Origin of the sequence: Sphingobacterium sp. CZ-UAM, assembly GCF_002000245.1 — a bacterium.
GTDB lineage: Bacteria > Bacteroidota > Bacteroidia > Sphingobacteriales > Sphingobacteriaceae > Sphingobacterium.
The window spans coordinates 230687-288357 of the sequence record NZ_MTCM01000005.1; the positions used below are offsets into that span (position 1 = coordinate 230687).

The 57671-nt window shown below is 42.1% G+C and carries 32 protein-coding genes (2 of these 32 running past the window's edge); 17 read left to right on the forward strand and 15 right to left on the reverse strand.

What is annotated here, in order from left to right:
• The 7 genes from BWD42_RS18695 to BWD42_RS18725 all read left to right on the forward strand — a co-directional run.
• Window positions 1-546, forward strand: partial view of a SusC/RagA family TonB-linked outer membrane protein gene (locus BWD42_RS18695; protein WP_077437934.1) — the 3' end only. The gene continues 2550 nt to the left of window position 1, outside the view; the window shows 546 of its 3096 coding nt (coding positions 2551-3096); its start codon lies beyond the left edge, outside the window; the stop codon is at window positions 544-546.
• 19 nt (window positions 547-565) lie between these two features.
• Complete coding sequence (locus BWD42_RS18700; RefSeq protein WP_139351211.1) at window positions 566-2464, forward strand: SusD/RagB family nutrient-binding outer membrane lipoprotein; 1899 nt, start codon at window positions 566-568, stop codon at window positions 2462-2464.
• A gap of 368 nt (window positions 2465-2832) precedes the next feature.
• Complete coding sequence (locus tag BWD42_RS18705; protein WP_077437936.1) at window positions 2833-3996, forward strand: ROK family protein; 1164 nt, start codon at window positions 2833-2835, stop codon at window positions 3994-3996.
• Window positions 3997-4020: 24 nt separating this feature from the next.
• Entirely contained in the window at window positions 4021-7341 is a 3321-nt protein-coding gene (locus BWD42_RS18710) for a SusC/RagA family TonB-linked outer membrane protein (RefSeq protein WP_077437937.1), read from the forward strand.
• 4 nt (window positions 7342-7345) lie between these two features.
• The gene (locus tag BWD42_RS18715) at window positions 7346-8938 is read left to right on the forward strand and encodes a SusD/RagB family nutrient-binding outer membrane lipoprotein (RefSeq protein WP_139351212.1); all 1593 of its coding nucleotides are present in this window, start codon (window positions 7346-7348) and stop codon (window positions 8936-8938) included.
• Window positions 8939-9013: 75 nt separating this feature from the next.
• The gene (locus BWD42_RS18720) at window positions 9014-10450 is read left to right on the forward strand and encodes an alpha-L-fucosidase (RefSeq protein WP_077437938.1); all 1437 of its coding nucleotides are present in this window, start codon (window positions 9014-9016) and stop codon (window positions 10448-10450) included.
• A gap of 182 nt (window positions 10451-10632) precedes the next feature.
• Window positions 10633-11667 (forward strand): sialidase family protein, encoded by a 1035-nt coding sequence (locus BWD42_RS18725; protein ID WP_077437939.1) that lies wholly within the window; start codon window positions 10633-10635, stop codon window positions 11665-11667.
• 49 nt (window positions 11668-11716) lie between these two features.
• Here the strand turns inward: BWD42_RS18725 and BWD42_RS18730 are convergent, their stop codons facing one another.
• On the reverse strand, window positions 11717-14080 hold the full coding sequence (locus tag BWD42_RS18730; protein WP_077437940.1) for a glycoside hydrolase family 3 N-terminal domain-containing protein: 2364 nt from the start codon (window positions 14078-14080) through the stop codon (window positions 11717-11719).
• Window positions 14081-14462: 382 nt separating this feature from the next.
• Window positions 14463-14960, reverse strand: coding sequence for a hypothetical protein (locus BWD42_RS18735; protein ID WP_077437941.1), 498 nt, complete (start codon window positions 14958-14960; stop codon window positions 14463-14465).
• 407 nt (window positions 14961-15367) lie between these two features.
• Between BWD42_RS18735 and BWD42_RS18740 the strand changes: the two genes are divergently transcribed.
• Window positions 15368-17758, forward strand: coding sequence for a TonB-dependent receptor (locus tag BWD42_RS18740; protein ID WP_139351213.1), 2391 nt, complete (start codon window positions 15368-15370; stop codon window positions 17756-17758).
• A gap of 98 nt (window positions 17759-17856) precedes the next feature.
• Here the strand turns inward: BWD42_RS18740 and BWD42_RS18745 are convergent, their stop codons facing one another.
• Window positions 17857-18549: an outer membrane beta-barrel protein gene (locus tag BWD42_RS18745; protein ID WP_077437943.1), complete on the reverse strand. Its 693-nt coding sequence runs from the start codon at window positions 18547-18549 to the stop codon at window positions 17857-17859.
• A gap of 255 nt (window positions 18550-18804) precedes the next feature.
• Between BWD42_RS18745 and BWD42_RS18750 the strand changes: the two genes are divergently transcribed.
• The 5 genes from BWD42_RS18750 to BWD42_RS18770 all read left to right on the forward strand — a co-directional run bounded on the left by BWD42_RS18750 (window position 18805) and on the right by BWD42_RS18770 (window position 28283).
• Window positions 18805-22008: a SusC/RagA family TonB-linked outer membrane protein gene (locus BWD42_RS18750; protein ID WP_077437944.1), complete on the forward strand. Its 3204-nt coding sequence runs from the start codon at window positions 18805-18807 to the stop codon at window positions 22006-22008.
• Between the two features lie 13 nt (window positions 22009-22021).
• The gene (locus BWD42_RS18755) at window positions 22022-23725 is read left to right on the forward strand and encodes a RagB/SusD family nutrient uptake outer membrane protein (RefSeq protein ID WP_077437945.1); all 1704 of its coding nucleotides are present in this window, start codon (window positions 22022-22024) and stop codon (window positions 23723-23725) included.
• 2 nt (window positions 23726-23727) lie between these two features.
• Window positions 23728-25650 carry a heparinase II/III family protein gene (locus BWD42_RS18760; protein WP_077437946.1) on the forward strand — a complete coding sequence of 641 codons (1923 nt, stop codon included), beginning with the start codon at window positions 23728-23730 and terminating at the stop codon, window positions 25648-25650.
• Complete coding sequence (locus BWD42_RS18765; protein WP_077437947.1) at window positions 25647-26909, forward strand: DUF2264 domain-containing protein; 1263 nt, start codon at window positions 25647-25649, stop codon at window positions 26907-26909. The genes BWD42_RS18760 and BWD42_RS18765 overlap by 4 nt, the downstream gene beginning before the upstream one ends.
• A gap of 117 nt (window positions 26910-27026) precedes the next feature.
• Window positions 27027-28283: a glycoside hydrolase family 88 protein gene (locus tag BWD42_RS18770; RefSeq protein WP_077438043.1), complete on the forward strand. Its 1257-nt coding sequence runs from the start codon at window positions 27027-27029 to the stop codon at window positions 28281-28283.
• Window positions 28284-28472: 189 nt separating this feature from the next.
• Here the strand turns inward: BWD42_RS18770 and BWD42_RS18775 are convergent, their stop codons facing one another.
• Both BWD42_RS18775 and BWD42_RS18780 read right to left on the reverse strand, forming a co-directional pair.
• The gene (locus tag BWD42_RS18775) at window positions 28473-30569 is read right to left on the reverse strand and encodes a polysaccharide lyase 8 family protein (protein WP_077437948.1); all 2097 of its coding nucleotides are present in this window, start codon (window positions 30567-30569) and stop codon (window positions 28473-28475) included.
• Window positions 30570-30591: 22 nt separating this feature from the next.
• Window positions 30592-32001, reverse strand: a complete 1410-nt coding sequence (locus tag BWD42_RS18780; protein WP_077437949.1) for a sulfatase-like hydrolase/transferase — start codon at window positions 31999-32001, stop codon at window positions 30592-30594.
• 227 nt (window positions 32002-32228) lie between these two features.
• On the opposite strand from BWD42_RS18780, the gene BWD42_RS18785 reads away from it, so the two are divergent.
• Window positions 32229-33314: a Gfo/Idh/MocA family protein gene (locus tag BWD42_RS18785; protein WP_077437950.1), complete on the forward strand. Its 1086-nt coding sequence runs from the start codon at window positions 32229-32231 to the stop codon at window positions 33312-33314.
• Window positions 33315-33519: 205 nt separating this feature from the next.
• Here BWD42_RS18785 and BWD42_RS18790 read toward each other — a convergent pair whose 3' ends face one another.
• From BWD42_RS18790 to BWD42_RS18815, 6 genes are all read right to left on the reverse strand, one after another.
• Window positions 33520-35040, reverse strand: coding sequence for a RagB/SusD family nutrient uptake outer membrane protein (locus BWD42_RS18790; protein ID WP_077437951.1), 1521 nt, complete (start codon window positions 35038-35040; stop codon window positions 33520-33522).
• Window positions 35041-35177: 137 nt separating this feature from the next.
• The gene (locus BWD42_RS18795) at window positions 35178-38429 is read right to left on the reverse strand and encodes a SusC/RagA family TonB-linked outer membrane protein (protein ID WP_077437952.1); all 3252 of its coding nucleotides are present in this window, start codon (window positions 38427-38429) and stop codon (window positions 35178-35180) included.
• A 135-nt stretch (window positions 38430-38564) separates the two neighbouring features.
• Window positions 38565-38879, reverse strand: coding sequence for a hypothetical protein (locus BWD42_RS18800; protein WP_077437953.1), 315 nt, complete (start codon window positions 38877-38879; stop codon window positions 38565-38567).
• 30 nt (window positions 38880-38909) lie between these two features.
• Window positions 38910-39620: a hypothetical protein gene (locus tag BWD42_RS18805; protein ID WP_077437954.1), complete on the reverse strand. Its 711-nt coding sequence runs from the start codon at window positions 39618-39620 to the stop codon at window positions 38910-38912.
• Between the two features lie 19 nt (window positions 39621-39639).
• Window positions 39640-43059 (reverse strand): DEAD/DEAH box helicase, encoded by a 3420-nt coding sequence (locus tag BWD42_RS18810; RefSeq protein WP_077437955.1) that lies wholly within the window; start codon window positions 43057-43059, stop codon window positions 39640-39642.
• A 79-nt stretch (window positions 43060-43138) separates the two neighbouring features.
• Window positions 43139-44875 (reverse strand): hypothetical protein, encoded by a 1737-nt coding sequence (locus BWD42_RS18815; protein ID WP_077437956.1) that lies wholly within the window; start codon window positions 44873-44875, stop codon window positions 43139-43141.
• An 830-nt stretch (window positions 44876-45705) separates the two neighbouring features.
• Between BWD42_RS18815 and BWD42_RS18820 the strand changes: the two genes are divergently transcribed.
• Window positions 45706-46797, forward strand: coding sequence for a DKNYY domain-containing protein (locus BWD42_RS18820; protein ID WP_077437957.1), 1092 nt, complete (start codon window positions 45706-45708; stop codon window positions 46795-46797).
• Window positions 46798-46834: 37 nt separating this feature from the next.
• Here BWD42_RS18820 and BWD42_RS18825 read toward each other — a convergent pair whose 3' ends face one another.
• Window positions 46835-47935: a Fic family protein gene (locus BWD42_RS18825; protein WP_077437958.1), complete on the reverse strand. Its 1101-nt coding sequence runs from the start codon at window positions 47933-47935 to the stop codon at window positions 46835-46837.
• Window positions 47936-48242: 307 nt separating this feature from the next.
• Between BWD42_RS18825 and BWD42_RS18835 the strand changes: the two genes are divergently transcribed.
• On the forward strand, window positions 48243-49706 hold the full coding sequence (locus BWD42_RS18835) for a hypothetical protein (RefSeq protein WP_139351214.1): 1464 nt from the start codon (window positions 48243-48245) through the stop codon (window positions 49704-49706).
• 98 nt (window positions 49707-49804) lie between these two features.
• Here BWD42_RS18835 and BWD42_RS18840 read toward each other — a convergent pair whose 3' ends face one another.
• From BWD42_RS18840 to BWD42_RS18850, 3 genes are all read right to left on the reverse strand, one after another.
• On the reverse strand, window positions 49805-51697 hold the full coding sequence (locus tag BWD42_RS18840; RefSeq protein ID WP_077437961.1) for an alkaline phosphatase: 1893 nt from the start codon (window positions 51695-51697) through the stop codon (window positions 49805-49807).
• The gene (locus BWD42_RS18845) at window positions 51691-53244 is read right to left on the reverse strand and encodes a RagB/SusD family nutrient uptake outer membrane protein (RefSeq protein WP_077437962.1); all 1554 of its coding nucleotides are present in this window, start codon (window positions 53242-53244) and stop codon (window positions 51691-51693) included. The genes BWD42_RS18840 and BWD42_RS18845 overlap by 7 nt, the downstream gene beginning before the upstream one ends.
• 98 nt (window positions 53245-53342) lie before the next feature.
• Entirely contained in the window at window positions 53343-56429 is a 3087-nt protein-coding gene (locus BWD42_RS18850; protein WP_077437963.1) for a SusC/RagA family TonB-linked outer membrane protein, read from the reverse strand.
• Window positions 56430-56698: 269 nt separating this feature from the next.
• Here BWD42_RS18850 and BWD42_RS18855 point away from each other — a divergent pair, with 269 nt between their 5' ends.
• Window positions 56699-57671, forward strand: the 5' portion of a protein-coding gene (locus tag BWD42_RS18855; protein ID WP_077437964.1) for an alpha-L-fucosidase. 821 nt of this gene lie beyond the right edge of the window; the window shows 973 of its 1794 coding nt (coding positions 1-973); its start codon is at window positions 56699-56701; its stop codon lies off the right edge, out of view.

Below are 57671 nucleotides of genomic sequence, written 5' to 3' on the forward strand. Positions count from 1 at the left end.
CCTAAAGCATTGGTAGGCTGGAACAATAATTTTGCTTACAAAAACTTTGGTTTAAGCTTCCAGGTAGACGGAAGATTTGGCGGTGAATTTTTCTCTGGAACAAATCTCAATCTACAGGCAAATGGTAGTGCTGCAGTCACAGCTCCAAATGGCGAACGCAATCCATTTGTAGTAGATGGCGTGATTGCCTCCAATGGATCTTACACAAAAAATACCGTGCAAACCACGCAACAATTATATTGGACGCAAGTGACTTCCACGTCAGGAAACTATGGTATTACGGAACAAAACGTATATGATGCCACCAATATCCGTTTGAGAAATGTGACATTAAGTTATAATTTTCCAAAAAGCATTCTTGGAAACAGCATCGTACAACGTGCCAAAGTCAGCTTGACAGGAAATAATCTTTGGATGATTAAAAGCTATGCCAATGGTGTAGATCCAGAATCTGTATTTGCGATCAACTCCAATGCGACAGGCTTTGAGAACTTCTCTACACCAACATCCAGATCTTTCTTCCTTAATGTCACTTTAGGCTTCTAATCAACAAAAACGATAAATCATGAAAAATATCATATCAAAAATAGGTTTCGCAGTTCTTTTGGGAGGAGTAATCAGCTCATGCTCTAAATTCGATGAGATGAACGTCAATCCCTATAAAGCTAACGACGAACAAGTCAAAATCGAATTCTTTTTTAACAACTCACTTACTGGCGCACAACAAGATCCCAATATCGCTGAGCGTATCTTTGTGCTCGACTGGAAAACAACCGGAAGACAGCATATGACCAATGGTCTTGCAACGGGGACAGTAAATGATGATTGGTCCAAAGAATATTATAGATATTCAGCTGAATGGATCAAAAATGCGACTAAAGGAATTGAGATTGCCACCAATGAAATCAATGCCGGTACAGCAAAAGAATATACCAATAATTTACTACAGATTTCACGTATCTGGAGAGCATACCTGATCAGTGAGGTAACCGATAATTTTGGCCCTACTCCTATAGCTTTCGCAGAAGGCGTTAACCCAAAATACAGTTCAGTCAAAGATGTTTACTACTATCTTTTCGAGGAACTTAAAGATGCGACTTCCAAAATAAAACCCGGCATAAAGGTTCCTGACGATGTTGTCAAGTTTGACCGTGCGTATGGTTTTAATGACGAGAAGTGGATCAAATATGCCAACTCAATGCGGATGCGTCTGGCGATGCGCCTATCTGAGGTTGATGCAAACAAAGCAAAATCTGAATTCGAGGCTGCTGTTGCTACTAATAAGTACATCAGCAATACGGCGGACAATTTCACAGTTGCAGAGAAAGACGGTTGGGATCCATTGACTGGCGTTATGAGCCGCAGCTGGAATTATCAGGCACTTTCAGCTACATTAAACAACCTTTATCTTGGGTTGGGGGGTATTCAAACAGAAAAGCAGGTTGCTGATGAGTTGAAATCTTCGATCAAAGCCGAAAACTACATTGGTAAGCGCTACAGTAACCATTTTACCAGTATGACCAATGATCCTTCCGCAGGTTATTGGCTGGATGGTCTGCCAAATAAAATTGACCCTCGTGCGTTGAAGGCCTTCTTTATTCCGGGAGATTTTAACAACCGCAACTTCTTCGACAATGGTGACGACTCTAAAAAAACTGTAGACACCTTAGTAAATGGCAGTACGAAAATTGCTGTCAATACCAAATATACCTGGAATGCATTTTCATTAGGTGACTGGGCAGCAAAAGGAACAAATAACCGGTTGAGAAGCACATTGGTGGGTAAAGTTCCGGCGCTTGCAGTTCAGTTCAGAAGAAGTACAAATAGCCGTATTTTCTTTGCCAACTGGGAGACCTATTTCCTATTAGCCGAAGCATCGCTAAAAGGATGGATGACAAGGACATCTGCGCAGGAAGCCTATGAGAATGGTGTCAGAGCCAATTTCGATTACTGGGGCGTAGGTCAGTTTGCTTCCGAATACCTAAGCTCGACTGATTATAACAGAGTAGGTACTTCGGTTAGTTTCACACATATAGCAGAACCAGGTGATGCACATACCATGGATTACATTGATGGCTATACCAATGCTGCCGGTACAGTAAGCATTAAATATCCTGTCAATTCACTTTACAAAAATGGTACAGTACGCAATGATTTATTGACGAAGATCATTACTCAAAAATTCATTGCCAATTTACCTTGGTTACCATTGGAATCCTGGAATGATCAAAGAAGATTGGGTTTACCTTTCTATGAAAATCCTGCAATTGAAAATGCTTTACCAAACTTGCCTGATCTTACATCAGCAAACTTTATGACAAGCAGCATCAGATTCTTTCCACAACGATTAGCATTCCCATCGTCATTTAGGGATACTGATCCTGCTGAATACCAAAATGCGGTATCATTATTAGGTGGTGTGGATAAAGTATTGACTCCACTGTGGTGGGCAAAACAGAAATAAGTTTTTTCACCCAATGAATTATAATTAAGCCGGCTTATAGCCGGCTTTTTTGTTTATCAAGCAACGAAAACCTTTTCGTATAGTTTTTGTTACAATCCTTCTGTTTAAAGCCTCCTCAAAACAATAAAGAACAGGGTTTTTAGCTATAAAAACCGTTAAGTTCAAAATTCTTTTTAAAAATTTTAAAAAGAATTTTGAACTTAACATAAATAGTATATATCTTTAACATATCAAGCTTATAGAAAACCGAGGGATTCGGTATTTTTTAAGCATATACTATGAAAAACCAGATTGGCTTAAATTGATTAAAATGTAAGTCATTATTAAACTTAAGAGAACACAATACTACGAACACAATTTAACCAAATATGATCGTCGAGATTTTAAGAATGTTGTATTACAAGCCAATGCAACCGATTGCAGATATTGCAAATTCTTTGCGCCGAAGCATTCCATCTGTTACCAAACAGATGAATGACCTCATGACTAAAAATGTCATCGTAGAGAAAGGTTATGCCGCATCTACGGGTGGAAGAAAGGCTATACAATATATGCTCAATGAAGAGTTGAAGCACAGTATTATCAGCATTGCCATCGATCAATTTTACACGTCCATATCTTTAACTAACCTGAAAGCCGAAATAATTTCTTCCAAAAACAATATTCCAATTGATCTTAGTGACAGAAAAGCGACCGATGCCATATTAGAAGCTCTAAACATTTTCATTAACAGTAACCAGATCGATCTAAAACAGGTGATTGGTATTGGCGTCAGCATGCCCGGTTTCGTCGATACGGATACAGGTCTCAACGAATCTTATAACGAAGATTCCTCCTTATACAATATTAGAGAGTTGATAGAAAAGAAATTTCATCTTCCAACGATTATCGACAATGATTCACGTTGTGTTGCCTGGGCGGAGAAAAAATTTGGCAGTGCTCAGGATTCGTCTCATTCATTGGTGATCAATCTAAATTGGGGTGTAGGGTTAGGAATTTTAATAAACGATGATATATTCAAAGGCACATCAGGCTATGCTGGCGAATTTAGCCATATTCCACTTTCAGAAACGCTGACTTTATGTTCCTGTGGTAAAAGAGGCTGTTTAGAAGTCGAAGCATCCATTAGTGCTGCGGTCCGGAATATCGAACGGGATATAAAAAATGGGGAGTATTCAATTTATGAAAAACTTGCTGGGGAATATGTCAACAAAATCGAGGCATTAATAGAAGCTGTGCAAATCGGCGACCAGGTAGCAATTAATAATATCGGAAAAATAGGGTATCTACTCGGTAAAGGAATATCAACATTAATTCACATTCTAAATCCGAGCAAAATTATCATCAGTGGTAGAGGCGCCGAAATCGGGCATATTTTAGCTCCTCACATCCAAGTAGCAATAAACGAATACAGCATTCCCAAAATAGCCAAAAAGACAACATTAAGTATTTCCAGTCTACACAAAAAGGCACAACAGATTGGAACAACGGCCTTAGTCATAGAAAAATACATTACCAACATAATTAACTAACGTTTTTACACAAACACCTAAAACATGAGTCTATTTTACAAAAAAACTGCAGGATTGGCGTTATGTACACTTTTCAGTGCTACATCACTCTTCGCGCAGCAAAGCATTTCTGGAATAGTTTCAGATGCTAATGGACCTATCTCTGGTGCTACCGTTTCTGTAAAGGGAACAACTAGAGGTACGCAAACAGGCGCCAATGGGTCATTTACAATCCAAGCCGCACAAGGCGAAACCCTACGCATATCCATGGTCGGATATAAGTCTCAAGAGATTGTAGTTGGATCAACAAAAACAATTAACATTAAACTGACTGAAGATGCCTCCAATCTAGAGGAGGTAGTGGTAACAGCCATGGGGATTAAAAGAGCTCCCAAAGAGCTGGGTTATGCCATGAGCACCGTTGACTCGAAAGAGCTAACAAAAACTGGTTCTCCAAACTTTGCGGGGGCATTGTATGGTAAAGCACCAGGTGTTCGTATCTCGGCTGCACCGGGCGGCGCTACTTCGGGTATAAATATTAACGTCCGTGGTATAAACTCTATTACCGGGAACTCTCAGCCATTAGTTATTATCGACGGGGTACCGATGCGCCAAAATAACTTTAACAACTCTGACTATTGGGGAGATCAGCGTGCAAGGGGAAATGGTTTGGAGGATTTAAATCCAGAGGACATTGAATCCATCTCTGTACTGAAGGGAGCATCTGCTGCTGCACTGTATGGTTCTGAAGCGATGAATGGTGTTGTATTGGTTACAACGAAATCAGGAAAAGGCGGCAAAGGATTTTCTATTGACTTCAATGCTAATTACACGCATGATCAGGTGGCTTATCTACCAAGATTTCAAAACGTACGGGGTCCTGGTTATAGCAAAGCTTATTCAGAGGGAGGACAGGCAGACGACATGTTTTTCTACTATGGAGCTGACCGTGCAGTTGATGGAGTAAATAGAGGTGTTTTGCAAGCTACTGTAAATTTTGGACCCAAATTTGACGGTTTACCTACCGTTACTTGGGATGGAAAAGTTAGACCTTATGAGGCTCAAAATTCCTATTCAAAGTTGTTCAACAATCCAACGAACACATCTTTTAACTTTGCTCTAGGCCATACAACCGAAAATTCAAATGTGCGTTTTTCACTAACACGTCAGGATAACGAAATGACAGCATTTGATTCTTACAACAAAAAAAACGTTGCCAATTTAAATTCAACCTTTAAGTTATGGAATAAGCTAACAACAGATGTAGTCGTAAACTATATAAACCAACATACCCATAATCGTCCCTTTATGACCGACCGGTTGATCAACAATTTCACCGGGATGATTTCAACCTTTGATAATCCAGATTGGTATCTAGATAGATATCAAACCAGCTTGGGCTATAAATATGCCGTCAACTCTGATCAAAGTCTGACTCCAAATGAAAATATAAGACACAATGGTTATAAAACAGATATCTTAGATTATTTTTGGAACACAAAAGCAAAAAAGAATGATGAATATTCAAATCGGTTAATTGGTTCGTTTACGAATACCTATCAAATCACAGATGATTTATCGTTCCGCGCAAGGGTTTCTGCCGATTTGACTTCTACTAGAATTGAGGATAAAAGTCCGCTGAGATTTCCATTAGTGTTTGGATTTGATAGGGAGTCAGGCTATTCCTACAAAAGCCAAAACCAAAATATCTATTACGGGGATTTATTAGCTTCATATAATAAAAAAGTAACATCTGACATTAAATTAGGGGCAAATATAGGTTATACAGCAACCAAATATCAAGACCTTGCTTCAACAGCATCAACGCTAAATGGATTATCTGTACGTGATTGGTATGACATCAAAGCATCGGTCGACCTTCCATCAGGTAGCCAATCTAGACGCTGGTCTCTGCGTGATGCCCTTTTCGGAACATTAAATTTTAATTATAAAGATTATTGGTTCGTAGAAGGTACATTACGAAGAGAGCGTATTTCTCAAATGCATCCTGATAATAATGTCTTATATTATCCTTCTGTCAATTCTAGTTTAATCTTATCTGAGGCTTTTAAACTTCCGGAATTTTTTAACTATGCAAAACTAAGGGGATCGTGGGGTATAGTAGGTAACTATCCAGACATATTTAAAAGTGCGATTGCTGTCGGTCAAACCCCTCTTGGAAATCAAGGATATGGTTCGGTTATCTATACCCAAGTTCCAACCTCTAGTTTCGGAAATGAACTTATTAAACCTGAGACCAAACATGAAATTGAGTTTGGTTTAGAGGCGAGAATGTTAAAGGGCAGACTCGGAGTAGATCTTACTTATTATAATGGCCAGATCAGAGATCAAATCTTAGATTTCTCCTTGCCAATGACAACAGGTGCAAGTTCCATTCTAGCCAATGTGGGTACACTTAGAAATAAAGGCTGGGAATTTGCGATAAATGGGGTGCCGGTACAAACCGAATCGTTTAGATGGAATTCCACTTTAAATTTCGCTTTCAATAGAAATAAAGTAGAAAAATTAGCCGGAGGAGCATCTGTATTAGAACACCGATTTATTGACGGCGACGCAGCTAAAATTATCTCCGAAGTCGGTCAACCGCTAGGTAATATTTACGCTCGTCCTTTAGCTACAGATGAACAAGGAAGAAACATTGTCAATGATAATGGTATCTATGCCCTAGACAATACAACCTACAAAAAGGTAGGTAATGCGATGCCAAAAATGACAGGTGGATTTATCAACTCTTTTAGCTATAAAAATTTCACATTGGATGCCCTTATTGACTTCCGTTGGGGAGGCCACATTATGCCAACAGGGATAAATTGGATGAAAAGTAGAGGTTTGTTAGAAGAAACATTGGAAGGTATGGATGCTGAACATGGAGGATTAAGCTACTACATAGTGAATGATAAAGGTATCGCAACGAATGCCAGCACAGGCCCCAATGGAGAAACAGTCTACCACGATGGGATGCTAATGGATGGAGTACTACTTGATGGTACTAAAAACACAAACATTATTTCTCAAGCGACCTATTTTAATTCAACATACAATTGGGGTGGACCCCAGTATGCAAGCGATTCACGCTATGAATTGTATGTAGAAAAAAATAACTACATCAAAATGCGTGAACTTTCCTTAGCTTATCGGTTACCGAATGAAATAGCCCGTAAATTGAGAGCTAAGAACTTGAGTCTATCAGCTTTTGGAAGGAATTTATTCTTTATTTACAGAACCGCGAAACACTTAGATCCTGAACAAATGACAGGAGGATCACACTGGTCGCAACAAATTACAAATGCTGGTTCAGGTCCAGCAACAAGAACTTATGGTTTAATGTTACGTGCAAGTTTTTAGAATTATGAAAATCAACAAATACTTTATAGTTGCTGGTCTATGCACCGCGAGTATAACATCAATAATATCCTGTAAAAAGTCATCATTTGATGAATTTTATAGAGATCCAAGCAAGATAAAAGAAGTATCTGCAGATAAACAACTTACAGGTATTACTTATGCATTTCGAGAACTGGTTGTACCGAGCTATTGGAATTATTTCGTCATCATGCGGTCTACCACTATTCGTTATGTTCAAGCAACTGGATGGGCAAATGAAAGCAACCAATTAATACCTGGAGGAGCATCCATTCAAGATAGATGGAATAATTACTATGCTGGATTAGCTCAATTCCGAGAGTTTGAAAAAGTATATAACAAATTACCGGAAGCCGAAAAAACTCAGATGCGTATCTTCTATATTGCGGCAAAAATTTTCTTCTACGATCAGACTCAACAGATAATAGATCTACATGGTGATATCCCTTGGTCACAAGCAGGTATGCTTAGCACAAATAACGGAGACTACACAACTTCATATGCTAAATATGACAAAGCGGAGGACATTTATAAAACAATGCTGGATGACTTAAAAACTATCAGCACTGAATTAATCAATTTTCCAACCTTATCAACTGGAATAGCATCCTCATTTAAAATACAAGATTTAATTAATAATGGCGATGTAACTTTATGGAGAAAATATTGTAATTCCCTTCGTTTACGTATGTTGACCCGTGTAAGTGCTGCCCCTAACTTCTCTACAAGAGCAAATCAGGAACTTGGTGAAATTATCAATAATCAATCCAACTATCCGTTAACATTGACCAATGCGGACAACATTGACATTGACATTTTTAATTCCGGAACTGATATCAATGCAAAGGGATTCAGAGAGGGGCTAGAAAGCTGGAACGCCAATATTGCCGGGAAAGTAATGATTGATCATATGCTAGACAAAGCAGATCCAAGATTACCTTTTATATTTGAACCCGGAGAAGGCGCAGGTGGGAAATTTATAGGTTTGGATCAATCATTACCTAGCTCACAGCAACAAACTTTAATTGCTGGTACAACTGCAAATCCAAGTAAAATAGCAATCTATAATCGTTCTACGTACTCAAGGAACGAATTTTTTCCAGGACTCATCATCACGGCCTCGGAAATCAATTACTTACTTGCGGAATATTACAATAAGAATGGAAATAATACAGCAGCCAAAGCAGCTTTTGAGCAAGGTATAAAACAATCCATTGCATTATTCCCTGCAATCAGAGCTCTAAGTACGGATAACACTTCAACAGCTGCAGCTAACCCTACAGATGCTCAAATCAATGCTTATATTACTAATATCGGTTGGGGGAGCAATAATCTTCAGTTAATCGCCACACAAAAATGGTTGCATTTTAATGTCATACAACCAATGCAATCCTGGGCTGAAGTAAGAAGATTAAATTATCCGGTATTTACATTTAGAACTGAAGTATCTGACAAACAAAAGACTGTCCCAGCAAGATGGAATATTCCTGCAACTGAGGTCAATCTAAATGGAACGAACTATGAAGCTGTAAAAGCTAATGATAACTTAGATACTAAACTCTTCTGGGACGTTAACTAAACCAGATTCTACATCTACCAAACAGAAAGCCACTCTCGGGTGGCTTTCTTATTATCATTTTTATTATATTTATACATGCAAAAACTGACAACCATTATAGCAACCGCACTGCTGGCAACAACCTCTACATTGGTCTTTGGACAGGCACATAATGTATCGGGCGGCTATCAAAAACCTACCGATCCGCAGGTGATCGAAAACCTCGAACAATGGCAGGACATGAAATTCGGTCTCTTCATGCACTGGGGTACTTACAGTCAATGGGGGATTGTGGAAAGCTGGAGTATCTGTCCCGAAGATGAAGGCTGGACACAACGCAAACCCGAGCATGGTAAAACCTATTTTGAATACCTTAAGAATTACGAGAATTTACAGACAACATTCAACCCCACTGATTTTAATCCTCAAAAATGGGCGGATGCAGCCAAAGCAGCCGGAATGAAATATGTGGTCTTTACAACCAAACACCACGATGGCTTTGCAATGTTCGATACCAAGGAATCGGATTATAAGATTACCTCTACCAAAACACCCTTCTCCTCCAATCCAAAGGCAAACGTAACCAAAGAAATCTTCAATACATTTCGAAATGACGGTTTCAAGATCGGAGCTTATTTCTCCAAACCGGATTGGCACTCCGAATATTATTGGTGGCCTTACTTTCCACCAAAGGACAGAAATGTAAATTATGACCCCAAAAAATACCCTGAGCGTTGGCAGAAATTTAAAGATTTCACCTACAACCAGATCAATGAACTGACTTCGGAGTACGGAAAGGTGGATATTCTATGGTTGGATGGTGGACAGGTACGTCCTTTAGAAACTGTAGACAAATCTGTAGATTGGCAACGGACAATCAAAATGGACCAAAATATCGATATGGACCGTATTGGTGGGATGGCCAGAAAAAATCAACCGGGTATCATTGTTGTTGACCGCACTGTTCCAGGCAACTGGGAAAATTACGTCACTCCGGAACAGGCTATCCCCGAACATCCCTTGGATATCCCATGGGAAAGCTGTATCACGATGGGAGACTCCTTTAGCTATGTGCCCAATGACAACTACAAACCCACAAAGAAAATCGTCGAAACTCTCGTCAAGATTATTTCCCGTGGTGGCAACTATTTGCTTAATATAGCTCCTGGCCCTAAAGGTGATTATGACCAAGCCGCTTATGACCGGTTAAACGAACTATCTGCTTGGATGAAAATCAATCAGAATGCGGTCTATGCCACTCGTACCATCGCCCCATACCACCAGGGTGATTACTATTACACCAGAAGTAAAGACAGCAAGATCGTCAATGTATTCCACCTTTCGGATGGAGACGCTTATCAACAGCCAAATGAATACGTCTTTCAGGTACCCGACAATTTTAAGGTGAAAAAAATTACCATTCTCGGTCACAAAGGCCGATTGGACTGGTCGCAACGCGACAACCAGATTACCTTGAGAAGTCCGGCTACAAGATTCAATTATGCAACCGCAATTCAATTGCTAAGCAAATAATAAAAAAAAGCAGCTGACATAGGGGCAGCTGCTTTTTTCTGATCGCTGAAGCAGTGCACCTGTCAAGTAATTTGCGCGTATTTTTTATTAATAACAGCTGCATTAAAAATACAAACAGCCAGGCAGCCTAAAAAAATATTCGTTCAATTTCTGTCCGTTAGTTTAGCGGCAATCACAACCTAATGAAACAAATAACCCTATTTTTAACAGTACTACTCTTTACATGTTATTCATGCAAAACCTATAAACCGCAAATAGTCTCATCCCAACAGATTTTTCAGGAAGGGCATGTAGATTTTAAGCAATGCCATGCTTCCACCATCCAATCCCTCGGTAAAGATAGTCTCTTAGCTTGCTGGTTCGGTGGTACACACGAATCCAATCCCGACGTGGTGATTTGGAGCTCCCATTACGCAAACGGAACATGGGATGCACCGGTTCAAGTCGCAGATGGCATTCTTGCAGACAAGCGCTATCCGACCTGGAATCCCGTACTCTACCAGTATCCGAATAGCGATTCTCTGTGTTTATTCTATAAAATTGGTCCCAATCCGCGCGAATGGAAAGGTTATGTCAAATACTCCCTCGATAAAGGTCGTCACTGGTCTACAGCACAGGCATTACCTGATGCTATTTTGGGACCGATCAAAAACAAACCATTGACATTGCCTAATGGTACTATACTGTCTCCTTCCAGCACCGAATCGAAAGAAGAAATCTGGAAAGCACATATAGAAATCAGTCGCGATCAGGGTAAAACCTGGGCTATTTCTAAAGTTCGACCAGATACAACGGTTCAAGTCATTCAACCAAGTATATTACAACACCGGGACGGCCGCCTTCAGGTGCTCTGTCGCAGTAAAGAAAATAAAGTAATGAGTGCTTTTTCCGCTGACCAAGGTAACAGCTGGGGAGCATGGCAAGCGACCAACCTCCTCAATCCCAATTCAGCCACTGATGCCATCCAATTGAACAACGGTCTATTTATGATCGTATACAATCCGGCAGTCGCGGGAAACAACTGGTGGGAAGGCCGCACCAAACTTCATGTTGCGCTCTCCAAAGACGGTCTTCACTGGCGTGATGAACTGACTTTGGAAGATGGTGTCCAGGGAGATGAATATTCCTATCCTACTATTATCCAAGATAAAAGTGGTCTGATCCATATCACCTATACCTGGAATAGAAAAAGTATTAAACACATTGTCCTTAAATAATTAAAAGGGGAGCTAGTAAAACTAGCTCCCCTTTTATTATCAAATCATTTTAATAATCCCTCTTTAGCTCCATCTCCCCTTTCAATCGGATATCGTCGGAAGATGTCCCCACCAGCAACTTAAATTTCCCCTTCTCTGTTTTCCACGCATGATCCACATTCCATAATTTAAGGTCTTCTTTGCTCAGCTGAAACGTGTACCGCTCTTTCTTTCCTGCAGCGATCGCTTTACGTTCGAACTGTTTTAACTGCATTACCGGCGTTACTACCGAACTCACCTCATCGACAACATATAATTGTGCCACTTCATCACCGGCCAGACTGCTTTTATTTTCTACATCAAAAGATACCGTACAGACAAAATCATCTGCACCTTCAGTCAGCCCCACCTGTAGATTGCTGTAATCAAATTTACTATAGCTTAATCCATAACCAAAGGCATATAGCGGTTTAGCGGACATCTCCACATAATCATGATGCTTCGGCTTTGTATGATTATAGTGTACTGGAAGCTGGCCAACCGAACGTGGTACCGAAATCGGCAGCCTACCGGCTGGATTATAATCGCCAAACAGCACATCTGCGATTGCCAATCCTCCTTCCTGCCCCGGATACCAGGCATTCACGATAGCCGGTATATGTTCCGCTGCCCAATTCAGATTGAGCGGTCTGCCCATTATCGTCACCAGCACGACTGGTTTTCCGGTTGCCTGGATCGCTTTCATCAGTTTTAATTGATCGCCCATCATATCCAATGAAACGCGATCAAATCCTTCCCCGCTTTCCATGTCACTGACGGTATTGGGGTCAACATTGGCAGCTCCTGTTGCTTGGTAGGAAGTTTTGAAATCCCGCGCACTAGAGCCTCCAAGGATCAAAACCACCACGTCGGCTTGCTGTGCAGCAGCCACCGCAGCCGGAATATCGGATTGCGTCGTATCACGGATCGCACAACCTTTCACATAATCAACTTGGGTGCCTTTACTCACAGCTGCCCGAATTCCGGTCAATACGGTCTGTACTTTGCCATCGGCCTGTGGCGCGGTATAATCACCCAATTGATTATAACCGTTGTCGGCATTCGGTCCAATAACCGCGATCCGTTTCAATGATTTGCTTAAGGGTAATATATTTTGCTCGTTTTTCAGCAAGATAATAGATTCCTTCGCAACCGCTCTCGCCACAGCCTTATTTTCAGCTGTCGCAACTTTTTGGGCAACCTGTTTCTCGTCCACGTAGGGCTGGTCGAATAGTCCAAGATTAAACTTCATCCGTAATACACGGGCTACCGCGGTATCCAATACTGCGGGTTCCACTAAACCTTGCTGTACAGCTTTCAAAAGATTCGGGCCATACCCCGATCCGCTCAAGTCAACATCCAATCCCGCATGTATACTTTGCGAAGCGGCTTCCTCCGCTGTGGCAGCCGTCGCATGCCCCCCATTGAGTCCAGAGATACTTAATAAATCGGATACTACAAATCCCTTAAAACCCCAATCTTTACGAAGGATATCCTTTAGCAACCAGGGATTTGACGAGCACGGAACTCCATCAATACTATTATATGCCGTCATCACCGAGCCCGCACCGGATTTTACAGCTTTTTCGAAAGGTGGTAAAAAATACTGTCTGAGACTCCTTTCACCAAATGATACCGATTCACCATTGTGCCCTCCATCTGGCGCCGCATAAGCGACAAAATGTTTTAACGTACCAATAATTTTATCCCGTTGCCCAAGTTTCTCACCCTGAAAACCACGGATCATTGCAGCTCCCATCTGTCCCGTTAGATAAGGATCCTCACCATACGTTTCCTCTGTTCGCGACCATCGAGGGTCTCGCGCAAGATCCAGAACTGGGCCATAGCCATTTTTTCCACCTACAGCATATGTTTCCTGTGCGATTGTTGAGGCCATACGCTGAATCAAAACAGGATTCCAGGTACTCGCCTGACCTATAGCCGTCGGGAATACCGTCGCACCAATGGCCATATGCCCATGTGGAGCCTCCTCCGATAGCAGCAATGGGATCCCCAAGCGGGTACTATCCAACATGTACCGCTGAATGGCGTTAGTTGCACGTGCAGCTTCTGCAGGACTGAGCCCATTCAGCAGTGTTTTTTGCGTCCAGGGATCGGCGCGTAGCGTTGCCCATAGCAATCCAATATGCTGCTCTTTTGCGGCTTTCCTTAATTTGTCACTCACTCCTACCTGTTTGCCCTTCTTCGCGTACATATCCCACCCAAGCAATTTGCTCAGCTGCCCCACCTTTTCTTCTACAGTCATCCGACCCAAAAGATCTTGCACCCGTCGTTCTGTTCCAAGCTTACTATCCTTATAAGGGAGTTTTTGTGCTTGGAGCTGAGGATAAAGTAAAGTGGACATCGCCGTCAAAAGTAGTATTCGGAGTTTCATAAGTTTATTATTACCGGAGTTATGCAACCGGTTTCCAAAGGACTAAAATAAGGATTTACAGCTAATAATCAAGATAATTTTTCTGTTATAGAAATTTCAGTAATAGAATCAGAGAACTAATCAACTATTAAATTCATGCAGTAATTAACGATGATTTTTAATATGAATCTTTAACAATATAGTGAATATGGTTAAGAAATTAGTAGCACACATGCATAATTACGAGGCCACTGATGATGCTAGAAATTGAGCAATGAATTAAAAAGATTACTAACCGTTCATAAAGATGTACAATTCATTGCATGTAAAATGAGATCATCTATATTATTAAATAAAAAAAGACGGCAAGCCGTCTCTCCATTCATGTGTTATAGGATGCTACTTATTTATTTTCTTTACTTTTTCCCTTAAAATAATATGCCTTGGGAATAACGAGAGCAACAGGGTTATTATTTCGATAGGTTAAGACCAAATAATCTCCATCCACAAGGACACCATAGCTTTCGTACTGATCGCTATCAGCAAATTTAATGCTTTTTTTCTCCTTGTCATAAGTAAAAGACCGCTCCAACTTTCCATCTAAAATAAACTGTTCAAAGGTTAGTTTATTCGATTCACAAAGCTCATTTCCACGCTCCAGCTTTAGTTTTTGAAAATCACTACCAAAAGAAAACGAATAATGGTTATCCTTTTCACAATCTTCCGGTTTATAATGGTATAGCTCGTCTTTCGCATCAACGTTCGCGAATGCAGGAACCCAATCATAGAGCGCTAATTGTTTTTTCACATCGTCCGGTGCTATTTTTTCCGGACTAATGGTATCCTTACTGCAGCCGCAAAACAAAATCAACACTAAAATTCCGCTAAATAATTTATTCATATTGGTTCTTATTTAGTTTTAATTTTATAACGTTTGAATATAGTTGGCTGCTACAGCACATAGATACTTTTTAACCAAATAGATAAAAAACTGATTCCCCAATAAACTCTTACCGCAAACAATCCGCAGACAGCGCGTACAACTAAATGGAGTAATATATATCCCTAAGAAATAAGCAATAAATACTGGTCTTTATAAAAAAAATGTTTCGTTAATACCTAATAAAAAAATGTTAATAACCATGTTAATTAACTGGTTATCAAAATACATTTTGTTGATAACATTTCACCACTGATGTTTCTGAAAAACCAACACTCTTCAAAAAAAAGAGTCAGTTCAAAAAAAATTATGCTGTTCGCCAAGGGTAAAATAAAAGTTAGCTGTCATAGAGATAAAGCTTAATCAATATGAAACTAACATCCATCGTAATAATCGCACTGGCCGCCCCAACCACACAGTCATTTGCGCAGGTACAAGATTCGACGAAGACAAATCGACAGGTAGTGACCGAGACTGTCAAAGGCACTGTCCTGGACAAAAATACAAGGCTACCGCTGGTCGGTGCCACCATCATACTTTCTTCCAATGCTGGAACAAAAACTGTTAGCACGGATCAACAGGGCGTATTTAAGCTTCAACAAGTTCCAGTAGGGCGTCAGGTCCTACAAGCGCGGATGGCGGGATATAGGCAGGAAGAATTATCGGAGCTGCTCATTACCTCTGGGCGTGAGAATATACTTAACATTGAAATGGAGCCGCAGGCGAATACGCTGAACGAAGCGGTGGTCTATGCCAATACAGGAAAGCAGCCCTTAAATCAAATGGCGATGACCAGTGGCCGCTCCTTTTCACCTGAGGAGACCAACCGTTATGCCGGCGCTTTCTTTGACCCGGCAAGAATGGCACAGAGCTTTCCCGGCGCCGTGGCAGGTGGTGACGATAATGAGATAATTGTACGTGGAAATTCTCCAAAAAGCTTACAATGGCGATTGGAAGGCATTGAAATTGTCAATCCCAATCACTTCGGGGCCGAAGGTGCCGCTGGTGGCGGGATCAGCATGCTCAATACGATGGTTTTGGGAAAATCTGATTTCTATACGGGTGGATTGGCCGCTGAATACAACAATGCGATATCGGGGGTATTTGACCTTAGATTTAGAAGGGGAAATACCGATAAACGCGAATACACATTCAATATCGGGGTGCTGGGAGTAGGTGCAACCTTAGAGGGCCCTTTCAAAAAGGGAAGTGATGCATCCTATTTGATCAGCTACCGATACTCCTCATTGAGCCTATTGGAAAAAATCGGTGTAAAAGTCTCAGATACCGGTATCCCGAAATATCAGGATCTCTCCTTCAATTTTGTATTTCCAACCAAGAAAGCCGGAACATTTTCGCTATTTGGGATCGGCGGTCTGGGAACAGTCAAAGAAACTGCCAAACGCGATTTCCAAAAATGGGAAGAGCGAACAGATGCACAGGACATGAACCTGGGATTTAACGCTGGTAGTGCCGGACTAAAACATCAATATATCGCCAACGATCGATTGTATTTCACCAATATTATCTCGGCATCGATCAGCCGCAATTCCAATAAAACTGATACCCTGACACAGGATTACATAGCCAGTTTATATCACAAAGATAAATTTACAAATACGGCAATCCGCTATGCCGGTACTCTCAATTACAGAGCAAGCAGCAGAAATACCATCCGCGCAGGTATCAACGCCAGCTTACTGCGCTATGATCTCTTTGCCCTAACCTACGATACCGAACTGGCAGCGTTAAAAGAACGGATCAATGAAAACGGCAGCACCAGTACCTACGATGCTTTTGCACAGCTCAAAACTGAATTATCCGATCGCCTGACCCTAAACACGGGTATACACGCCAACTATTTTGCCTTAAGCAAAAGTTGGACTGCTGAACCGCGTCTGGGCTTGAACTGGAAAATCGCGTCGGACCAAACCATATCTTTTGGTACCGGGCTGTACAATCGTCTAGAACCACTCAGCTATTATTTTGCAAAGAGTGGAAACGGTCAAAACACAACAGCTCCTACTGCGCTATCACCCACCAAATCTGCTCAGGCTGTCATTGGCTATGAAAAAAATCTAAGCCGCACGCTGAGATTCAAAACCGAAGCCTATTATCAACATTTATATAATGTCCCGGTTTCCTCAGATCCAGAAATGAATTTCTCCCTGCTCAATGTATCGGATATTTCGGCTATCAGCACATCCACTTATCGCCAACTGATCAATAAAGGAACAGGCAGAAACTATGGGATCGAGTTAACGGTTGAAAAATCACTTAGCAAAGGTTATTATTTTATGGCCACCACTTCGGTATTTGATTCTAAATTCAAAGCACTTAATGGCAAGGAATATAATACCACATTTAACACCCGCTATGTTGCCAATCTGTTATTAGGAAAGGAATGGACGGTCGGGAAAAATAAAAATAACCTATTTGGTATGAATGCCAAACTGATCTATGCCGGCGGCAGAAAATACTCGCCAGTGCTGGAAGAAGAATCTTTGCGACTGGATGAGGAAATCATCGACCAAAGCCGCATCAATACCTTAACTGCTGACCCCTATATCCGATTGGATTTTTCATCCAGCTATCGGATCAATCGTAAAAAAGTGAGTCATCTCCTTATTCTGGATATTCAAAACCTCCTCAACAGGGAAAATACAGTTGGGATGCATTACAATTTCAGCAAACGTATCATCGAACCGCAAAAATGGACCGGTATAATCCCAACCATCAATTATCGGATTGAGTTCTAAACGAAGGCCAAAAAGCCCTGTGATATAAATAACTTGTTTCCTAAAATCAATTTAGGAAACAAGCTATTCATTTACCAGCTTAGCTGTTAAAACTGTTTTTAAAACTTGTAACCCAAAGAAATTCCAAATGAATGATTTCTTAACGATCTCCCAGTTTTATAATCGCCCCATTTTGATTCCAGGTTAGCAATCCCTTTTTGAAACTCCATGCCAAAAAGATAATGTCCCCTGAATAGATAGTTTACTTTGGCCCGAGCACCATAATCAAATGTTTTTCCAAGGATGTAATCCCCATAATCGGCTATGCTCGCATCATTTTGAAACTTAATATCTCCTTTGTTACCAATACCAATATCATCCATATAGACCTCTTCCGAGGTTTTCCATTTTCCCCCTAATCCATAAGCGATATAAGGCCCAAGTCCAAATTGCAGTTGATCGTTACCAACTGTTGAATTAAAAACAACATCAATGGGCAGCTCCAGATAGGAAGTATTAGCTTTAAAATTCTCGCCCCAGCCTATAAATTTACCTTCTTTTCGTTCAAAGCCCCGTCTAGCAAATACGAATGCTGGTTCAATAGCGAAACGCTCACTCATTCTTATCGTCGGACCTATTCCCAAATACAGACCTCCGACCGATTCAGTATTGGCTTTATTCCCATCTTTATTTTTTGCATCAACATTCGAGAAATTCAGGCCTGCTTTCACATTCCATTTTGTTTGTGCATGGACGAGAAAGCTACCCACCGACAGGCATAATAACAACGACAGTTTTTTGATAGTTATCATAAAAGAAATAGGTTTATATAATCCTTATTATTAACGATAAACAGATGTAAACCGCTACTGTTGATAATCAATTTAAGGAATAAATACGATTTTACCACAAATCTGATTTTATTTTCAGCTATTATATCCGTTCAAAACAAGACCATTTCTTTACGAAAACGATTGCGAAGAAAGCGTAAAATCAATGGTAGCGAATGCCGTAAATTCACTGTACAGAAAATTCGTTTTTTCATCCAATTAAATCTAACAAAGCCTATGATTAAGATCCAAAACGCATCCTTTGCGAAAAATCGCTGGGTGCACGCGGCAATTCCATTATCCTGCCTGTTGGTCGTATCCAATCTGGCAGCATCCCAGGCCGCCCCTTCGGCGCCTAAATTTATGCCGAGTAAACTTTCACTAGCTATACAACAAAATTCCATTCAAGGTAAAGTTGTGGACAGCGAAGGCAAGGGGATCGCAAATGTAACGATCCAGATTAAAGGAACCAATCAAGCCACATCAACCAATGCAACCGGTTCCTTCGAACTCAATAGCCAACAGAAAGAGGTCACCTTGGTCGTGAGAAGTATTGGCTATAAAGCCATTGAAACAACAGCCCGTGCAGGTTCACCTTTAACCATTACATTGGATAAAGAATCCAAAGGGCTCGAAGAAGTTGTCGTCGTTGGTTTCGGTACCCAGAAAAAAGAAAATGTAACCGGTTCGGTATCCTCTGTTCAAATGTCTGAAGTCCTGGAAAGCAGACCCGTCACCTCCCTATCAGCAGGTTTAGCAGGTCAGGCACCCGGTCTATATGTCAATCAGGGCTCGGGTAGACCCGGGAGCGACGGTGGTACTCTTCGGGTACGTGGCCAGGGAACATTGAATAACGCCAATCCGCTTGTCGTGATCGATGGTGTGATCGGTGATATGAACCTCATCAATCCGCAGGACGTCGAAAGTATTTCGGTATTAAAAGATGCTGCTTCGGCTTCTATTTACGGCTCCCGCGCGGCTAACGGAGTAATCCTCATCACGACGAAAAAGGGAAAGACCGAACAGTTTAAGGTGACCTATAATAATTATTTCTCTAGCCAGAAACCTTCCAATACCATCCATATGGTTTCCAACTATGCCAATTACATGGAGCTGATCAATGAAGGTTACAAAAATGGCGACCCGAATGCGAAACCTACATTTTCGCAGGAGAAAATAGACCTCTGGCGGCAGAACGCTGGCCAGGATCCATTGAAGTATCCCAATACAGATTGGGTTTCTGATCTCTTCCAAAACAAGATCAGCCAAAACCACAATTTGTCCTTTACTGGCGGAAGTGAAAAAATCAAGTTCTTTGGCTCCTACGGTCTATTGAACAATCCTGGAATTATCGAGCAGGCAACCTATAAACGTCATACTGGACGTATCAATCTGGAAGCCGATGTAAAACCCTGGCTGACCTTGGGCGCGAATATCAACGGTGTTGTGTCAAAAACCGATATCGGTACCAATATCATTGATGATGTATTCACCTTTGCTGGGGCTAGTACCCCAGGGATGGTGCTAAGAGCGCCGGATGGCCGATTTGGCTCACCCAACAATCCAGAGGACGACCCACAATCCAACAATGTGCTTCATCGCTTATACGGACAAAAAGGCAATATCAATAAGAATCGCTTTGTATCACGTTTTTATGGAAAGTTAAAACCGATCGAAGGTCTTTCCATCGAAGGTTCATACACGTATACTTATGATGATGATTTTATCTATTCACAGCCTGTTTTTAATGACCGTTGGAATTTCCTGACAAATACTGTCGCCAGCGCAGGTACAGGTCGTTCCTCCGTGACCAACGAATCTGTTAAATCATATCGTTATTACATGGATGGGATTGCCAAATACAAGAATACTTTGTTTGAGAAATTAAACTATGAAGTGATGGTGGGGGCCAGTCAGGAATATTTTAAAGACGGTTGGTTTGCGGCATCCAAACTTGATCTCGTCGATCCCTCACTGACGGTATTAAACGCGGCGACCATGGATGCTTCCGCCTCAGGAAACATTACGGATTGGGCCATGCGTTCCTTCTTCGGTCGGCTTAACCTCTCCTGGGACGATAAATACCTCCTGGAGGCCAATCTCCGTACGGACGGCTCCTCTCGCTTTATGACAGGAAAAAGCAGATGGGGGACCTTCCCTTCGGCATCTTTTGGCTGGAAGATCTCTTCCGAGGATTTCTATGATGTCAAATGGATGCCAAGTCTTAAGTTCCGTGCCTCCTATGGTGCACTGGGTAACAATGGTACCTCAGATGCATCCTTCCGCAGGGACGCAAATATTAACAATTACGAATATTTGACATTGTACAATCCAGCCAATTATATCCTGAACAATCAACTCTATGTCGGATTTGCACAGACTGTGTTGAGCAACCCTCTATTGACCTGGGAAAACACCTACATCCTGAATGCGGGACTAGATTTTGACCTCTTCAATTACAAACTGAATGGTTCCATTGATGTCTTCAATAAAGTAACCAACAATATCCTGATCAACCTCCCAGCACCTTTGGTTGCCGGAAATGCCACCATACCACGTACCAATGCTGCGAAAGTACGTAATAATGGTATTGAACTTAACCTCAATTACCGCGATAAGATCGGTGACGACTTCAAGTTCAACATTGGTGGTAACTTTACTTTCATCGACAATAAAGTGGTCAAATTTAAGGGTAACGACAAATCTATTTCGGGATCAAACTTAATTCAGGAGGGTTATGCCATCAACACGCAGTATATTCTATTGACCGACCGGATCTTGCAGACCGATGCGGATATGCAGCTTGTACAACAAATGATCGATAATGCACCTACTGATCCGAATACAAATCAAAAAGTAAACCCTTTTGCATCCTATGGAACACCAAAAAAAGGCGATTTACTGTATCGGGATACCAATGGTGATGGCATCATTAATGACAATGACCGTGTACCTGTCGGACATGGTACTGCACCAAGGATCACTTATGGCTTTAATATGGGATTCGATTACAAAGGCTTCGACTTTTCCGTTTTCCTACAGGGTAATGCCGGCAATAAAGCGGTATGGATAGATAATTATTACACCCCTACTGTACGTTGGGGTTATCAGATCAATCAGGAGATCGCAGATGGCCGATGGACAGAGGGCGCCACGGACGCTAAGTACCCGCGGTTATTACCATACACAGATACAAGGAATATCAAAAACAGTGATTTTTGGTTACAGAACAAGGCTTTTATCCGTGTAAAAAATATTCAGCTCGGCTACACGATTCCGAACGAAATTACCAAACGTATCCAGGTGCAAAACTTACGTGTTTTTGGCTCACTTGAAAACTTTTGGACGATTACCAAGTATAAGGGCTTCGATCCCGAGGTGAGTGGCACCAATTACCCTACAATGAAGCAGGCTGTTTTCGGTCTTAGTTTAACATTTTAAGTTGTCAACTATCATGAAAAAGATTTCACTACTCATAGCTGGATGCATTGCATTATCATCTTGTTATAAACTCGATACAACACCCTACAGTCAGGTCAGTGCCGATACATTCTGGCAAAATGAAGACCAGGCACTTGCTGGAATACTCGGTTGCTACAATGATCTCAAAAAGGAAGCGACCTTCGGTTTACAATTTTCCTATGACGGACTCAGTGATATTGGACTTGGCTATGACCCTCCGGGCCTTGGCGAGGTGATCAGCGGTACATTTACAGACCGCTCATCCATTATCGTGGATAGGTGGCAGGCCGGGTATGACCTGATCCAACGCTGTAACCATGCTATCGCCCATATTCAGCCCATGACCATAGACAAAGCGAAACAGGAAGGTTTTATTGCCGAGGCTAAATTTCTCCGGGCGCTAATGTATTTTCAATTGACAAACCTCTATGGGGCTTTGCCTATATATGATGAGACCGTCGATCTGAACAAAGATTTCAGTTCACTCAAAAATAGCCGTTCTTCGGTTGAAGATGTCAGGAAATTTATCCTCGCCGACCTCAACTACGCTGTCGATAAGCTACCCGTAACATATGATGCCAAACATTATGGCCGAATCACAAAGGGTGCAGCTTATGCATTAAGAGGTAAAGTGGCGCTATACAACAAAGATTGGACCTCGGCAATCCGGGATTTCGAAGAGGTTGTCTACAATAAAACGAACAGCTACGGTTATAACCTGCATGCAAATTATGCGGCTTTATTCACGCCAGAGGGGGATCAATCGCCTGAAATGATCTTTGCGATACAGAACATGGGTGGAACAGGATTTCCTTATGGAATGCCGATGGCCTTCTACATGGGAACAAGATCGACTTTTGGCAGTGACTGGAACAACTGTATGCCCAGTACGCGGCTTGCAGACCGTTATGAAAATCGGGACGGTAGCCCTTTCAACTGGAATGACCATTTCCCCAATTATAACGCCGACAATGCCGTCAAAAAACAGGCGATGGAATCCACGCAATCCGGCGGGGTATTGACAAAGGTACCGGACACGGCCAAGATACGTCAGATCTATGCCAACCGCGATCCACGGATGAATCAGACGCTTATCGTCCCTTATTCACATTATTTGGGCTGGAATGCCAACAAAGAACGTGACATGCAATTTATTCTTGCAACAGGGGTAAATGAAAATTTCGGACAGATCCGTAATAACCGCGGCTGGTATACCTACTTATGGCGCAAATTTGTCCCTGAAGGTAACCTTAAAGGCGCTATTACCGACCGCGCGCATACACCGATCAACTTCCCGGTCCTTCGTTTGGGAGACGTATTGTTGATGCTCTCCGAAGCCTACAACGAAACCAATCAGCTTGACAAAGCAATCACGGAACTGAATAAAGTCCGTACACGTTCAAAAATGCCGGCCTTAAACAGTGGCAGTTCATTTTTGGTCGTGAATAATAAATCGGAGATGAGTAAGCGTATTCAGCACGAACGTGCAGTCGAACTTGCGGGAGAAGGCTGGCGTTATTTTGACCTCAAACGCTGGAACTTATTGGAAGAGCTGTCGAAAGGCATTATCGAAAAGGGCATTACCGGTGATAATCTAGTTACCAGGGGATATCAAACCCGACATAAACTCTGGCCAGTGCCGGGGCAAGAAATAGAAATGAATGCCGCACTTCTACCCCAAAATCAAGATTGGTAAACATGAAAAGATATCTAATCCTATTCTTTTACCTCAGTAGTCTCTCTTTTCAGGGACTACTGGGAAAAGAATTAAAGCTACTCACAGGCACTTTTAAACAGGAAGATCTCAAGCTCAGCCTGAGCCGCGACAAGTCTTGGATTCCCTACCCAGACTATTCCGATCGCAAAGCATGGGATCAGCTGATAGCCCCCTTTCGGGAAGAGGTTATCGCGAAAGGAGACAAAGCCTTAAACTATCAATGGCAGGTCGTCAAAGCAACCGATTATCTGGAATATGAACGTTCGGGCAATCGCAATATGATGGAAAAGCCGATGAATGAAAACTGCTCTGCCCTCACCAATCTATTGTTAGCTGAGTTGGCAGAAGGAAAAGGGCGTTACATCGATCAGATCCTAAACGGTACCTGGCATATGACCGAGATGTCAACCTGGTCATTATCGGCCCACCTACCCGCTTTCCAATCCAGCAAAAGATCGCTTCCACAGGAACGCACACACGTGATCGACCTGATGGCTGGCGATGTAGGATCCTTACTCTCATGGATACATTATTTCTTTCGGGATACCTTCAATACCATCAATCCCGAAATTAGTGTTCGCTTAAAACAGCACATCCAACAACGCATTATACAGCCCTATCTCGACCGTAACGATATGTGGTGGCAGGGCTTTGAACTCAAGGGAAATCAACTGGTCAACAACTGGAACCCCTGGTGCAATTTTAATGTACTTACCTGCCTATTGCTGGTGGAAGACAATCCGGATGTTCAACTGAGCGGGATCTATAAAACAATGACTTCGGTCGATCGCTTTACCGACTATATCAAAAAAGACGGAGCCTGCGAGGAAGGACCGTCCTATTGGGGGCATGCTGCCGGTAAGTTATACGATTACCTGAAGATCCTTGCCCTGGCAACACAAAACAAGATCAGTATCTTTGATAAGCCACTTATCCGCGATATGGGTGAATACATCGCCCAATCGTATATCGGCGGAGACAGATGGGTGGTCAATTTTGCGGATGCCTCCGCCAAAGGCGGTGGGGATCCGCTACTCATCTATCGTTATGGGCAAGATGTACATAGTACCGAAATGATGCAATTTGCGCGATATATGAAAGACCTTGGCGGTAAAGGTGCCGGCTTCAAACCATCACGGGATATCTTCCGTGCATTTGAAGACCTACGCTGTTTTCCGCAGCTTCAGCACACACAGCCAGCACTTCCTCAAAATGCCTTTAAGTGGTACCCGGAAACGCAGTTTCTCTATCTAAAAAAGGCAGGTTTTTTCCTCGCCGCCAAGGGTGGTTTTAACAATGAGAGCCACAACCATAACGATGTCGGAAGTTTTATTCTATACCAGGACCAGCAGCCCCTTTTTATTGATGCCGGTGTCGGAACCTACACGAAAAAAACATTTAGCGACGACCGCTATAGTATCTGGACCATGCAGGGTGCCTACCACAACCTTCCACTGATCAATGGCACTGATCAGGCCTTTGGTAAGGAATATAAAGCCGAAAATGTGGTATTCCTACCTGAACAGAATAAATTCCAGCTTGATATCGGGAAAGCCTATCCAAAGACAGCCAATATTGAACATTGGATCAGAAGTTACAGCCTGACAATAGAAGGTCTGACCATTGCGGACGAGTTTAAGATCAAAAATCCGACTCAGTCCAATATTGTTCATTTTTTAGTTTCAAGAGAACCTCAGATCAACAAGGGCCTGATTGTGATGGGCGACGATCTGGCCGCATTGCATTTTAATCCCGCACAGTTCACTGCTTCCTACGAAGCTATTCCGCAGGATGATCCTCGTCTGGGTCAGGTATGGGGCAAGCAGCTTTACCGCATCAGCCTCAAGGCCAAACGTATCAAATCGACAGGAAAATATAGTTTTATCATTAAAAAAGCCAAATGAAAAGAAGAAATTGGATCCAAGCCGTAACATTAACGACCGCAGGAGCGTTAATGAACAGCCGCTTACTTGGTCAAAGCAAATCCGGCGGTTCAACAGTGCAACCTTCTACTGACGATCGTGCGTATTGGGTGTCTATTTTAACAAAAATGGCCACTCCTATTCTCGATCGAATCAGCAAAGAGCGCTTTCGCGCGGAAATGCCAATTGTCAAAAGTGAAACTTATGACTATATAGATCCCAGTGTGGGGTATTTGGAAGCCTTTGGCCGATTATTGGCCGGTATGGCTCCATGGCTGGCTCTGCCTGACGATAAAACCGCAGAAGGGAAGTTGCGTGCTCAATTTAAACAACAGGCCTTGCTGGGCATACAACATGGTGTAAATCCTGCTTCGGCTGATTATTTCTCCTGGCGTAGCAAGTCCAAGCAACCACTGGTGGATGCGGCACATTTGGCGCAGGCATTTATGCGTGCCCCAAAAGCATTATGGGACCCGTTGCCGCAGACAACAAAGCAACAGGTTATTACTGAATTAAAACACTTGCGTTGGGTTAAACCTAACGAAAGCAACTGGCTATTATTTGCCGCAATGACCGAAACTTTTCTCTACAGTATCGGTGAAGATTGTGTCCGCGAGAAAATAGACTATGCGGTAAACAAATTTGATCAGGAATGGTACGTCGGCGACGGCTGGTATAGCGACGGAGCACGATTTAGTTTTGATCATTACAATGGTTATGTCATCCATTGTATGCAAGTAGAGACCTTAAAAAATAACCTTAGCGCCGATGCGAAATACCAACCCATGTATGACCGTGCTTATAAACGTATGCAACGTTATGCGCATCATCTGGAGCGCATGATTTCACCCGAAGGCACCTACCCTGTTGTCGGGCGGAGTGCAACGTACAGAAATGCAGCCTTCCAACCCCTGGCTGCGGTCGCACTCGATGGGAAGCTCCCTCCAGATCTTTCCAATGGACAGGTGCGCGCAGCATTGACAGCAGTCCTCAAGCACATCTACGCCGATCGCATTTTTCATGAGGATGGCTGGATGGCACTGGGATTTCTCAATGCCGATCAGGGAAAGATAGCAGACAGCTATACGAACTCCGGTTCGCTCTATACTGCCTCCCTCTCATTTTTACCGCTAGGGCTGCCGCCGACGCATGCTTTTTGGTCTGATGCTGCTGCACAATGGAGCTCGCAAAAAGCTTTTGCAGGTTTACCTTTTCCAAAAGATTATTATGTAACTTACTAATAAATAATACGATCAAGGTAGCATACCTGTCAGTTCATTTATATCCGCGAGACTATATATACTACCAAGGCAGCATGATTACCTTAAAAAATAACTGATGAACAAATAATGATACAGATGAAAAAAAGAAAAACCAGTTTAAAAACAATCCTTCTTATCGCTTCGGGGCTTTTTGCACTCAGCTTTATCGACCAAAAGCCAAACTTTATTGACACTAGTTTCAAAGCTGCAGAGAAACAATATCAATTTTTGGCCAAGGAAGCTGACAAAGACCATAAGTTCCCGCGTACATTGACTCCCAGCGGACAATTGCGAGGAACTGATGAATGGGATTGGACAGGAGGTTTTTTCCCGGGTTCATTATGGTATATCTACAACCATACGCACAATAAAGAAACCGAAAAAGAGGCCATAAAATGGACCGAAGCACTCGAGAAAGCAAAGGATCTAGATCAACACCACGATATCGGTTTCGTCATGTATTGCTCTTACGGAACCGCAATTAAGTATCTCAAGGACCAGAAAAAAATTGCCGATTATAAAGCTATCCTTGTCCATTCGGCCAATACCGCATTAAAGCGATTCGATCCACAGGTTGGTGTCATCAAATCCTGGAATGAGAAAAAATCATGGGATGGGAAAACACTTTGGAAATACCCTGTTATCATCGACAATATGATGAATCTGGAAATGCTCTGTTACGTCTCCGACCTGACAGGAAATCCCAAATACCGAGACGTAGCCATCAGCCATGCCACGCAAACCATGAAAAATCATTTCCGCAAGGACTTTAGCACCTATCATGTTGTCGATTATGACGCCAATGGACAAGCAATCCATCAACAGACCAACCAAGGGTATTCGGACAATTCAACCTGGGCACGCGGACAGGCATGGGCGATCTACGGATTTACAATGATGTATCGGGAGACGAAAAAACCGGAGTTTCTCAAAACAGCACAGGCAGCAGCTAAATTCTATATGACCCACAAGAATCTTCCAAAAGATAAAATTCCCTACTGGGATTTCAATGCCGGACAACAGGGCTACAAATCAGATGCGGATTTTTCAACGTTAAAGCTAAATTACGTCCCTCGTGATGCCTCCGCAGCAGCTATTGTCGCTTCGGCACTCGTTGAACTATCCACCTTAACTTCAGGAGCAGAAAGCAAGTCCTATTTGGCTTTTGCCAAGGAAAGCCTACAGACACTTTCAGGAGCAGGTTATTTTGCCAAATACGGAAGCAACGGCGGTTTCTTGCTCAAACATAGTGTTGGCAGCCTGCCGCATCATTCCGAAATTGATGTGCCATTGACCTATGCGGATTATTATTATCTCGAAGGATTGACACGGTTGGAGCAACTCAAAAAATAATCAGTATAGGTTGTTTCATCGGTTGTTTCAAAAGCTAAACTTTCGCAGACAGGACCAAATAATCTTTGGAAACCTCAGTCTAACGAGTGAATAAGGTCCAGTTTCTTTACAGGATCAGTCTAGATCCTGTAAAGAAACTGGACCTTACTTTTTAATTTTCATGGCGATTACCAAAGAACTAAAATCTTCTTAATTACCGGCCATGATTGTCTCTGATACGGTACTACCCGCGTACTCAGCCTGCGGCAGTTTTATCTCGACAGTCTGATTTACTTTTGCACTTATATTGATAAGATGAATGCTTAGGGCCTTTTCCTGTTGCAGTGGATCTGCCACATCCAGTTTGAAGGCTCGATCTCCCTTTGTGATTTGCAGAATGACGGGCTTATCCACCTCAATAGACCAGGCTCCGATCTGATAGGTACCTGACTGATGGAAAACGGCCTGAATGGTAGCCATACCCTGATGTTCGACGGCTTGAAGAGCAGGCGTATTGTGCCAGATTTTTAGCTGCTGCATCGCCTTCTTATCGATCTTTGTCACACCGGGAACAACGATATAAGCATAAGTTCCGTTTACTGGCCTGCTTGCATGCTCGATCCATAACTTAAATACCTTTCCATGGACAGGATCTTTTGACCGGGAACGATTGATGCGGTACCAGGAGCCCGATTGTTCTTTTGCAGCCAGCGCGACTTTCATGGCTTCCGGAAAATAATAGCCGACCTGATTGTGCAAGACATATTCGCCTTGTTTTACATTTCGAACCAGTGAATCGGTTGAGATCTTCTCTTTTCCATTCCACATAACAGGACTGTTCAACCAAGTTTGGTTCAATGTTGTGACGACCGGTTCAGCAGCACTACAGTTAATTCCACTGCCCAGGCAAACAATCTCCTTATCAAAAAAGAACCATGCTTTTTGTGCAGCCAAACCATCGTATTGGACAGACATCGCCGATGCGCCAATTGTACCATTACTGACGCCACCAGAGAAACTGTTTGCAGCCAGTACACCCCATTGTTCTTTCAGTTCCTGGTCATCTTGATAATCCCGGGTTGTTGTTCCTGGAATCTTGTCCCATTCCCATACGGGCATGATATTATAATATTCCGGACCAAATACCTGAATATTGGTTACACCATCGGTCATATTTTTGCCTAGCATATTCTCGCCGTTCCCAGATTCCGATTTGTTGGTACGCTTGCTTGCCAGACGCAGGTTGAAATGATACTGTTTTCTGAGCTGTGTTGTATAGTCTCCCTTCCAATAATGCCGGTGCAGAGATTGCTCTTCGGCATCAAAGGCCTGTGTACTATCTAATTTTGCCAATGCTCTCTTCCAGACCTCATTTTTAGCCGGATCAATCAACTGCATTTGCCGCAATATGTCCACTTCCTGATCCTTGCGTAATATATTTGGCCGCGAAACACCACGTCCATGCACATTAAAATCAATATAACGGGAACGAATAATCGGGAGATAGGTTTCCAGAAGAAATTTTTCGAAGAGATCCAGTTTCTCTTTGTTGACAGCATAAGGCGTCTCGCGGACATAAGCCATTATCTTGGAAATTCCCTTCAAAAACTCTTCGCCATAGCCCGCAATATACAATTGTGGCCCATGCTGTAAGTAAGAGAAATCATATTGCAAGCCCTCCTTGCCATCCACCAACTGGATGGGGAAAAGCAGTTGTTCCATAGCGGCAGCCAGTAGACGGGCATCTTCCAGGATCACTGCACGATAGAAATAGTGCATCGCGATGTCGCTCTTGTTCGCACCTGTTTTTTTATAAGGATCTCCCCGTTCCATCAGTTTTACAAGCTGTGATTCCACTGTAGCCGGAATTTTCTCCTGGCCAAACTTCATCAGTATCAAACACACGCCGATCGCTTTTGGTGACGCAATTTCATTGTGCCACCAGTTCGTTGATTCAAATCGGTTATTTGCCCAATACTGTGCCGCCAATAGAATCTTGTCATAAAGCGACTTTTGCTGATATGATTTACTAGTGGGAGATACATAGGCCACAATCAGCGATTTTAAACGATCCAGGTGTTCCCCAGGAGGCCAGAGCGATATTGCTTTACTCATGTAATCGATATCGGGCCAAGTACCGGCCGCTGTCAATTGATTGCCCCAGGAAGTCGCTTGGTCAGGATGCGTCGCCGAACTGCGTAATTCATCCTCATATACGTGCTTTTTGATACGGTCAAATGTCTGCTTGTCCTGCGCTTTAGCCATGACCAGCCCAAAGGATAATAAGAGTATTAGTATGATTTTCATTCGCTTTATTATTGCTACCCGATTAAGGATATTGTTTTTCTGCCGACCTTCCTATGACCTCCATTCGATGTTTCATCATCTGGTTCTGATCATTATCCAAGACTCCACTCAACCATTTGGGAGCAGCCATCTTTTTTTCCCATTCAGCCAATTTATCCAACATATCTTTCACCCGATCGGGATATTTTTCGGCTAGGTTATGCTGCTCCTTCAGATCATTTTTAAGGTTAAATAACAGTATAGGATCATCCTTGACAACAATGAGTTTCCATTCGGCATGACGAACCGCCTTCGCGGCACCCCGTCGCCAAAATAGGTAATCATGCCCCTTATTCGCTGTTTTATAGGATGACAATAGACTTAGCCCATCGACCTGCTGTCCGGGGATGTTTTTCCCCTGTATGGCATCTAGGCTCGTTGGCAAAATATCCATACCCGATACCATCGCATTGGCTACCTTTCCTTTTGGAAGTTGCATTGGCCACTGCATGATCATGGGCACACGTATGCCGCCCTCCCATTTCGAACCTTTCAAACCACGCAATTGACCATTATCGGCCCCGTTATTTGTTGCTGCCCCGTTATCATTCATAAAGATAATCAGCGTATTTTCATAAAGTCCATCGTTTTTTAATTGTTGTATCAATCGCCCGATATTGCTATCCATGTTTTCCAGCATCGCCAAATAAGCGCGCCGCAAAGGATCTGTGACATGAGGATATTTATTTCCCTGCGTCAGCGGAGGTTCTACCGGTGTATGCACCGCATTAAACGCGAGGTACATAAAAAAAGGCTGCTGGCGATAACGATGCACATAAGAGATAGCTTTGTCTGTCAATGTCTCTGTCAGATATCGGATAGCATCCTCGGGCACTACTTGATCATCATCCATCAGCATTTGTGTGGGTTTAACTTTTCCGTGGATCGGAAAATAAGAGCGATCACCACCGATGAAACCATAAAAGTGATCAAAGCCACGCTTAAGCGGATGAAATTGTGGGCTATCTCCCTGATGCCACTTACCAATGGCAACTGTCTTATACCCATTGTATCGCATAAAATCGGCTACTGTCGCTACGCTGGTATCCATCCCGATATCTTCCAATGCTGTTCCTGTGGTCGGACGTTTGGAAATATTGTGTTCAAATCCAAAGCGCTGTTGATACCGGCCCGTCAGCAAGCCCGCACGTGAGGGTGCACAAACCGAAGCGGAGGCGTAAGCACACTGAAAACGGATCCCCTGTTTAGCCAGTTCGTCAATATGCGGTGTATGTACCTCCTTGCCGCCATAGCAGCCAAAATCATCATAACCGCCGTCATCGCTTAAGATCACAATCACATTCGGTCGCTGCTGGGCAAAAACAGAAATCTTAACCAAAGAAAGTACACTCAGCAAAATAAGTATACGATAAAACGTTATTCGGTAGATCATCGCTTTAGATTTATCCTTAAATGTAAACTTAAATGTATTGGATTTTTATAAAAAAACCGAAAACGATTTCGTTAAGTCGATTTTTTTTAGTCCTTTTAAAAAGGTGAATTTATCCGAAGCAGATGAAAAAAAATGGACGGGATCAATCACACCCAAAGATAGAATGGATTCATTAAGCTAATGAATAGTTTCAAAATGTTATCTTTAGTGTACCTAAACAGTGTACAATGAAACATATTATAAAGACATTCTTCTTCCTGACGATGCTATTTCAGCATGCTGTCTATGGAAATAGCCCGCTTAAGGTAGCCGTTGCGGGCCTCAATCATGACCATGTTTATCTCCTTCTAAATTTATACAAGGCGAAGAAGGTAGAGATTATTGGAATAGCAGAGGCTAATAGCATTCTTGCCGACAAGATTCAAGCCCAATACAATCTTCCGAAGTCCGTTTTTTACCCTGACCTTGGTTCGTTGCTCAAAAAGGTCAAACCTCAAGTTGTCCTTGCCTATAATCCCACGAATGAACATATCCAGGTAGCAGAGATCTGCCTTCCGCTCAAAATACCGGTCATGGTCGAAAAACCCCTGGCAACCACAGCTGCAGATGCCAAACGTATAGCTACGCTGTCGCAGAAAAACAAAACCCCTTTTCTGGTCAATTACGAAACAACCTGGTACAAAAGCAACCAACAGCTCAAGCAATTGCTAGATCAGCACGCCGTCGGCAGAGTGACACGTATGATTGTAAAAGACGGGCATGAGGGGCCTAAAGAGATTGGTTGTAGCAGCTATTTTCTGGACTGGCTAACAGATCCAGAAAAAAATGGCGGGGGAGCATTGATGGATTTTGGCTGTTATGGAGCCAATCTGATGACCTGGATCAAGAATGGCGAACGACCTATATCTGTCACCGCTTTTACTCAACAGCTCAAACCCGAAGTCTATCCAAAGGTAGAGGACGATGCCACGATTATCTTAAACTACCGCGATGGCAGCACAGGTATTATCCAGGCATCTTGGGCATGGCCTTACAGCGTAAAGGATCTACAGGTATTTGGAACGAAAGCCCAGCTTTATGCGCAGAATGACAAAAAGCTGCTGAAATATGCTCAACATAACGAGAAACCTACAGTTATTCCAACAGATCAGCCCTATTTTGAACATCATATCCAGTATCTGGAGCATATATTAAGTGGAAATCAGCTAGCAGAAAACGATCTAGGTTCACTCAGCAACAATGTAACTGTAGTTGAGATCCTGGAAGCAGCAAAGCGTTCCGCAAAGGAGGGAAAGACGATTGCATTAAATTGATCTTTCACAGAAAAAGGTATGTAGAAATGATTATCCACATACCTTTTTCAATAGGTATCAGGACCGTTAACAAGCCTGAGACTTACACAGACTGTGCTAAAGCGGAATCCTTTTGCAACAAATAGGTCGCGTAATAATTCTTTCAGCTTACCCAGTCCTGCAGACTGACAGGATTGGGTAGGCGAACCTGTCATATCCGATACTATTAATAACCTGGGTTTTGATACATACGTTGCGGATCCAATTTATATTCATCGAAAGGGATTGGATAGTACCGATCTTTTGTGGATATATTGGAGATTTTAGCATTGCCATAATCCGCCTGATTTTTAGTTTTAAAGTACGTCACCAATTCCTGTGGATTATAGTTCCGGATTAAGTCAAACCAACGTTGATTTTCGAAAGCCAGTTCCACACGGCGCTCGTGCAGAATTGCCTCCTTTAATGTCGGATACTTCGTACGATATTCATTATTTAGGATTGATGCAGCGTATGAAGGCAGCCCAGCCCGTTCGCGTACCTGATCCAATAGCGCAATTGCTTCTGCGTCTTTACCTAAACGATATTTCGCCTCGGCCAATAATAACATGACATCCGCGTAACGGATCAAGATCCAGTCGTTTCCACCCCAGCCATTGGTACCCGCAGCGTCACTATTATCCCTAAATTTGGTCACAAACCAATCATTAACCTGTGTGTTTGTCGCAAATTTCACAGAGAAGTCTTTTCGGATATCGCTTTTTTCGTAATCTTTGACCAGGTCCAATTTAGCGACTTCGCCAGCACCTGTCGAGTTGTAGCGTGAATTGATGGTTTCTCCTCGCGCCTGGTAATTACGGGCGATACTCGAGCTATAGTTTTGGTCTCCCTGTTTATACTGAATCTGAAAAACAAGTTCTTTACAGCTATTTTTCTTGTTCACATCGAAAACATCCGCATAGGGAATTTCGTTTAGCTTGCCAAAAGTTCGCATTTGGTAAGCCGCATTGAGGTACTGTTCAGCCTTCATGAAATTCTCTGTCCGCCCAGAAGTCTGCGTTGCACCCAACGTCAAGTATACTTGACCCAAAATTGCATTAATGGCCGCTTTAGATGCTCTGCCGATGACATAATCTTTTTGGGTATTGGGAAGATTGCTGGACAAAGCCTCCGTTAAATCCTTAATGATCTGTTCATACACAATTGATTCTTTCTGACGGAAAGCCAATTCATTTGCTTGTTCCTTACTGGTCACCTGTACGGTCGACAAGGGAATATCGCCAAATTTGCGTACCATATGAAAATATAATAATGCACGTACAAATTTGGCTTCCGCAATATAACGTCCTTTTAGCTCTGCACTGTTAAAGGTCACATCATCGACATGTGAAAGAACCACATTACAACGGCTGATGGCAGCATACATGGCAGACCAATGTGTCTTGAGATAGGTATTACTTGGCAGCAACGAGAAGTCATTGAACTGGAATGGCTCCCCGGCATTGGACTGGTTGTCATTACGTCCTGAGTTGTCCGAACGTTCTTCATTGTATAAAGTGCTCGATTCACCGAGTGTACTTCCTGAGCGAAGGGACTGATAGAGCCCGTTGACAGCCAGCAGTACATCGTTTTCTGATTTGAAATAATCATCGATCGTGACGGCATTGGGATTTTTCTGATTTAAAAAATCTTTGGTACATGAAGACAATGCCAACAAAACAAAGGGTAATATATATCTTTTTTTCATCCTGTTATTTTTTATTTTTTCCTGCCAACCTCATTTCAAAGAGAGGGTTCGCAAGGTTATTATCTATAAAGACGAAGCTATTGAAAGGGATTTTTCCTTAATATGCCTATATGCACAATAGCTCCTGGATCCTACTATTAGAACGTTACCTTCACACCAAGGTTATACGATCTCACCAATGGATAAAGTCCATAATCCACACCTGGAGTCAGGTTGCCGCGTTGATTATAATCCGGTTCCGGATTGTAGCCTTTATATTTAGAAATCGTAAATGCATTGTCCACTGTAGCGTAGACCCTTAGGCCAGAAAGTGTTAACTTTTCTACGAGGCTTTTGGGAAGATTGTAACCCAAAGCAATATTTGTCATACGCAAGAATGAACCGTCCTGCAGATAAAAATCCGAGAGACGTGTACTGTTACTTTGCGTACCGCCACGCGATGCACGGTAAACCTTTCCATTTCCCGGATTTTGAGCCGAACGGTAGCGTTGTGCCACATCGGCATATTGATTGCCGGAGCCTTCCATATTGTAGAGGTAATAATCATAGCCATCCAGCACTTTATTCCCTTGGGAGCCATTAAATGATGCGCGTAGATCAAATGCCTTATAGCGTGCGTTGACGGCAAAGCCATAGGTGAAGTTAGGGTGTGGATTGCCGATCACCCGTTTATCGGCATCATTGACAATACCATTGCCGTCCACATCTTCAAAATATAGATCTCCAGGCTGTAGTGGCGTTGTTGAAGCCGCTGAAGGTGCGACAGTTTTATAGTTTTCCTCCGTTGCAACACCGAGAACTTTAAAACCATAGAACATACCGATCGGACTTCCTTCTTGTGTGATATGCGTTAGATAAGAGCGTTCAGCGCCATTCGTCAAGATGGTAGAAGCACCTCCTAGATCAAGCACCTTATTTCTGTTGACATTAATGTTTCCGCTGAATCCCAATTCAAATTCATTTTTTCGAATCAGTGTTGCATCAATCTGCACATCAAAACCTTTATTCTGCACCTTTGAATTTGGCAGATTGGTCAAGATCGTAGTTGATCCAGAGACTGCGGAGAGTGGCTGATTGAATAATAAATTAAAGGAACGGCTCAGGTAGAAGTTGGTCATAATGTTGAGTCGGCCTTTTAACAAACCGAGGTCTAGACCGGCGTTGTATTGCGAAGTTGTTTCCCAGCCCAATTTTGGATCGAGTAGATCACCTGCGGTATAAGAAGTTTCCACTTTATCACCAAGAATAACTCCCGCCGGCGAATTAATAATGGATATCGCACGATAATCACCAATATTATTATTTCCACTACGTCCCCAGCTCGCTCTTAGTTTGACTGTCGATTGTTGTCCTAACCAATCCGTATAAAACTCCTCTTTGGAGAGCGTCCATCCAGCTGAAACCGATGGGAAAGTTCCCCATTTGTTATTTGGCCCGAAGCGCGAGGAACCATCTGTACGAATGGACGCCGAAAGGAAATATTTCGAATCAAAACTGTAGTTTACGCGGCTAAAATAAGACTGGAGCGTTGTCGTACGTTTGAACGTATCGTCTTTTAGCAATTGGAAATTAGAAGGATCGGCTCCTTTATCGGTAATTTCCCCAATCGCATTGTTATTAAAGCCGTTGGCCCGTACACCTTGATAATCGTAATCTGTTCGTTGAGCCGAATAACCCAATAGAGCAGATACCTGATGTTTCTCACCGAAAGTCTTGTTATAGTTTAATGTTGTTTCCAGCAATTTATCCAGTTCATTTTTTGTCTTGGCATCTGCGTAGGCTGCAGAAATTGCCTGTGGTGAAAACGGTTTGTTGTTTCCATCGGATATACTTGTCGGACGGAAATAATCATACTTCTCGTCATAAGTAGACAGGCCACCGTTTACTTTAAGATTTAGGCCATCAATAATGGAAAAATCGGCAAAGACATTGTATATCCCCCTCTTTCCACGGCGGTTGTTTTTAATCTCAGTAACATAGGCCAGTGGGTTTTCTGGATTCTGGATACCAAAGTTATTTGCCGACAGATCAGCCATCAGGTATTTGGCATAGGTTCCATCTTCGTTATAAACAGGGAGGGTTGGCAAATAAATTAATGCGGCCATTGATGGGCTTCTGTCGTAACGCCCTGTCGTCACCTCGTTGTTGTCATTATATGTAAAGGAAACATTCGCGCCGACGGTCAATCTCTTGCTTACCTTGCTATCAATATTGGCGCGAAAATTAAAGACTTTTTGATCAGTCCCAAGCATGATCCCTTGCTGATTCTGATACGAGCCGCTCAGGAAGTAGCGATTTTTTTCGTTACCGCCATAGGTAGAGAGATTATGACGTTGGAAAGGTGCATTACGGTATAAAGCATCCTGCCAATCCGTATCATATTTCGCTTTTTTTGCTGTACCGGTGGCAAAGTCATAATAGTCTTCAGGAATACTCACCGAGCCGGCATTTCCGACATTGGCGATACGCGTTTTATTATCATCAAAGCGCCTACTGTCATTCCAAGCGATCCCTTTTGCGGCCAAAAGGTCTTTATAGGAATTATTACGCCCATCAATTAGGAGATCAATAAACTGTTCTGAATTTAAGACGTCTATTTTCTTGGAAAGCTGACCAAAGCCTCCCAATACTTCGTAATCCACCTGACTTTTACCTTCCTTGCCACGTTTGGTTGTAATCAATACGACCCCGCCAGCCCCACGCGATCCATAGATCGCTGCAGAAGCAGCATCCTTTAAAACATCGAAAGATTCAATATCATTGGGATTAATATTTAAATTATTTCCAGATGGGTAACCATCAATGACGTACAAGGGATCCGAACCGGCGTTGATCGATCCCATACCGCGGACACGCATTTTGGTTCCATCGTACGGAGCCCCGCTTGTTTGCATCACTTGCACACCTGCTACTTTACCAACTAAAGCCTGAGATAGTTTTGGTGCACTGAGGTTTAGCTCTTCTGCTTTTACACTTGCGATCGCACCGGTAACATCGGACTTCCGTATTTTCTGATAGCCGATGGAAACCGTCACTTCTTCAAGCGTATTTTCATTGGTCTGTAGGACGAAGATCTGCCCATTGGATTGGGCTATAGGTTGGACAAGATTGCTAAAGCCGACATAGGAGATGCTGAGTCTATCACCGACCTCCGCATCAATATGGAAGTTTCCTTTTTCATCGGATTGAACGGACTTTTTACTTTTTAAATTTTGAATTGTTGCTCCTGACACTGCATGGCCCTGTGCATCGACCACACGGCCGCTAACGGGATGCTGTACCTGTAAGAAATGTGGTTTGGTTAGCGATAGAGGTTTAGCTTGAACAGCCGATGAGCTCGCTGCAATGGCACATAACAACCAAAAGACATTGTTGGCTTTAATTTTCATAAGTAGTGCATTTGATTTATGGGTACAAGGTTACAAATGCAATATGAAGGCAGTATCAATAAAAGGTTAATAGTTTTTAACTAAACCGCGTTAGCATATAAAACAGGCTTAACAAAAGGATAACAATAAAAGCACTTAGCTACCCTTCTTAGCAAGCATACGGAGCAACAGCCGCAATAGCATATAGACAGCCATTGCGAAAAGGATATTACCCGTCAGTTTGAATGGTTTAAAATTTTCGAAACTGGCATATTCATCACGTTCAAGATTATAGCCCGTCCCTTCTGAATAGAACTCCCATGGAAATCCCATCACCAGTTTGCCATCTACAGGCAGTTGATTCTGATACGAGAGCGCTGTCAAAACAGCAAAAACAGCTATCGTACCAGCTATTCCTTTTAGAAGGGCTGGTACGATGGCTGTTTTATGTTCGGGAATCATTTTATTCATTGGGATAAATATAATGATAGTTTTTTTTACTCAACGCCAGCCATTTAATAAATACTGTTTGCGACTAGCTTGCTGAGAATCCGTTAAGAAAAAAGAAAAGCTATTTTCTATATTTCTGACAACGAGTTTGTTTTGTTGGATAAGGCCATATAGGACATTTTTAAGGTGACGGGGAAAAATCTGCAAATGAACAAGACCAGTATGTTCGACCTTACGAAACATTTGCAGTGCTGTAGCACCATGTTCAAAGTAATTACTGTCCAATAATACGTCCAATTTCTGTCGAACATGGAGCATGGCGTCCGATTCGAGTTGTAGATCCTTTTCTGCTTTCCATTCCTCAAATTGTAATTCGGGTAGAGCGAGCTTCTTTTTCCCGGTTAAAAAGATCCAGGGAACCTCTATGGAATAATTCCACTTCAGCTCATCTTCTTCGATCCTAAAACGTACCAAACGCTCCTGGGAAACTTCAAATTCTTGGCGATGAAATTCCATGGCTTCTATGCGCGAACTCGCATATATCCGATCCAGTAAAATAGATTCCTGTGTTAAAAACTTTTCGACTTGAAACATCCGCTCAAAATCGATATAGGCATGATCGGGCTTGCCCAGTAAGAACGAAAGTTCTTCAGGCCGCCACTTCTTTTCTATCCTCCGCTTGAAATACGTATACCATAACTGAAAATCTTGTGAATACATCATTCCGGCGTAGGAAGCTGTGGTTGTTAATTCGGTTCTCATAAGTTAGGTTTATAATTGGTTACTCGAATAATTTAAGTAATTCTTCTTTACTAATAGACTTCATGAGATTCGCTTCATCTAAAATTAATCCTTCGGCCATTCTCTTTTTAATGGCCTGAAGTTCCAATATTCGTTCTTCGACAGAATTTCGGCATACGATCTTGTAGGCCATGACATGTTTGTCTTGGCCAATACGATAACAACGATCTATTGCCTGAGCTTCAGCAGCGGGATTCCACCACGGATCCAAAATGTAAACATAGTCTGCCGCAGTCAAGTTCAGACCTGTTCCACCAGCTTTTAAGCTAATCAAAAAAACACGACAGGTATCTTCAATTTGAAATCTCTCAACTGCAGACTGTCTTTGTTCCTGATTCATCTTACCATCGAGATAGGTATACCCTAAATTGTACTTCTCGATCCGTTGGGCCACAAGCTTAAGCATAGACGTGTAAGATGAAAAAAGAAGAATCTTATGATTTGGAGCTACCTCTTCCATGATTTCGTCAATAAAATCCAATTTTATGGAGTTATTAGCGAAATCACCATCTGTCATTAGTACAGGAGAATTACACAACTTCCGTAGTTTCTGTAGGGCCTCTATAGCTAAGAACTTGGATTTTGTAGACTCCTCACTGTTTAAATTTTCTTCAATCTCCTCTCGATATTTTTTTCGATAGCTATCATAGATTTTCCGTTGCCCCTCTTGCATATCCAAATACAAAATCGTCTCTGTTTTATCAGGTAAATCTATTGCGACTTGCTTTTTGGTCCTTCTCAGAATAAATGGTGCAATCATCTTTTGCAAATTCATGAGTGACACATCCATTCCCTCCCCCTCTCCCATAGACTTAAACATCTTGTTAAAATTTCTGTAATTCCCAAAAAAACCAGGGTTGACCATTGTCATTTGTGCATAAATATCTTGAATGCCATTTTCAATTGGGGTACCGGTCATTGCAATCCGAAATGATGCTTTAATAGAAAATAAATATTCGAATCTTTTAGAATTTCGATTCTTTACCATTTGAGACTCATCCAAAACCATATAACTAAATGACTGGGATTGAAGAAAGGAAAAGTCTGTCATCGCTGTCCCATAGGTTGTCAGCACAATTGATGCTTTTGCTAACGTCTCTTGGTCCTTTCTTTTTATGCCATGATAGATATGATAACGCCGCTGCGGAACAAATTTTTTAATTTCGTTTTGCCAATTGAATAGTAATGAATTAGGAACAACAACAATGGAAGGATCCGCATCCGGATTATTTTGGTAGTAATATTCCAATAAAGTAATTACTTGTAATGTTTTTCCAAGTCCCATATCATCCGCCAGAATACCACCCCATTGAAATTCTTGTAGAAATCCCAGCCAACTAAAACCAACCAATTGATAGGGACGCAACGTTGCTTTGACCGTATCCGGAACATCTAATAAAGGAATTTCGGTCATATTGGCTAATTTATCCCGCCGTTCTCTTGTACTATCGTTAATAATCTTCGGATCTATTTTTTCCAATTGCGTTTGAAATGAGATCAATTGTGCCGAAGTCAAAATAATGTATGGATCGTCTACGCGTGCCTGAGCAAATAAGGGGATAAAAAGAGATTTCAGAGAATCGCTGATATAAACATGATCTTCGCCATTTACCTTGAACCAATTTTTCTTTTCAAATAGATAATCTTCAAATAGACTAGGTTCCAATATTAGTTTACCCAGCCTAAATTTTATATTGATATATAACAAATTTGATTGAGATTTCACTTCGACCACTTCCCATTTCAAAGAGAACGGATAGTAATAAGATCCTTGAACGAGTCCTATAAGTTTAAGCTTTATCTGATGATCTTGACATGCTTTGCGAAGGTTTTTTATCCAATTTGTTCGAGCAATTAGAGACGTTCTCAATTCCCAAGTATGAGGGGAAGCCTGTTTTTCAAAAGATTCATGTTGACTTTTAACAAAATTGCTAAAGGCCAGTTCATCGTCAGTGTCTCGCTCTTGAACGCGAATTTCATGATCAACATAGGTTAAAACAGTTGTACTAGGCATCTCCACAATGGGCAGGGTAACTGTCCCAAAATCTATGGATGCTTTCAATAGCAGTAGATCATCCTGAAGTGATACCTCCAATATTTTTGTCGCCTCAATTGTCTCTTTAGTTGCGGCGTGATCTTTGACCATTTCATTTTCATACACTATCGGGAAGTATTGCGCTATTGGACGCAATATATCTTCGTAAAATTTAGGGATGTCTTGTCGCAACACAAAAATTTTGAATTCGGAATGCCTAAATTGATTTAGAAGTTTTCCGATTTGCATATCGTCAATAAAAAGTACATACTTGGAATTTAATTCAACAAAGAAACTATGTACATCGCTCAAAAACTTGATTTTCTTTAACAGATTACCCTTGTAATATGGCAACACTTCCATCAATAACCCTTTTTGATTTTCTACTACTTGAATCTTAAGCTTAAAATCACCATTAGCAATTTTCAATTTATACATTTGATTGGAAGCAGCTCTATATCGGAATTGGCAATGTCTTAGGCCAAAATTATTCGTATGGGAATAGAAAAAGATCACTTCATCACGATCCCATTGGTTCGAAATGAGATCTCTCCATAAATCCATTATTCGATACGCCCGCTCACTTTGTTCAAGTAATGAAGGTTCCTCTGATCTGACCATATTAAATGCGAAAGATCCTAACTGCAACATCTTCTTTGCTATGGCATCAAGCATCATCTCCTGGCAGGTAAGATGTTTCGGATGTGGTAGGTCATCCTTTAAGAGATAGCTTTCTTTGAAGACAACTTTTTTCTTTTCTCCACTTAAAAATGGAAGTAAAAAAGGTAGTTGATCAATCGTATTATTTATCGGAATTGCCACAATAAACTTACCTTCCGACCTACAAACCGTAGGTTCTAAGAAAGAAATTTTATTACTGGCAGCATAGCATAATTCGGATGCTCCATGAAAGCCATAAATGCTCCCATAATCTGCTTTTGCGTTGATCTCAATTTTTGTTATTCTCCGATGTTCATCTTTAAGAGATAAACCAAATAGTTCACGTTGATCAGGCTGGGGTAAAAACCATTTCGGATCGTATAAATGAGAAAAATAATATTTATTCCCACTTAGTTTTTCACGCAATAAACCATAGACATGTTCGCATAATGTCGTGTTCATGCTCCCACATGAACAGTTCGCTTTCAAATGATCGGCCGTCAATGTAATCTGGACTCGAATATTTTCCTTATACAAACTTTCGAACACATACCTATTATTAAAAACGCTCTCTTCGAGTATTATTTTAAAATCCCAAGATAGTCTTGCAGACTTTTCGTTAAAAAATCTTTTCAGATAAACGATAGATAGGGATTTTTCATGCTTATTTTGCCATGGTATCGTTATATCTAATTCATTTTTCATTGATTTATGTTTAGTTATGATGGCTTATTTTTATAAATCTAGCCTGCGTAGATGAGCATCTAGTCTTTTATGGTAAGCTTCAATTTATTTTAATCCCCGATTTCCTTTCCATATACCTTAAACTCTGTTCGCATAGATCAGCAAAAAAGGTCGTTATCCGATTGGCACTGGATTTAAAGAAGTCCATCTCCAGTTCCTCCAGTTCTGGAGACAATTCATATACCCTACCTTTCATGTCTTTTAATATTTCCTGGTACAAGATGTCCTCAAAAGGTTCATTTGATACAAAAAATTCACTTACTTTTTTATCACAGGTACAGGTCCATTCAATCAGCTCAGCTATTGTTGCCTTCATTGGCGCATAACCGATCCGCAGGTAGAGATAACTATGTAATCCAATCAAGACCAACTGGTTTAATAACAGCACCGCCAATTGTTTGCTGGAAAAACAGGTATCAGAAAGTACAGCCTGTAGATCCTGCATAAGCTTTGAATTGCGGATCCAGGCATTTGTTGTCTTAACCAGTGCGTCTGACCAATTTACCGGAGTTAGCGAATGCGTGGGCTTATAGCCTGGGTTGCGATAAAGGACAACAGATTCATTCCAGATCGTTTGGGAGAAGCGACTCCCTTTATTCAATTTCGCGGCGATAAAGCTGCTGCTTAAAAAGGAAATAACTGCTGTCGCCCGACCGAAAGAAACTTGACGGAAATAAGCCGCTCCAATCCGTTTTTTAATGACTGTTAGGTATAGTGTTGCACCGCCGATGACTTTTGGTGGATAATCGAATAATCCGGTTCCAGGGACATTGCTCACATAATAGTTGAGCAACATGATCTGTTCGGGCTGATGTTCCTGACAGATCTGATGGAGGAGCTGCTGGATATCGGACTGATCATGTGACGGCCAGGGAAATGCCTGAAAAGTAGGCACTGCTATTAGCGCTTTCGATTGTGTAATTCTGACTTTTTCTTCTTTGGCCAATTTAGCCTGGGCGAGCTCCGCCTGAATGGCAGCTTCAGCCGCCATATTTTTTTCATATTCGCTCTGCAATGCTGACGTAAAGTAACGGAAGAGTTTCTCTATTGCAGTTTGCATCGCGATACAATGCTCATATAACCAGGAGGCATCAAGAGCCAAAATAGCCAGATCTTTATTTTGATTGACTGCGTTAAAGGAACTATCCAATAGGCGGAAGCGCTCTTGCTCTGCCTCGTCTTCCCCCATAAATACCTTTTTGAACATCGAGAAGTGTGTATCGAGACTCCTTATCCTGCTGTCTAGGCGATGTACATTATTTCCTTTCCCCTCCACGGCGATTTGCAGCAATTTCAAATGGCTTTCCAAGCTTTGATGTACCATAAACAATGCCCGGAGATAGTTTGCAGTATCCGCAAATGTCTGTGCTCCTTCTAAAAATTCTCCAGATGTAATCAGCACTTTTTGATAGTGCTTTTCGGATAGATCCAGTATCCCCCTTAACTCTTTCTGTTTGGCGGTCACCGTAGTATTACCGCAGGAATTAAAAATCTCGTGCGCAGGTAAAACTGCATAACAATAGAATAAGCTACCGATCTTGATCTTGTTCTTCAGCTCGGGCGTAAAAATCAATTCAAATGAAATAGGTTCCTGGTCGATTAGACATAATTCCACAATAGGCTTTAATACCTTATGCGAAAGCCCACTCACGGGCTTTAATGCTAAAATTAAGTGTTGATATTCTTGATCCAAAAATGCATACTTAACGAGATAAACCCGATCGAGATCCATACGTTTAGATAAGCGATCAATAATCAACTGACTATTAATTTCCATAATAAATGATTTAATGGTTGTAAAATCTCACAACAAATAGTCTTTCAGAACAATAAACAGTTAAAGACTATTCTTGCAAATAACAAACAGTATTTTGTAAAAAAGATAGAAATTACAACCAAGGTGATTAAATAGGAAAATCAACAGGTAAGATACATATACATTTGCACCTTGGTTTATTTTAAGACTGGTCGGCAATCGACCTAAAACATTGCATCGAAATCTCACTTGATTGTGAAGAATAATGACCTGTCTGCCGGCAAAGTAACAGATAAATATTGGTATTACAGATTATTCCAAAACACCATTACGATACAAAAATATAGTTTATATATACAAATATATAAATTAAAAATATTAATCACAATTATTATTTAAAAAAAAATAGTGTCATTTCGAATCACATGCGTCTAAGCAACCGTAGGCATACCTCAAGTCTCCGTCACGCTATTCACATGCTTTCGTATGGTAGGTATCTGCCTTAAGCTAAATGATCAATACTTAATCGATACTATAACTATACTGTAACTATACAGCAAACACGTTTTATCCGGCCGGAGAGATCTTCGAGCCAAGCTATTTAAATCGCAAAAATATTCACTAACTTATGGTTGGATTAAGCATGGGTTGTGCAGGAGATAATTAAAGAGCGGAAAGTTTACAGTCTATATCGTCAACGGATCATAAATAGCGATAAGCGAATCGTAAACCTTTATTCCATGTGATACAAACCCATCGTATTTTTAAGGTAAATTAAGTGGGAGTAAGTATACAAAAGCGAAAATACCTCGGATAGTACGTCGTCATGGAGCAAATGATAACAAGGAAGTATGAAACATATTTTTAAGATGGGAATGATCAGTGCCTGCATCGGTTTATTCTTTTCCTGCAAAAAGCAAATGAGTCCGTTGTCCGAAGATTACTATAAAAAAGGAGAAACGGTTTACTTTATTCCGGGCGGCAATGATTTTGAGCGTGGTTCAAGAAAGATGGACGTCGATATCAGCAGTTTTTCTGTCATTAAAACTGTCTATGCACGCGACAAAAATACGATCTATTTTATGGGTTGCCCGCAACAGCTCGTAGACGCAAAGACCTTTAAGCTCAAGGAAAACATACCGGTGGATCAACATCACGTCTTTCATTTCACGGGCTTTCCATCAGCGACAGGCGCATGCAGCAAGCAACAGCTTACCATCGTGAAGGGCGCGGATCCCGAAACATACAACACGCTCTATGATCAACTTCAGTCCCTCTCCAAAGACAAAACACACTATTTCTACCAGTCCTCACCGATAGACGTCGATTATGAGACATTCGAAATTTTGAATGAAAATTTTGTAAAAGATAAAAACCGGCTCTACGTAGTCACACAGAAAGGCATCAATCCACTCCAGTATACAACAGATCAAGTTAAAGTTGTCAACAGTGAATATCTTATTTTGGATGGCAAAAAGCTGCTGTATTACGAACCTTATCAAGGCATAGGTGTACTCGAAACGGCTTTGCCCACGGCCAATAACATCAGATTGTTGGACAGAAAATCAATTATTATCGATCAATTGGTTATCATAGGGGGAAAGCGTTTTCCCTTCGCAGATGTGGATGCCGAAAGCTTCAAAATATTGGAAGGAATTGGCGGGAACTCCTTCTGGTCCGGCGACAAAAATCATATTTATTATAACGAACAGCTTCTGTCCGAAGCCGACCCAAAAACCTTTGAAGTGCTCAAGCGTGCCGTTGCTAAAGATGCCAAGCATATTTTCGTCGGCGATAAAATCTTCAGAGATGCCGATGTCAAAAGTTTCAGGGTGGTTGATAAATCTGAAACAAGTCATGATTTTGAAGATGATCTGGGACATAAGTATTGGTACCGCCCCAAAGCGGGTGGAGCGGAGCTTATTCCGGTGGAGAAGAAATAATGGTATTGCTTGAATCTATTAGTTTAATATCGGTCGTCTAACTAAGTATAAGTTCATAATGTACAGATCTCCCAAGCCCAATTTGTTCAACTATACCTTGCTCTTGCAGGTATTGCAGATCCCTTGTTGCAGTAGCTTTTGAGGTTTTCGCAATGGACATATACTTTTTTGCTGTCATGCCACCGACAAATCCTTCAATCCCCTGTTCTAGCATGCGATTAATAACTTTCATCTGTCGCTCGTTCAATAAGTCCCGGTTTCGATCAAAAAACTTTGCTTTTATTACTGTAAACTCAATCAGTTCTTTTGCTTCTTTTTGAGATTCTAAAATAACTTGGGTAAAGTAGCCTATCCAACCTGTGATATCCAAGCTAGCCTGAGCAATTTTTAGATTTTCATAATAAGCCTGCTTATTTTTTTCAATAGTCTTTGATATCGACAACAAGACAGGGGTCTGTAGCGTATTGGATAAAGTGTATTCTGCCAGCGCTCTTCCGATCCGTCCATTTCCATCTTCGAAGGGATGAATAGATTCAAAATACAAATGGACAATAGCTGTCTTGATCAGGGCGCCGATAATATACTCCGACTCTTTAATTTCATAGGATTTAAACCAATGAATAAGTTGCTCCATCTCTTTTGGTACAACAACTGATGGAGGAGCTTCATAGTGGACAACTTCTTTACCATATGAGCCGGAAATTATCTGCATAGGTTCATCACCGGTACGCCATACTCCTGTATTAATTTTCGGAAATCCTGCCATAAGTATGGCATGCCACTGCTGGATCAAATCGACGCTTAATTCTTTTACCGCACTCTCCCGTACGGTTGTCATCAATTTCGCAACACCAGTAACTCTTTGGTCATGAACGACTACGTCGTCTTTAATACCGAGATTTCTTTTGATGGAGGACATTACGTCCGCTCTGCTCATATATTCGCCCTCGATCTCTGAAGTTTTCATTGCCTCAACGATCAAAATCTCCATAAACGCTTCCTTTTTTAGTTCCGCATTTAATCCTGTTAACAAACCTTTTAGCTCTCCCATTTCTTTAGCAAATGCAACAGCTATAGGTAGAATCTCTTCGATACTATAGCTGAAATGGGGCCATTCTTTATATTGCCAATTATACATTTGAGCCGATTTTAAACCCTAATCGGCTCAAATATAAGCAAATTTTGAGCCGATTAACCAATTTAATCGGCTCATCGAAAAAATAATACAGGAACAAACGGACTTTATATGGCTGTCCAGTAACTGACCAATCCGATTCATAATCACGGAATTCGGCTATTTTTTCAACGCCAATTTTCGCCTACTTTAGCCAAGGGATTACAATAGGTAGCACAAATCCTTCGAAAGCGCTTTATTGGCAGGGTAAAAAATAGCTAGGTTTCCGCAGCCCATTTGACGATAACCGATTTCAATAAAAAAGAAAAAAATGATCAGATCAACACTAATAGGTTTAATAAGCGTGCTTTGTATGACAGCCTGTGCACAAAAGTCCACCATAAATCCAGCCTTGAAACCCATCCATTGGATTCCAATGCAGACTCAAGACAAACAATTCGTTTATTCGGACAGTGCGCTCCGTCAGCAATTGCCGCAAAAATTCGCCCATGCCGATTTTTTTACCCCCACAGGTTATGCCATCGTTTCAAATACAAAAAATCAGCAGGCTTTAATTAATTCAAAGGGCGAGTTTATCGAAAATTATTCGGATACCGATCTCGGGCTACAAACACTAGGCCAGGTGACGTTGCTTATGAAACGTCAGGAACATGAAAAAAACCTTCCTTTCTGGAATTGGGATTGGAATATCCTAGGTGGTGGAATAAAAAAAACAGCTACCTACATCAAAGTAGAAATCCGGGTATTGGAAACCGGCCAGGTGTTATTGGATAAAGATGTTCCTTACGACGAGAACGAGTACAGTCTGGCCCTATACCATTTGGACGACCAACATGTTGTCTTAAATGGAAACCTCTATCGACTGAAAGATCAGCATTTAAAAAAGCTCAGCACCAAAGTTGATCTGATCCTGGAAGATGGCCGTTATATTCCTGTAGCTGAAAATCGTTTTGAAATTTACGATATCCAACATGAGCGGCCTATTTCATCCAATCTGATCGCTGTGGATAAGATAGACCTGCATTGGAAGGGGCAACTCCTGCAATTGGATTCCATTAATCAGGAACGCTTTGCACCAACAGTTCCAAAATTATTAAAAGACGATAGTTCCGGAAAGATCTACGCGTTCCCACAATATGACAAAGCGCTTCCAACACAGATCAAACAGGCTACTGCCGCACAGATTGCTTTTCTGAAAGAAGCCTCACTCCTGTATTCTGTCAACAACTCGCCTTACTTTATTCTGGGAAGGTTTAATTATGACCATGAGGTCTGGGCTTATGACTGGCTGTATCTTGACAAGGATGGCAATTTATTGGATAAAATCAACGTCAAGGATTTCTTTATATTGGATCAAGTGGGTGATCTGGTCTGGCCGGATAAGCATATGTTGTTTACCAAGAACACCCTTGAAAAAGGCTGGAAAACGGGGAAAATTAAGTACGTTTATCAAACCGAAGCACTTTACCTGATCAACATCAAAAAAGGGGAACAGGATCCAACGATGGGGCTTTGGAATGCGGGCGCCAAAACATGGGATCTACTGCCAGATTTCCGACATATCGAGATCCTCGACGGCAAACAACAGATATTTGCCTTACAGACACAGCAAGATGGCCCCTACACCTTGTACGATAATAAAACAAAAAAGCAGATCGGAAGCAAAAGTTATAACACGATCAGCTCAAATGGCCTGGTACGGGAAAAAGATACGGAAAATAAAGATAATTACTATTATATAGATATTTATACCGGAAAAGCGTACCGCGAGTAAGAGCTGGTACCTGAACAACATCCGGTGATCGCCAGAAAAAACGCCCCGTTGTGTTGTAACACACAAACGGGGCGAAAAGTGTAAAGGAAATTATTTTTTTATTTCACAGCTTCCAATAGTTTATGGAAAATAGCTGTATTATCATATACACCACGGAATAAAAACGAGCGCGCTCCATACGCAAATACAGGAACGAATGCATTGGTGTGATCGTTGCTGCTGAAATTAACCATCACACGTCCTGATTTCCGGTCTGAATCGAGCAATGTAATTCCCCCGGTTTCATGATCAGCCGTTACTACAACCAGCATCTCCGGATCCTGATCGGCTAGCTTGAGGGCTTCTTCTACAGTTTTATCAAAATCCAATGTTTCCATGACCGAATATTTGAGGTCATTTGCATGGCCAGCATAGTCAATCTGCGCAGATTCAGCCATCAGAAAAAATGGTTTGTTGTCCCGGGACAGAAACTTTATGCCATCCAGCATAGACTGTTTTAAAATCGCCGGCCGACCATCTTTGACGGGCTTTACAAGTTCGTCCGACAGGAAAACAATTTGTTTTCCGCCAGATGGATTGAGCTGATCTTTTACGATCGAAACACCGGTATATCCTTTCCAGTCATTTTTCTTCTCCAGCCATCCCGGCTTTCCGCCCAGGATAAAATCCATGGTGGAATGTTGGAATTGCCCCAAAATGGATTCACTCTCATTCCGTTCCCGCTGATGGGCATAGAAAACTGCCGGCGTAGCGTCGGTCACATCACCGATACTGATCACGCCGGTTTTCCAGCCCTGATCAGCAAGTACCGCAGCGACACTAGGTAAGGGTTTTCCAGTGGTATCGACGGCGATAGCACGATTATTTACTTTCTGCCCCACCGCAATGGCTGAACCTCCGGCGGCGGAGTCCGTATTATCCGAATTCAATGCCTCGGTCTGTGAAAGTCCAACTGTCTTGATCTGTGTCATGGTGAGTGCACCGCCATTGGCCAGCGTTGCCGCTTTAACGGCTGCCAGCCCCATACCGTCTCCAATAAGCAGCAGAATCCGCTTCACCTTACGGTCCTGACCATCATATTGATAACTGGGTGTATAGACTGTCTGCGGTTTTGCCGATTGAAAAGATGAACGTTCGCGCTGATCGAGAAATAATTCCAAGGTCTTTGGATGGTCAGTATTGATCCAGTACACGCCGAGATTGATAAGCTGCTGCCAGGCATTGGGACTGTCGTGTGTTCCGTAAAAACGAAAACGGAGTCCCAGTGAATCTGCTTTGGCGATTGCCTTTTTGATTGCCGGAACATTTTCGGGTAATCCCTTACCATTCCAATCCGTATAATCCTTCAGATCCGCACTGATCAATCCGGTCTGTGCCAGGCTCGCTGCATCATAAGTCCAGTTAACCTCCCCATCAAAAAACAACCATTTGGGATAATCCTTGAATCCCGCTGGCTTGGGACGCCCACCGGTCACGATGACCTTAACGGCATTGGGATTTTTAAGCGGATTGAACAGATCGCCATATTGTTCAAGTGCTTTGACAAGAATGGCCAATACCTGTTTATAATTTTCTTTCACATCAATCAGAAGCTGAAGCTGTTTTGATTTATCTGCAAAGGCAGTTCCGCCATTTTTGCGGTATAGCTTAGCAACAGGATCCAGGTAAAGCGCGTTAAGCGTATTCTCCGTTTTGATTTCCTTTGCATCATGCGCAACCATCAATTGACCATTGCGCAGAAAAATATCCGCTTCAATAGATTGCATACCCGCATAATAGGCCGTATAGAAAGGCTGACTCTGCCAATAATCGTTATGACTATGGCCAGCATAAGGAGTAGCTCCCGCCTTTTCTTTCTCCCGGCTGAACATCAGTTGCTCAAATTTTTCATTGAGTGTTTGTGCGGAAGACCCCAGAGGTCCTCCGCACAAGCTCGCGATGATCAATAAGCCACCCAATTTAGTTTGGAAGACTTTTGGAACGTTTACCATCCTTGATTTTGTTTAATCAAACCTGCACTATTATCCACTTCCCTGCGCGGTACGGCCCACACATGGTGAATTTTCGGATCAAATTTACGACCTGCAAACTCGACAGGCATGCCTGAACCATTCTTCATCGCATAGGTATGAAGTGGCTTGGCGTAGGTATCCTGTGCATCACCCCAGCGTACCAGATCGCGGTGACGGTCTGCAAATTCGCCGGCCAGTTCATTACGGCGTTCGCGTTTCAGATCAGCCAAAGTCATGCCCGTCTTTTCAATCAGTTTGGCACGTTTACGGATCATATTCAATTCTTTATCTCCCGCTCCGGTACCATTGAGCATAATCGAAGCTTCGGCCTTGATTAATAAGATCTCTGCAAAACGGATCAAAGGCACATTCAGATCCGTGGCCATGTGATTTCCATTTGGACTCACATGTTTACCCACTGGATTTACATGCGAGAAAGGTTCCATGTACTTGTTGAACTGCATATCACAGGTCGCGGAACTTGCCGGAGTGAATATCCGCTCGCTACCGAAGAACGTAAATTTATCCCCTGGCTTCAAGATTGTCGCCTCTCTGCGTGCATCACCAGCTTCATACGAATCATACAACTCTTTCGTTGGCATATAGTATCCCCAACCATTGTATAAGCCCCAGGCACCATTGGTCAGCATTACACCCGGTAAAATAGATCCCCAGCCGTCTGTCCCTGCTGCTGTACTCGTGACAGACCAGATATATTCAGGGCCCCAGTTATTCGTAGCTTTGAAGACATCTGTAAAAGTAGGTTCAAGTCCACGTTTACCTTGGTTGATGATCATATCAGCATAGATAATGGCATTTTTGTAATCTTTTTTATACAGGTACATTTTGGAAAGCACCGCCCATGCTGCCACTTTATGCGCCCGGCCATAATCCGCTTCTCCCAGTTCACTGAAAAAAGGCAGTTGATCAGCAGCCTCTTTCAGCAGTTTTTCTATATGACGATAATTTTCTTCGATATTGGCCGCTCTCGGTGTAGCCTTTTCGTTATCCATATTTTCAACAGTAACGATAGGAACGCCAGCTCGTTCATCTGCATAATTCGCAGCCAGCTGGAAGTACATATAACCGGCATTAAAATTGGCTTCGCCCAGGATACGTTTCTTTAACGCTTCATCCATGGAGATCGAAGGAACATAGCGCAAGATATCATTGGCCTGTTTAATAATCGCATAGCGCATTTGCCATTGTGATTCGGTGTAGCCACCACCGATGTAATTGCTGTTAAAGGTGCGGATATTCTCCGCCTGCGCATTATTTCTTCCGGTGACCATATCGTCGCTGGCATTCAAAAACCAGGCAAATCCACGGCCATAGAAATCCTCTTCATCATAGAGGTAATAGAGCCCATTGGCCCCTTTTATTGCATCTTCTTTCGTTTTCCAATAACTTGCTTTTGACGGAGGCCCCTCTGGCAGGATATCCAATTTGTTGGTACAAGATTGAAAAGACATTCCCATACTTCCTAAAAGCAGGGCAAAACATATATTTCGAGTTATTTTTTTCATTGGAGTATTTTTTTAATATTCACAGGACAATCAGGTTTAATCATTCGATTCACTGACCTGAAAAGCTGTATCATCCTTTATTTTATCCAAATTTGAGATTAAAAAGTGACAGCTGCTCCCAACATAAATGTACGTGACTGCGGATAACGGCCCGCATCCACACCAAAATTGTTCATTCCGACCTCAGGATCCATTCCCGTATATTTCGTCACGGTAAACAGATTGGTCGCCGAAGCAAAGAACCGTAATTTCTGCACTTTATATCTTTGTGTTAGTTCTTGTGGCAATGTATATCCCAGGGAAAAATTCTTTAAACGTAGATACGATCCATTTTCCACATAAAAATCCGACACATTGGAGAAGTTGCCATTCGGATCTTTTACCGATACACGTGGTATATTTGAATTTGGATTGCTCTCTGAGTACGCATTCTTGATCTCTTCAAACATATTGTAAGGTTGTCCGGACGCCGCATTTAAACCTGTATATTTCAAGGCATTGAACAATTTATTCCCTTGTACCCCCTGGAAAAAGATATTGACATCAAAGTTCTTGTAACTACCATTGAAGGTCAGTCCGTAATTAAAATCCGGATAGGCACTTCCTAAAAACACGCGGTCTTTATCATCAATTACGCCATCTCCGTTTTGATCCACAAATTTCATGTCCCCGGCCTGGGCGTTAGGTTGTATTTTGGTCCCAGTACTGCCTTTATACTGCTCAGCCTCCTGATTGGACCTAAATAGACCTGCAGTTTCCAAGCCATAGTACGAATACAGTGGCTGTCCTGGTTCGGTCAATATAGGTTTCAGGATGCCGCGATAGTCAACCTGCGAGGTTATTTTTGGAAATTCGTCAATTAAATAATCCACATTATTGGTGATTTTATTGACTGAAGCTGAAATATCATATTGGAAAGCAGCGTCTGATTTGCTGCTATAGCTTACAGCAAGTTCAATTCCTTTGTCCGTAACACGTCCACCATTGACAGTTTTGGTCTCCAAACCAGTTGTCCCTGCCAATGCGATATCCATCAACATCCGATCTGTCCGCTTAACGAAATAATCCGCATTCAGGGTCAAACGATTATTTAATACACCGATATCTAAACCAATATTTGTCTGATTCGATTGCGCCCAGGTCAAGATAGGATTGCCCATGATTTTTTCAACATATCCAGGCATTAACGCTGGTATTTTACCAACCCAATTGTCTACACGCTGTAATAATGGACTTACAGCCGTAGAGCTCAACGTTCCTAAATTACCTAAAATACCATAACTTCCTCTTAATTTCAACGTATTGATTACTTCGGAATCCGAAAGAAATGCCTCGCGGTGGATTGCCCAGGCACCGGATACAGAACCATAATTTTGGAACCTGTTATCTTTTGCCACCAATGAAGTACCATCCCGACGGCCGATCAAGGTCAACATATAACGGTTATCGTAATTGTAATTTACCCGCAAAAGGTATGATATCAATGCCTGCTCAAGCTTCCCATCAACGACTGGCTGAATACGTCCAGCATTGACTAAGTAACGGTAGTTTTTAGCCTCATCATCAAAGTTTTCGCCGATAACATTATGGTAGCTGTTTGTTGTTTTTTGATACATATATCCTGCTAGGGCGTCGAAATGGTGCAGACCAAAATCTTTTTCATAGGTCAATGTCTGTTCAGTCAAGATATCTGTCAGACGATTGGTATTAACGGCGAGCGAATTGGACATATTGGGTTTTCCAATTTCCGGAATACGTGCCGTAAATTCCTTGAAATCGGTGAATTGCTTTGTATAGGCAAAGTTTGATCTAAATTTCAAGCCCGGAAGCAATTTAAGCTCAATATAGGGATTGATCAATAGGTTATGTACGGGATTATTGACATCCAATCGGCTTAAGTAAGCTACCGGATTGATTACATCACCATAAGTGCCTGGCCCATACTCCACGGGGAGTCCTGAGAACTTACCTGCGGCATCATATACAGATACATTTCTTGGATAGTGAATGGCGGATAATACAGCCCCAGTATAGCCTGAACTTGTATTGGCACCTTGTCCATTGGTAAAGGAGTAGGATATATTTTCACCCAACTTCAACCAAGGAGTCACTTGGGTCTGTGAATTTACACGGAAATTATATCGTTTAGAATACGTATTGATCAATATACCTTCGGCATTTCGGTAGTTGAAGCCGGTGTAGAAAGAAGACTTTTCATTACCTGCACTCGCCGACAGATTATAATCCTGTACACGTGCCGTACGGAAAATTTCGTCCACCCAATCGGTACGGGTGATCTGTCCATCCGGATATTTGCTTGCATCAAAAGCCGGGTTGCGTGCTACGCCCGCATTGTCGGCCGCCTGATTGGAGATCATGGCACGATCTGCTGCATTCAGCGCTTTGATCAAGTTATGCGCTTTCTGTACGCCATATTTCGCTTCAAAATCAATTTTCAAATCACCGTTCTTACCACCTTTTGTTGTGATCAGGATAACACCACCGGAAGCACGCGCTCCATAGACGGCTGCTGCCGCATCCTTCAACACACTAATATCCTGAATATCGTTGGGGTTGAGCTCCGGAGCCCGTGCCTGAAGTACCCCATCAACAACGTATAGAGGCTGTTCACCATTGATACCGCCCATACCACGGATATTGATACTCGGTTTAGACGTTGGGTCTCCCCCCTCAGCAGTTACCGTAACACCGGGTGTCTTCCCCTGAAGCACTTCCCCTATTCCCGCCATTGAACGGCTGTTTGTACCTTTCAAATCTGTTGTAGCAACAGCACCTGAAACTGTACTCTTGCGTTGCGTACCATAACCAACCACCACGACTTCTTCCAATTGACTGGCGTCTTCTGTCAGGGTTACTGACAAGCTATTACCTGTCACCTGTTGATCCAGTGACTTGTACCCTACAAAACTATAACGCAGCGTCTCGCCCTGTTTGGCTGACAACTGAAACTGTCCATTTGCGTCGGTTACTGCTGTTTTTCCTGATTGAACGTTTTTAACTGTTACTCCTGCAACAGGCACGCCATTGTTCGCGACAACTGTTCCTTTAATCTGATCCTGAAAGACACTGCTTCCAACGATGGCAGAAAAAGGCTTTTTTACGGGGAATGCTTGTCCCTGATAGGCAATCCCAAGCGCGAGTGGTAGAATTAGAAATTTATTCATATGATTGATAATGTGTGGCGAAAGTAGAAATTAAGGGTTATCAAAATTTTAATATCATATTAACAAAATGTAAACCCGCCTTCAGTTCGTTTAATTGGTATATTTTTTTTGGTTTTCATAAAAATATAAATTTTTTTTTATGTCATCAAATGTATGTACATAATAAAAATTCGATTTAGCATCCTTTTTTATGAACCTTTTGTATTCGAACAGAATCGGATATAGTAATTTTTTTTACTTATCTTGTCATCCAAAAAATAACAACCTTTATGATACCAAGACTCAAACGAATCGCACTCATATCTTTACTACTACTCAGCGCCGCAACAAGACTCTTTGCTCAGGACAAGGGGAAGGCAGACTGGTTTAAAGATGCCCGTTTTGGCATGTTTATCCACTGGGGGCTATACAGCGCCGCCGAGGGCATGTGGAAAGGAGAGCCTTTACGGTATATGAACAACTATGCGGAATGGTTGCGCTACCGCAACCGCGTATCGAAAGAAGAATATGGTAGTCTAGCCAAACGCTTTGACTGGGACAAGATCGATCCGGAAAAGTGGGTACTCCTGGCAAAGGAGGCCGGGATGAAATACATGATCATCACGACCAAACATCACGATGGCGTAGCGCTATGGGATACGAAAGTCGGCACCTATAGTTTGCCCAAATTGAGCGGCTCTAACCGCGATGTGATCAAGGAAATTGCAGCTGCCTGTAAAAAACATGATATGAAACTTGGCTTTTACTACTCACATTGGATCGACTGGGAGCATCCCTATGGCTGGAATCATCAGCAAGAATTGTCCGGACATGTCACGGATGCACAATATAATCAATACTGGCAGGAAAAGGTAATCCCCCAGCTGCGTGAACTCATGAGCAACTACGGCGATATTTCACTGATATGGTTTGACATGTGGATCCCCTACCAAAAATCCATTATCAAAAAAGAACAGTTGCTTCAGGTCGTAAAATTGATCCGCGAGTTGCAACCAAACTGCCTGATCAATTCACGTCTAGGTCTTCCGACAGATGCCGAAAATGTAGATTTCGAAACCCTTGGCGACAATCAGTTTGGCAGCAAGTATATCGCTCATCCTTGGGAGACGCCGGGCACGATCGCACACTCCTGGGGCTACAACGGACAGGAAAACGAATGGAAATCCACCAGTCAGATCTTTCAGTCATTGATTTCAAACGTTAGTCTCAACGGCGGATTCACGTTAAATATTGGTCCTCGCG

Bases quoted from the DNA above. Each gene is read 5' to 3' on its own strand.
- BWD42_RS18775 (WP_077437948.1), bottom strand. From the start codon at position 30,569: ATGAAAATCATACTAATACTCTTATTATCCTTTGGGCTGGTCATGGCT.
- BWD42_RS18745 (WP_077437943.1), bottom strand. From the start codon at position 18,549: ATGATAACTATCAAAAAACTGTCGTTGTTATTATGCCTGTCGGTGGGT.
- BWD42_RS18750 (WP_077437944.1), top strand. From the start codon at position 18,805: ATGATTAAGATCCAAAACGCATCCTTTGCGAAAAATCGCTGGGTGCAC.
- BWD42_RS18835 (WP_139351214.1), top strand. From the start codon at position 48,243: ATGATCAGATCAACACTAATAGGTTTAATAAGCGTGCTTTGTATGACA.
- BWD42_RS18760 (WP_077437946.1), top strand. From the start codon at position 23,728: ATGAAAAGATATCTAATCCTATTCTTTTACCTCAGTAGTCTCTCTTTT.
- BWD42_RS18850 (WP_077437963.1), bottom strand. From the start codon at position 56,429: ATGAATAAATTTCTAATTCTACCACTCGCGCTTGGGATTGCCTATCAG.
- BWD42_RS18740 (WP_139351213.1), top strand. From the start codon at position 15,368: ATGAAACTAACATCCATCGTAATAATCGCACTGGCCGCCCCAACCACA.
- BWD42_RS18825 (WP_077437958.1), bottom strand. From the start codon at position 47,935: ATGTATAATTGGCAATATAAAGAATGGCCCCATTTCAGCTATAGTATC.
- BWD42_RS18795 (WP_077437952.1), bottom strand. From the start codon at position 38,429: ATGAAAATTAAAGCCAACAATGTCTTTTGGTTGTTATGTGCCATTGCA.
- BWD42_RS18725 (WP_077437939.1), top strand. From the start codon at position 10,633: ATGAAACAAATAACCCTATTTTTAACAGTACTACTCTTTACATGTTAT.
- BWD42_RS18845 (WP_077437962.1), bottom strand. From the start codon at position 53,244: ATGAAAAAAATAACTCGAAATATATGTTTTGCCCTGCTTTTAGGAAGT.
- BWD42_RS18715 (WP_139351212.1), top strand. From the start codon at position 7,346: ATGAAAATCAACAAATACTTTATAGTTGCTGGTCTATGCACCGCGAGT.
- BWD42_RS18700 (WP_139351211.1), top strand. From the start codon at position 566: ATGAAAAATATCATATCAAAAATAGGTTTCGCAGTTCTTTTGGGAGGA.
- BWD42_RS18705 (WP_077437936.1), top strand. From the start codon at position 2,833: ATGATCGTCGAGATTTTAAGAATGTTGTATTACAAGCCAATGCAACCG.
- BWD42_RS18770 (WP_077438043.1), top strand. From the start codon at position 27,027: ATGAAAAAAAGAAAAACCAGTTTAAAAACAATCCTTCTTATCGCTTCG.
- BWD42_RS18840 (WP_077437961.1), bottom strand. From the start codon at position 51,697: ATGGTAAACGTTCCAAAAGTCTTCCAAACTAAATTGGGTGGCTTATTG.
- BWD42_RS18735 (WP_077437941.1), bottom strand. From the start codon at position 14,960: ATGAATAAATTATTTAGCGGAATTTTAGTGTTGATTTTGTTTTGCGGC.
- BWD42_RS18815 (WP_077437956.1), bottom strand. From the start codon at position 44,875: ATGGAAATTAATAGTCAGTTGATTATTGATCGCTTATCTAAACGTATG.
- BWD42_RS18785 (WP_077437950.1), top strand. From the start codon at position 32,229: ATGAAACATATTATAAAGACATTCTTCTTCCTGACGATGCTATTTCAG.
- BWD42_RS18755 (WP_077437945.1), top strand. From the start codon at position 22,022: ATGAAAAAGATTTCACTACTCATAGCTGGATGCATTGCATTATCATCT.
- BWD42_RS18730 (WP_077437940.1), bottom strand. From the start codon at position 14,080: ATGAAACTCCGAATACTACTTTTGACGGCGATGTCCACTTTACTTTAT.
- BWD42_RS18780 (WP_077437949.1), bottom strand. From the start codon at position 32,001: ATGATCTACCGAATAACGTTTTATCGTATACTTATTTTGCTGAGTGTA.
- BWD42_RS18765 (WP_077437947.1), top strand. From the start codon at position 25,647: ATGAAAAGAAGAAATTGGATCCAAGCCGTAACATTAACGACCGCAGGA.
- BWD42_RS18710 (WP_077437937.1), top strand. From the start codon at position 4,021: ATGAGTCTATTTTACAAAAAAACTGCAGGATTGGCGTTATGTACACTT.
- BWD42_RS18720 (WP_077437938.1), top strand. From the start codon at position 9,014: ATGCAAAAACTGACAACCATTATAGCAACCGCACTGCTGGCAACAACC.
- BWD42_RS18790 (WP_077437951.1), bottom strand. From the start codon at position 35,040: ATGAAAAAAAGATATATATTACCCTTTGTTTTGTTGGCATTGTCTTCA.
- BWD42_RS18820 (WP_077437957.1), top strand. From the start codon at position 45,706: ATGAAACATATTTTTAAGATGGGAATGATCAGTGCCTGCATCGGTTTA.
- BWD42_RS18800 (WP_077437953.1), bottom strand. From the start codon at position 38,879: ATGAATAAAATGATTCCCGAACATAAAACAGCCATCGTACCAGCCCTT.
- BWD42_RS18810 (WP_077437955.1), bottom strand. From the start codon at position 43,059: ATGAAAAATGAATTAGATATAACGATACCATGGCAAAATAAGCATGAA.
- BWD42_RS18805 (WP_077437954.1), bottom strand. From the start codon at position 39,620: ATGAGAACCGAATTAACAACCACAGCTTCCTACGCCGGAATGATGTAT.